50 protein-coding genes (2 of these 50 only partly in view) are annotated in these 56,526 nt (G+C 62.8%); 34 read left to right on the top strand and 16 right to left on the bottom strand.

What is annotated here, in order from left to right; genetic code table 11:
• The 3 genes from gtfA to recJ form a co-directional block, all read left to right on the top strand.
• On the top strand, positions 1-1,401 hold the 3' portion of the coding sequence (gene gtfA / locus RTH74_RS17700) for a sucrose phosphorylase (protein WP_316915507.1). It extends 39 nt beyond the left edge of the window; 1,401 of the gene's 1,440 nt are visible here — the last part of the coding sequence; its start codon lies beyond the left edge, outside the window; it ends in the stop codon at positions 1,399-1,401.
• Between the two features lie 64 nt (positions 1,402-1,465).
• Positions 1,466-2,005 carry a YaeQ family protein gene (locus RTH74_RS17695; RefSeq protein WP_072425875.1) on the top strand — a complete coding sequence of 180 codons (540 nt, stop codon included), beginning with the start codon at positions 1,466-1,468 and terminating at the stop codon, positions 2,003-2,005.
• A gap of 169 nt (positions 2,006-2,174) precedes the next feature.
• Entirely contained in the window at positions 2,175-3,884 is a 1,710-nt protein-coding gene (gene recJ, locus RTH74_RS17690) for a single-stranded-DNA-specific exonuclease RecJ (RefSeq protein WP_316915506.1), read from the top strand.
• Here the strand turns inward: recJ and dapA are convergent.
• Entirely contained in the window at positions 3,881-4,747 is an 867-nt protein-coding gene (dapA, locus tag RTH74_RS17685; protein ID WP_179544222.1) for a 4-hydroxy-tetrahydrodipicolinate synthase, read from the bottom strand. The genes recJ and dapA overlap by 4 nt on opposite strands.
• 382 nt (positions 4,748-5,129) lie before the next feature.
• Here dapA and RTH74_RS17680 point away from each other — a divergent pair, with 382 nt between their 5' ends.
• Complete coding sequence (locus RTH74_RS17680) at positions 5,130-5,861, top strand: tellurite resistance TerB family protein (protein WP_316915505.1); 732 nt, start codon at positions 5,130-5,132, stop codon at positions 5,859-5,861.
• Positions 5,862-5,952: 91 nt separating this feature from the next.
• A complete protein-coding gene (locus RTH74_RS17675; RefSeq protein WP_316915504.1) occupies positions 5,953-7,605 on the top strand; it encodes a GMC family oxidoreductase N-terminal domain-containing protein in 1,653 nt (550 codons plus the stop codon).
• On the opposite strand, the gene RTH74_RS17670 is transcribed toward RTH74_RS17675, so the two are convergent.
• Positions 7,598-9,244, bottom strand: coding sequence for a GGDEF domain-containing protein (locus RTH74_RS17670; protein ID WP_316915503.1), 1,647 nt, complete (start codon positions 9,242-9,244; stop codon positions 7,598-7,600). The two genes, RTH74_RS17675 and RTH74_RS17670, sit on opposite strands and share 8 nt — an antisense overlap.
• Positions 9,245-9,407: 163 nt before the next feature.
• Here RTH74_RS17670 and prfB point away from each other — a divergent pair.
• From prfB to RTH74_RS17630, 8 genes are all read left to right on the top strand, one after another.
• Positions 9,408-10,503, top strand: a protein-coding gene (prfB, locus tag RTH74_RS17665; protein ID WP_296229181.1) for a peptide chain release factor 2 whose coding sequence is annotated in 2 segments (ribosomal slippage) — positions 9,408-9,479 and positions 9,481-10,503 — 1,095 coding nt in all. Because the reading frame shifts where the segments join, the coding sequence is not laid out codon by codon here.
• Between the two features lie 101 nt (positions 10,504-10,604).
• Complete coding sequence (gene lysS, locus RTH74_RS17660; RefSeq protein ID WP_316915502.1) at positions 10,605-12,107, top strand: lysine--tRNA ligase; 1,503 nt, start codon at positions 10,605-10,607, stop codon at positions 12,105-12,107.
• 165 nt (positions 12,108-12,272) lie between these two features.
• Entirely contained in the window at positions 12,273-12,986 is a 714-nt protein-coding gene (locus tag RTH74_RS17655; protein WP_316915501.1) for a TetR family transcriptional regulator, read from the top strand.
• Between the two features lie 37 nt (positions 12,987-13,023).
• Positions 13,024-13,575 carry a hypothetical protein gene (locus RTH74_RS17650; protein ID WP_316915500.1) on the top strand — a complete coding sequence of 184 codons (552 nt, stop codon included), beginning with the start codon at positions 13,024-13,026 and terminating at the stop codon, positions 13,573-13,575.
• Positions 13,576-13,583: 8 nt separating this feature from the next.
• The gene (locus RTH74_RS17645; RefSeq protein WP_316915499.1) at positions 13,584-14,873 is read left to right on the top strand and encodes a flavohemoglobin expression-modulating QEGLA motif protein; all 1,290 of its coding nucleotides are present in this window, start codon (positions 13,584-13,586) and stop codon (positions 14,871-14,873) included.
• Positions 14,874-14,952: 79 nt separating this feature from the next.
• On the top strand, positions 14,953-15,699 hold the full coding sequence (locus tag RTH74_RS17640) for a TIGR00266 family protein (RefSeq protein WP_125880625.1): 747 nt from the start codon (positions 14,953-14,955) through the stop codon (positions 15,697-15,699).
• Entirely contained in the window at positions 15,689-16,582 is an 894-nt protein-coding gene (locus RTH74_RS17635; RefSeq protein ID WP_316915498.1) for an alpha/beta fold hydrolase, read from the top strand. Before RTH74_RS17640 ends, RTH74_RS17635 begins: the two co-directional genes overlap by 11 nt.
• Positions 16,579-16,902 (top strand): hypothetical protein, encoded by a 324-nt coding sequence (locus RTH74_RS17630; protein WP_143505881.1) that lies wholly within the window; start codon positions 16,579-16,581, stop codon positions 16,900-16,902. Before RTH74_RS17635 ends, RTH74_RS17630 begins: the two co-directional genes overlap by 4 nt.
• Before the next feature lie 127 nt (positions 16,903-17,029).
• On the opposite strand, the gene RTH74_RS17625 is transcribed toward RTH74_RS17630, so the two are convergent.
• The 3 genes from RTH74_RS17625 to RTH74_RS17615 form a co-directional block, all read right to left on the bottom strand.
• Entirely contained in the window at positions 17,030-17,815 is a 786-nt protein-coding gene (locus RTH74_RS17625) for an OmpA family protein (protein ID WP_106734403.1), read from the bottom strand.
• A gap of 47 nt (positions 17,816-17,862) precedes the next feature.
• Positions 17,863-18,276: a DUF4398 domain-containing protein gene (locus RTH74_RS17620; protein WP_177429678.1), complete on the bottom strand. Its 414-nt coding sequence runs from the start codon at positions 18,274-18,276 to the stop codon at positions 17,863-17,865.
• A 421-nt stretch (positions 18,277-18,697) separates the two neighbouring features.
• Positions 18,698-19,042, bottom strand: a complete 345-nt coding sequence (locus RTH74_RS17615; protein WP_106734405.1) for a pilin assembly protein — start codon at positions 19,040-19,042, stop codon at positions 18,698-18,700.
• A 167-nt stretch (positions 19,043-19,209) separates the two neighbouring features.
• Between RTH74_RS17615 and ppc the strand changes: the two genes are divergently transcribed.
• The 7 genes from ppc to RTH74_RS17580 all read left to right on the top strand — a co-directional run bounded on the left by ppc (position 19,210) and on the right by RTH74_RS17580 (position 26,543).
• Positions 19,210-21,846 (top strand): phosphoenolpyruvate carboxylase, encoded by a 2,637-nt coding sequence (gene ppc / locus RTH74_RS17610; RefSeq protein WP_316915497.1) that lies wholly within the window; start codon positions 19,210-19,212, stop codon positions 21,844-21,846.
• Between the two features lie 223 nt (positions 21,847-22,069).
• Positions 22,070-22,717, top strand: coding sequence for an adenylate kinase (gene adk / locus RTH74_RS17605; protein WP_099525760.1), 648 nt, complete (start codon positions 22,070-22,072; stop codon positions 22,715-22,717).
• A 180-nt stretch (positions 22,718-22,897) separates the two neighbouring features.
• Positions 22,898-23,659, top strand: a complete 762-nt coding sequence (locus RTH74_RS17600; protein WP_316915496.1) for an HAD family acid phosphatase — start codon at positions 22,898-22,900, stop codon at positions 23,657-23,659.
• Between the two features lie 116 nt (positions 23,660-23,775).
• Positions 23,776-24,459 carry a tRNA (adenosine(37)-N6)-threonylcarbamoyltransferase complex dimerization subunit type 1 TsaB gene (gene tsaB, locus RTH74_RS17595; RefSeq protein ID WP_316915495.1) on the top strand — a complete coding sequence of 228 codons (684 nt, stop codon included), beginning with the start codon at positions 23,776-23,778 and terminating at the stop codon, positions 24,457-24,459.
• 113 nt (positions 24,460-24,572) lie between these two features.
• Positions 24,573-24,917 carry a hypothetical protein gene (locus tag RTH74_RS17590; protein WP_316915494.1) on the top strand — a complete coding sequence of 115 codons (345 nt, stop codon included), beginning with the start codon at positions 24,573-24,575 and terminating at the stop codon, positions 24,915-24,917.
• A 42-nt stretch (positions 24,918-24,959) separates the two neighbouring features.
• On the top strand, positions 24,960-25,829 hold the full coding sequence (locus RTH74_RS17585; protein WP_316915493.1) for a DUF72 domain-containing protein: 870 nt from the start codon (positions 24,960-24,962) through the stop codon (positions 25,827-25,829).
• A 12-nt stretch (positions 25,830-25,841) separates the two neighbouring features.
• Entirely contained in the window at positions 25,842-26,543 is a 702-nt protein-coding gene (locus tag RTH74_RS17580; RefSeq protein ID WP_316915492.1) for an extensin family protein, read from the top strand.
• Here RTH74_RS17580 and RTH74_RS17575 read toward each other — a convergent pair.
• Positions 26,540-27,307 (bottom strand): hypothetical protein, encoded by a 768-nt coding sequence (locus RTH74_RS17575; protein WP_316915491.1) that lies wholly within the window; start codon positions 27,305-27,307, stop codon positions 26,540-26,542. The two genes, RTH74_RS17580 and RTH74_RS17575, sit on opposite strands and share 4 nt — an antisense overlap.
• Before the next feature lie 106 nt (positions 27,308-27,413).
• Here RTH74_RS17575 and RTH74_RS17570 point away from each other — a divergent pair, with 106 nt between their 5' ends.
• Positions 27,414-28,199 carry a class I SAM-dependent methyltransferase gene (locus RTH74_RS17570; RefSeq protein ID WP_316915490.1) on the top strand — a complete coding sequence of 262 codons (786 nt, stop codon included), beginning with the start codon at positions 27,414-27,416 and terminating at the stop codon, positions 28,197-28,199.
• Positions 28,200-28,211: 12 nt separating this feature from the next.
• Here the strand turns inward: RTH74_RS17570 and RTH74_RS17565 are convergent, their stop codons facing one another.
• Positions 28,212-28,847 (bottom strand): TetR/AcrR family transcriptional regulator, encoded by a 636-nt coding sequence (locus tag RTH74_RS17565; RefSeq protein WP_316915489.1) that lies wholly within the window; start codon positions 28,845-28,847, stop codon positions 28,212-28,214.
• A gap of 143 nt (positions 28,848-28,990) precedes the next feature.
• Here RTH74_RS17565 and RTH74_RS17560 point away from each other — a divergent pair, with 143 nt between their 5' ends.
• Both RTH74_RS17560 and RTH74_RS17555 read left to right on the top strand, forming a co-directional pair.
• Positions 28,991-30,094 carry an efflux RND transporter periplasmic adaptor subunit gene (locus RTH74_RS17560; protein WP_316915488.1) on the top strand — a complete coding sequence of 368 codons (1,104 nt, stop codon included), beginning with the start codon at positions 28,991-28,993 and terminating at the stop codon, positions 30,092-30,094.
• Positions 30,095-30,100: 6 nt separating this feature from the next.
• A complete protein-coding gene (locus tag RTH74_RS17555) occupies positions 30,101-33,175 on the top strand; it encodes an efflux RND transporter permease subunit (RefSeq protein WP_125880613.1) in 3,075 nt (1,024 codons plus the stop codon).
• A gap of 129 nt (positions 33,176-33,304) precedes the next feature.
• On the opposite strand, the gene bfr is transcribed toward RTH74_RS17555, so the two are convergent.
• The 3 genes from bfr to RTH74_RS17540 all read right to left on the bottom strand — a co-directional run bounded on the left by bfr (position 33,305) and on the right by RTH74_RS17540 (position 36,544).
• Positions 33,305-33,775, bottom strand: a complete 471-nt coding sequence (bfr, locus tag RTH74_RS17550; protein WP_003462607.1) for a bacterioferritin — start codon at positions 33,773-33,775, stop codon at positions 33,305-33,307.
• A gap of 269 nt (positions 33,776-34,044) precedes the next feature.
• The gene (gene glpD, locus RTH74_RS17545; RefSeq protein WP_125873863.1) at positions 34,045-35,574 is read right to left on the bottom strand and encodes a glycerol-3-phosphate dehydrogenase; all 1,530 of its coding nucleotides are present in this window, start codon (positions 35,572-35,574) and stop codon (positions 34,045-34,047) included.
• A 211-nt stretch (positions 35,575-35,785) separates the two neighbouring features.
• A complete protein-coding gene (locus RTH74_RS17540) occupies positions 35,786-36,544 on the bottom strand; it encodes a DeoR family transcriptional regulator (RefSeq protein ID WP_316915487.1) in 759 nt (252 codons plus the stop codon).
• A 98-nt stretch (positions 36,545-36,642) separates the two neighbouring features.
• Between RTH74_RS17540 and ybaK the strand changes: the two genes are divergently transcribed.
• The 4 genes from ybaK (at position 36,643) to RTH74_RS17520 (ending at position 40,357) form a co-directional block, all read left to right on the top strand.
• Complete coding sequence (gene ybaK, locus RTH74_RS17535; RefSeq protein WP_316915486.1) at positions 36,643-37,113, top strand: Cys-tRNA(Pro) deacylase; 471 nt, start codon at positions 36,643-36,645, stop codon at positions 37,111-37,113.
• Between the two features lie 82 nt (positions 37,114-37,195).
• Positions 37,196-38,683 (top strand): glycerol kinase GlpK, encoded by a 1,488-nt coding sequence (glpK, locus tag RTH74_RS17530; RefSeq protein WP_316915485.1) that lies wholly within the window; start codon positions 37,196-37,198, stop codon positions 38,681-38,683.
• Positions 38,680-39,453 carry a transporter substrate-binding domain-containing protein gene (locus tag RTH74_RS17525; protein WP_316915484.1) on the top strand — a complete coding sequence of 258 codons (774 nt, stop codon included), beginning with the start codon at positions 38,680-38,682 and terminating at the stop codon, positions 39,451-39,453. Before glpK ends, RTH74_RS17525 begins: the two co-directional genes overlap by 4 nt.
• 97 nt (positions 39,454-39,550) lie before the next feature.
• Positions 39,551-40,357 carry a PhzF family phenazine biosynthesis protein gene (locus tag RTH74_RS17520; protein ID WP_316915483.1) on the top strand — a complete coding sequence of 269 codons (807 nt, stop codon included), beginning with the start codon at positions 39,551-39,553 and terminating at the stop codon, positions 40,355-40,357.
• Here the strand turns inward: RTH74_RS17520 and RTH74_RS17515 are convergent, their stop codons facing one another.
• Both RTH74_RS17515 and argF read right to left on the bottom strand, forming a co-directional pair.
• The gene (locus tag RTH74_RS17515; protein WP_316915482.1) at positions 40,358-41,464 is read right to left on the bottom strand and encodes an ABC transporter ATP-binding protein; all 1,107 of its coding nucleotides are present in this window, start codon (positions 41,462-41,464) and stop codon (positions 40,358-40,360) included.
• Positions 41,461-42,381: an ornithine carbamoyltransferase gene (gene argF / locus RTH74_RS17510; protein ID WP_125880606.1), complete on the bottom strand. Its 921-nt coding sequence runs from the start codon at positions 42,379-42,381 to the stop codon at positions 41,461-41,463. The genes RTH74_RS17515 and argF overlap by 4 nt, the downstream gene beginning before the upstream one ends.
• A 382-nt stretch (positions 42,382-42,763) precedes the next feature.
• Between argF and RTH74_RS17505 the strand changes: the two genes are divergently transcribed.
• A complete protein-coding gene (locus tag RTH74_RS17505; protein ID WP_316915481.1) occupies positions 42,764-44,872 on the top strand; it encodes a molybdopterin oxidoreductase family protein in 2,109 nt (702 codons plus the stop codon).
• A 282-nt stretch (positions 44,873-45,154) separates the two neighbouring features.
• The gene (gene grxD, locus RTH74_RS17500; RefSeq protein ID WP_074682640.1) at positions 45,155-45,481 is read left to right on the top strand and encodes a Grx4 family monothiol glutaredoxin; all 327 of its coding nucleotides are present in this window, start codon (positions 45,155-45,157) and stop codon (positions 45,479-45,481) included.
• Between the two features lie 62 nt (positions 45,482-45,543).
• On the opposite strand, the gene RTH74_RS17495 is transcribed toward grxD, so the two are convergent.
• The 3 genes from RTH74_RS17495 to RTH74_RS17485 are packed head-to-tail and all read right to left on the bottom strand — an operon-like array spanning position 45,544 to position 48,675.
• Complete coding sequence (locus RTH74_RS17495) at positions 45,544-45,882, bottom strand: YdbL family protein (RefSeq protein ID WP_316915480.1); 339 nt, start codon at positions 45,880-45,882, stop codon at positions 45,544-45,546.
• 41 nt (positions 45,883-45,923) lie between these two features.
• The gene (locus RTH74_RS17490) at positions 45,924-46,115 is read right to left on the bottom strand and encodes a YnbE family lipoprotein (RefSeq protein ID WP_099525739.1); all 192 of its coding nucleotides are present in this window, start codon (positions 46,113-46,115) and stop codon (positions 45,924-45,926) included.
• Positions 46,116-46,119: 4 nt separating this feature from the next.
• Complete coding sequence (locus tag RTH74_RS17485; protein WP_316915479.1) at positions 46,120-48,675, bottom strand: intermembrane phospholipid transport protein YdbH family protein; 2,556 nt, start codon at positions 48,673-48,675, stop codon at positions 46,120-46,122.
• 132 nt (positions 48,676-48,807) lie between these two features.
• On the opposite strand from RTH74_RS17485, the gene RTH74_RS17480 reads away from it, so the two are divergent.
• The 4 genes from RTH74_RS17480 to rmuC all read left to right on the top strand — a co-directional run bounded on the left by RTH74_RS17480 (position 48,808) and on the right by rmuC (position 52,396).
• Positions 48,808-49,179 carry an antitoxin Xre/MbcA/ParS toxin-binding domain-containing protein gene (locus tag RTH74_RS17480; RefSeq protein WP_099525737.1) on the top strand — a complete coding sequence of 124 codons (372 nt, stop codon included), beginning with the start codon at positions 48,808-48,810 and terminating at the stop codon, positions 49,177-49,179.
• Positions 49,180-49,412: 233 nt separating this feature from the next.
• A complete protein-coding gene (locus RTH74_RS17475) occupies positions 49,413-50,165 on the top strand; it encodes an RES family NAD+ phosphorylase (RefSeq protein ID WP_316915478.1) in 753 nt (250 codons plus the stop codon).
• Positions 50,166-50,603: 438 nt separating this feature from the next.
• On the top strand, positions 50,604-50,855 hold the full coding sequence (locus RTH74_RS17470) for a sel1 repeat family protein (RefSeq protein WP_013716752.1): 252 nt from the start codon (positions 50,604-50,606) through the stop codon (positions 50,853-50,855).
• A 179-nt stretch (positions 50,856-51,034) separates the two neighbouring features.
• The gene (rmuC, locus tag RTH74_RS17465; protein WP_316915602.1) at positions 51,035-52,396 is read left to right on the top strand and encodes a DNA recombination protein RmuC; all 1,362 of its coding nucleotides are present in this window, start codon (positions 51,035-51,037) and stop codon (positions 52,394-52,396) included.
• Positions 52,397-52,470: 74 nt separating this feature from the next.
• Here the strand turns inward: rmuC and RTH74_RS17460 are convergent, their stop codons facing one another.
• Positions 52,471-55,959 carry a PAS domain-containing hybrid sensor histidine kinase/response regulator gene (locus tag RTH74_RS17460; RefSeq protein ID WP_316915477.1) on the bottom strand — a complete coding sequence of 1,163 codons (3,489 nt, stop codon included), beginning with the start codon at positions 55,957-55,959 and terminating at the stop codon, positions 52,471-52,473.
• A 205-nt stretch (positions 55,960-56,164) separates the two neighbouring features.
• Here RTH74_RS17460 and RTH74_RS17455 point away from each other — a divergent pair, with 205 nt between their 5' ends.
• On the top strand, positions 56,165-56,526 hold the 5' portion of the coding sequence (locus tag RTH74_RS17455) for a GNAT family N-acetyltransferase (protein WP_099525733.1). It continues 208 nt past the right edge of the window; 362 of the gene's 570 nt are visible here — the first part of the coding sequence; its start codon is at positions 56,165-56,167; its stop codon lies off the right edge, out of view.

Below are 56,526 nucleotides of genomic sequence, written 5' to 3'. Positions count from 1 at the left end.
GACCGCCTGGGGCGAAACCTGGGGGAACTCTACCAATTTCTGGATCGGCATCTGGGCGATGCGCTGGGCGGTGTGCATATCCTGCCGCTGTATCCGTCCAATGCCGATGGTGGATTCTCGCCGCTCACGCACATGGAGGTGGACCCGCGCTATGGCGACTGGGCGGATGTCGAGCGCATCTCCGCGCGCTTCGACCTGTGCGTCGACCTGGTGATCAGTCATATCGCCGACGAGTCGCCGGAGTTTCTCGATTTCGTTGCACACGGCCAGGACTCGCCCTACGCGGATCTCTTCGTTCAAGTCGATCAGTTCGGCGAAATCACCCATGACGACCTGGCCAAGATCCATATTCGTCGGGAGAAGGAGCCGTTCCGCGAGGTGCGGCTGGCCAACGGCGAGACCTGTCGGGTCTGGTGCACCTTCACCGAACGGCAGATCGACCTCAATTACGACTCGCCGAAAACCTACCAGTTGATGGAGCAGTACATGGCCTTCCTCGCTGCGCGCGGGGTCAAGCTGTTTCGCCTGGATGCCTTCGGCTACACCACCAAGCGTATCGGCACCAGCTGCTTTCTGGTGGAGCCGAACGTGTACCGCATCCTCGAGTGGTTCCGCGAAACTGGGGCCAAGTACGAGGCCGAGATGCTGCCGGAGGTGCATGACCACATCAGCTACCAGTACGCCATCTCCCGGCGGCAGATGCGCCCCTACGGCTTCGCTCTGCCACCGTTGGTCTTGCACGCGTTGCTCAGTGGCAGCAGCCGCTATCTGAAAAACTGGTTGCGCATGTGCCCGCGTAACCAGATCACCGTGCTCGATACCCACGACGGCATCTGCATCCCGGATGTCGAAGGCATGCTGCCCGAGGCGCAGATCCAGTACCTGATCGATGAGGTTTCGACGCGCAGTGCCGACCCGATCATGCGTCGCTCGGCAGTCAACGTGCACAGCGTCGGGGCCATCTACCAACTGACCTGCACCTTCTACGAAGCATTGATGCGTAACGACGAGGCCTATATCGCCGCGCGTGCCATCCAGTTCTTCGTGCCTGGTATCCCGCAGGTTTACTACGTTGGCCTGTTGGCAGGCTGCAACGACTTCGACCTGCTCGAACAGACCGGCGAGGCGCGCGACGTCAATCGTCACTACTACAGCCTCGAAGAGGCCGAGCAGGCCCTGCAGCAACCTCTGGTGCAGCGTCTGCTGGCGCTGATGCGCTTTCGTTGTCAGCATCCGGCTTTCGAAGGGCGTTTCGAGCAGAACTATTCGACTGACGACCAACTGCTGCTGGCCTGGCGCCATGGCGAGCATTACTGCCGTTTGCACCTCGACCTCAGCAGTCTGCAGGCGACTATCGAATACACCGACGCACAGCAGGGTATCTGCCGTATGACCTGTTGAAGGTCGGCGTGGGCCATGCATTCGCGTTAGACTTGCGCTCTTTCGACCAGCCAAGAAGCCCGCCATGGCCCTGCCATCGACCACCTACAAGATCGAACTGAACCTCACCGACATGGATCGCAGCGTTTATGAAAATCTGCGTTTCACCGTCGCTCGCCACCCGTCCGAGACCGAAGAGCGCCTGGCCGCGCGGCTGATCGCCTATGCGCTGTTCTACCACGAGCAACTGGCGTTCGGTCGCGGCCTGTCAGACGTCGACGAACCGGCGTTGTGGGAGAAGAGCCTGGACGACCGCGTGCTGCACTGGATCGAAGTCGGACAGCCCGACAGCGAGCGCATCACCTGGTGCTCGCGGCGTACCGAAAAATTCAGCCTGGTGGCCTACGGCAACCTGCGTGTGTGGCAGGGCAAATGCCTCGACCCGGTGCGCAGCCTGAAGAACATCAACGTGGTCGCTCTCGGTCAGGAGGCGCTGGCCGACCTGGCGCTGGACATGCCGCGTTCGCTGAACTGGAGCGTGATGATCAGCGATGGCGAGTTGTTCGTCACCGATGAGCGTGGCCAGCACGAGATTCCCATTGAATGGCTCGCCGGCGAGCGTTGAATCTGTGATCTGCGTAGGGTGGACGACGCTGTTTTCGTCCACCACAACGAGTGCGTAAGGTGGACGGATGAAGCGTCGTCCATCCTACGAAATCTGATGCTGTAGGGCGGGTACAACCCGTCATATCACCTGTGGCGGGTTGCACCCGCCCTACATGAAAAGACTCAAAATGCGTATCGAAGCCCGTCCCTTACCCGCTCAACTGCCTGACTTGGGCAATCTGCCGCCTTTGCTGACCCGTCTCTACGCCGCCCGTGGCGTGCAGTCTGCCGAAGAGCTGGACAAGGGGCTGGCGCGGCTGATCCCGTACCAACAGCTCAAGGGCATCGACGCCGCGGTCGAACTGCTGGTGCAGGCGCTTGAGCAGCGTCAGCGCATCCTTATCGTCGGCGACTTCGATGCCGATGGTGCCACTGCCAGCTCGGTCGGTGTACTCGGCCTGCGCCTGCTCGGCGCGGCGCATGTGGATTACCTGGTGCCGAATCGTTTCGAGTATGGCTACGGCCTGACCCCGGAGATCGTCGCCGTGGCGCTTGAGCGCCAGCCCGACTTGTTGCTCACCGTCGACAACGGCATCTCCAGCGTCGACGGTGTGGCGGCCGCCAAGTCCGCCGGGTTGACGGTGCTGGTCACCGACCACCACCTGCCTGGGCTGGAATTGCCGGCGGCCGATGCCATCGTCAACCCCAACCAGCCAGGCTGCGAGTTTCCGAGCAAGGCCATGGCTGGTGTCGGGGTGATGTTCTACGTGCTGTTGGCGCTGCGCGCGCGGCTGCGCGAAACCGGCTGGTTTGCCAGCCGGCAGGAGCCGAATCTAGGCGAGCTGCTCGACTTAGTGGCGCTGGGCAGCGTCGCCGACGTGGTACCGCTGGATGCCAACAACCGCATCCTGGTGCACCAGGGGCTGGCGCGCATTCGTGCCGGCCGGGCAAGGCCGGGCCTGCGTGCGATTCTCGAAGTCGCCGGGCGCGATCATCGACGTATCACCTCCACCGATCTCGGTTTCATCCTCGGCCCACGGTTGAATGCGGCAGGGCGGCTGGATGACATGAGCCTCGGCATCGAATGCCTGCTTTGCGACGACGAGGCCCTGGCCCGCGATATGGCGGTGCAGCTCGACCAGCTCAACCAGGATCGCAAGGCCATCGAGCAGGGCATGCAGCGCGAGGCGCTGGCCCAGCTCAAGGACCTGTCGCTGGACGACATGCCATTCGGCTTGTGCCTGTTCGAGCCGGACTGGCACCAGGGCGTGATTGGCATCCTCGCTTCGCGCCTGAAAGAGCGCTATCACCGTCCGGCCATCGCCTTCGCCGATGCTGGCGAGGGCATGCTCAAGGGCTCAGCGCGTTCGGTCCCGGGGCTGCATATCCGCGATGCGCTGGACGCCGTGGCGGCGCGTCATCCGGGGCTGATCAGCAAGTTCGGCGGGCATGCCATGGCTGCCGGGATGTCGCTGCCGCAGGAGAATTTCGGTGCGTTCGCCGTCGCCTTCGATGCCGAGGTGCGCCGCCAGTTGTGTGAGGATGACCTGACTGGCCGCCTGCTCTCCGACGGCCAGCTCGATGCCACTGAGTTCCACCTGGAACTGGCCCGCGCTCTGCGCAACGCCGGGCCCTGGGGGCAGCATTTTCCCGAGCCGCTGTTCCATGGCGTGTTTCAGATCGTCAATCAGCGCATCGTCGGTGAACGTCACCTGAAGCTGGTACTCAAGACCGAGTGCGGCAGCGTGCAGCTCGACGGCATCGCCTTCAACATCGATCGCGAGGTCTGGCCCAACCCGACGCTGCGCTGGGCCGAAGTGGCATACAAACTCGACCTCAACGAGTTTCGTGGCAATGAAACCGTGCAACTGATGGTGGCGCATATCGCCCCGCGTTAATCCGCCAGGCCGGCCAGCACCTCTCGCAGTCGCTCGCGTGTTGCCGCCGTGCAGGGCAGCAGCGGTGCCCTCGGTTCCTCGCCGATCAGGCCCTGAAGCGCCAGCGCCGCCTTGATCGCCGATGGGTTGGCTTCGGCAAAGGCGGCTTGCATCCAGGGCAGCAACTGATAGTGCAACTGACGGGCGCCCTGTAGATCACCGGTAGCTACGCACTGTTGCATGCGTACGTACAGATCGGCGCGGACATGTGCCGACGCTGATATGGCGCCAGCGCCACCCAGGCACAGTGTGTTGAATATCTGCGTGTCCTCGCCGGCCAGCACCTGCACTTGGCCTTCGGCGATCAGCGCCATGGTGGTTTCGGCGTCCCCCGCACAGTCCTTGATGGCCTGGATATTGGGATGGCTGACGATGCGGCGCAGCGTGTCGCGCTCGATACGTATTCCGGTTCGATAGGGAATGTCGTAGAGCACCAGCGGCACCTCGGCTGCATCTGCCAGCGTGGTGAAGAAGTGCTCCAGCCCGGCCTGGGACGGACGGATGTAGTAAGGCGCCGGCACCAGCAGGCCTGCCAGCGGGCGCCGCTGGATTTCCCGTTGCAAGTCGAGCAGGGCATTCAACTGGTTGCCAGCCAGGCCCATGATCACCCGGTCTGGGGGTACCCGCTGGAGCACGGCATCCAGCACGGCGAGCTGCTCGCTCTGACCGAGCGCAGCGGCCTCGCCGGTGGTGCCACAGACCACGAAGCCAGCGACGCCATCTTCCAGCAGCTTCCCCAGCAGGCGGTCGAGGCTGGTGAAATCGATCTCACCGTTACGCAGTGGGGTGACCAGCGCCACCCAGATACCCTGAAAATTGGACATGCAAAAAACTCCTTGCGACTGACCGTCTGGTCGCCGTCAGGGAGGGTGCGAGAATCGAGCGGGAGGGGAGATACAACCTGGCGCTTGTCCTGTCAGCCCATCTGACGGGACAGTGCCCCGGTCAAATGAGCGACTGTTTCTTGGATTTCTTGGCAACGACGACGCACGCGCACTGGCAGGCAGTGAAGCCTGGGAGCAGTGCTTGGTGGTCGAAGGTGGCGTACATGAAGAACAGCCCGTTGCGTGAATCGTCGGCCGATGGTGCTTGGCCACGCAGGCGACTGTCAAGCGGCCCTGACGGTAATATCTGGAAGCATTCAGCTAGCTGCCGGGCCAGCGGCCGAGGCCTACACTCGGCGAGATTTCCTCAGGAGAATGCGCGATGAATACCCGTGGCTTGCTCGATCAACTGCTTAAATCCGGACAGGAAATGCTGCAGCAGAAGGGTGGCGGCACCTCTTCGGGGCTTGGTGGCGCGCTAGGCGGCCTGCTCGGCGGCGGTTCAGGCAAGAGCGGTGGCAGCGATCTCGGCTCGATGCTCAAGGGCGCCGGCGGTGGCGCAGCGCTGGCCATGCTGCTGGGCAACAAGCGGGTGCGCAAGGTCGGCGGCAAGGTGGCGGTCTATGGTGGCCTGGCTGCGCTCGGCGTGATGGCGTACAAGGCCTATGGCAACTGGCAGGCGCAGCAAGCTCAGCAGGGTGGTGCGCAGCCGGTCGAGCCGCAAACCCTGGATCGTTTGCCGGCGCCGCAAGTCGAGCAGCACAGCCGCGCCATTCTCAAGGCGCTGGTGGCGGCGGCCAAGGCTGATGGTCATGTCGATGAGCGTGAGCGTCAGTTGATCGAAGAGGAGTTGGGCAAGCTCGCGCAGGACGGCGAACTGCAGACCTGGCTGCACGCCGAACTGAACAAGCCGCTGGACCCTGCCGACGTGGCGCGCGCCGCAGCGACCCCGGAAATGGCCGCCGAAATGTACCTGGCCAGCGTGCTGATGGTCGACGAAGAGCACTTCATGGAGCGCGCTTACCTCGAAGAGCTGGCGCGTCAGCTACAGCTGGCACCTGCACTGAAGAGCGAGCTGGAAGCTCAGGTGCGTATCGAGGCGCAGCGCGTCTGACGCGCCGCCTCAGACCAAAAGATCATTCATCCTCGCACCCGGCTTGTTTTAGGCTGTTGGCCAATGACAAGAACGACACGCGAGGATGCTTATGTCGCAAGCGCCACTGGATGCCTATGACTATCTGATCGTCGGCGCCGGCCCTGCCGGCTGCCTGCTGGCCAATCGCCTTTCCGCCGACCCTGGCGTCAGCGTGTTGCTGATCGAGGCAGGTGGGCGCGACAACTATCCCTGGATTCACATCCCGGTCGGCTACCTCTACTGCATCGGCAATCCACGCACTGACTGGTGCTACAGCACCGAGGCCGATCCCGGCCTGCATGGCCGCTCGCTGAAATACCCGCGTGGTCGTGTGCTCGGCGGCAGCTCCTCGATCAACGGCATGATCTACATGCGCGGCCAGGCTGCCGACTACGATGGCTGGGCCGCCGCGGGCAATCCCGGTTGGGCCTGGCGTGATGTGTTGCCGTTGTTCAAACGCTCGGAGAATCATTTTTCCGGCACCAGCGAACTGCACGGTGGCGATGGCGAGTGGCGGGTCGAGCGTCAGCGCCTGTCTTGGGAAATTCTCGAAGCCTTCCGTGGCGCCGCGGCGCAAAGTGGCATTGCCAGCGTCGAAGATTTCAACGGTGGGGACAACGAAGGCTGCAGCTACTTTCAGGTCAACCAGAAACGTGGCGTGCGCTGGAATGCCTCCAAGGCGTTTCTGCGAGATATCCGCCAGCGCCCTAATCTGCAGGTGCTGACTGGCGCCGAGGCCGAGCGCCTGGAACTGGAGGACGGGCGCGCCAGTGCGCTGCACCTGCGTTGTCAGGGCCGCGCGCTGCGCGTTGCGGCGCGTCGCGAGATCATCCTGTGTGCCGGCGCCATCGGCTCGCCGGCCTTGCTGCAGCGCTCCGGCATCGGCCCAAGGCCGCTGCTGGAAAAGCTGGGCATCGGCGTCAGGCACGAGCTGCCAGGTGTTGGCAGCAACCTGCAGGATCACCTGCAGTTGCGCTTGATCTATCGGGTGGAGGGCGTGAAGACGCTCAATCGCATCGCGGCCACGCCCTGGGGCAAGCTGGGCATGGGCCTGGAATACCTGCTCAAGCGCAGCGGGCCGCTGTCGATGGCGCCCAGCCAGCTTGGCGCCTTCGCCAAGTCGGACCCCGGGCAAGCGCGCGCCAACCTGCAGTATCACATTCAACCCTTGTCACTGGAGCGCTTTGGCGAGCCCTTGCACGACTTCCCGGCGTTCACCGCCTCGGTGTGCAACCTGCGCCCGCACAGCCGTGGTAGCGTCGAAATCGCCTCGGTCGATGCCAGCGTCGCCCCGCTGATTCGCCCCAACTACCTCAGTGACGAGCATGATCTGCGTGTGGCCGCCGACGCCATTCGCCTGACCCGGCGTATCGTCGCTGCACCGGCATTGGCCGGTTATCGACCGCAGGAGTACAAGCCCGGCCCGGACTATCGCAGCGAGGAGGATCTGCAGCGTGCGGCTGGCGAGATCGGCACCACCATCTTCCATCCGGTGGGTACCTGTGCGATGGGGCAGGGGCGTGAGGCCGTGGTCGATGCCCGCTTGCGCGTGCATGGCATCGCCGGTTTGCGTGTGGTCGATGCGTCGATCATGCCGAGCATCACCTCGGGCAACACCTGCTCGCCGGTATTGATGATCGCCGAGAAGGCAGCGCAGATGATCACCGAGGACGCGCAGCCGCAACGACAGGCGACCCGGGTAACCGAGTCCGCGCTCAGCTGAGGCTGGTTTCCTGGCTGCTGTGGAATATCGCGCGATTACGCCCACCGTTTTTGGCTTTGTACAGCGCCTCGTCAGCCAGTTGCAGGACGACGCTGAGCTCGATGTGGTCCTCAGGCCAGAGTGCTCCGCCGACGCTGCAGCCGATGCGCACCTCGCCGACTTCCAGCAGTACCGGCTGGCCGAGTGCGGTGATCACGCGCTCGGCCACCTGGTGGGCGTGATGCTGTGCATCCTGTCCCGGCACTTGCAGCACCATGAGAAACTCGTCGCCGCCCAGGCGCGAGACCATGTCGCCGTCACGCAGGCAGCCGCGCAGACGTTGGGCTACCTCCCGTAGCAGATGATCCCCTGCTGTATGGCCATGGGTGTCATTGACTGGTTTGAAACCATCGAGGTCGAGGTAGAGCAGGGCCAGGCAGCCATGCTGCAGGCGGCTGCGTTGTTGGGCCTGAGGCAGAAATTTCTCTAGCGCCATGCGGTTGGGCAGGCCGGTCAGCGCGTCGTGGTAAGCGAGGCTTTCCATCATGCCCAGCGCGGTCTGCTGCAGGGTGAGGCTTTCCACCAGATGACGGATGGACTGACTCAACTGATGAATTTCACGGCTACCACGCAGCTCGGGTATTTCGGTGATTTCACCCGCGCTGAGACGGTCTGCTGCGTTAGCGATGTCGCGCAGTGGCCGGGTGAAGTAGCTGCTGACCAGCCAGCCGATCACCGCGAATACCAGTGCCAGGCCGCTGCCCCAAAGCAAGATGCTTTGCAGCAGGTTCTGCGCTGGGGCATCGGCGACCTCGAGTGATTGCCGTGCCACAACCGTCCAACCCAGGCCGGGGTAATCTTTGTAGCCCTGACTCAGGGTCAGACCGGTGAGGTAGTCGTTACCTTCCGGCCACTGCTGCACTTGCCAGCGACTTTGTCCAGGTTTCAGCCCTTCCAATGCCGGCAGCTCCAGCTTCTGACCGATCATTTCTTTTGGGCCAAGCAGGATGCCGCGATCCTGACCAATGACGAAGAACTCGACCAGATGCCGATCCTGGCTCGGGCCTAGAATCGACTCGCGCACCTCGTCGGCCCACGCCCAGGACAGGTGGCTGGCCAAAACGCCGGCCAGGCTGCCGTCGCTGGCGAAGATCGGCAGGCTGATGTCGACGAATTTCATCGCCTCGCCGCTTGGGTTGGGCAGCAGCTTGGCCAGCAGTACCGCTTCATGCACGTCACCGATGAACAGTCCGTTGCGCCCCTCCAGATAGACCGGCCTCTGCGCAATGCTGACGCTCTCCAATATGCCGTTGCTGGAGGCCAGCACCAGGCCGTGCGGGTCGGTGAAGCCGATCCAGGCGATGCTGGGGATTTCCTTCTGCAGGCTGTCGAGCAGGCGCCGCACCTCGGCGATGTCATCGGGCTGACGCAACGCCTGCAGATTGCCGAGCACCTTGAGCACTGCGGCGCGCGAGGCCATGTCGCGATCCAGGCGGTCAACCATTGCGTAGGACACTTCGGCCATGTTGCGGCCCACGTCCTCGCGAATCTGCTGGCTGGTGTATTGGCCGATCAGTGTGCCCAGAAGCCAGCTGAGGGCGCAGACGAGAAGGGCAACGAAGAGGGCGATATGGCTACGCATGCTTTGCGCTGGGGGCATGTTTTAATTCTCGGGTAGGCCACTGCAATCGGCTGTGTGACCAGTATAGTGCGCCGTTGATCCATTGAGCTGTGATCACCTGCCGATAGTGGGCTGCCAGCCTGGGCTGGCTCGGGTATAATCGCCGGCTTTTCCGTCCGATTTGCCGCGAGCGCCGACTACCATGGAAATCAATCCGATCCTCAACGCCATCAAGGACCTGTCCGAGCGAACCCAGTCAATTCGGGGGTATCTTTGACTACGATCACAAGCATGATCGTCTGGTCGAAGTAAACCGCGAACTGGAAGACGCCAGCGTCTGGAACAAGCCCGAGTACGCGCAAGCGCTGGGCCGTGAGCGCGCCATGCTGGCGCAGATCGTCGAAACCATCGACGACCTCACCGGTAGCTTGGTCGATTCCAAGGACCTGCTGGAAATGGCCGCCGAAGAAAACGACGAAGCGGCGGTGAGCGATATCGTCGCCGAAGTCGACCGCCTGCGCGAAATCCTCGAGAAGCTGGAATTCCGCCGCATGTTCAGTGGCGAGATGGACCCGAACAACTGCTACCTGGACATCCAGGCCGGTTCCGGCGGCACCGAGGCGCAGGACTGGGCCAACATCCTGCTGCGCATGTACCTGCGCTGGGCCGACAAGCGTGGCTTCGACGCCACCATCATCGAGCTGTCCGAGGGCGAGGTCGCCGGCATCAAGGGCGCCACCGTGCACATCAAGGGCGAGTACGCCTTCGGTTGGCTGCGCACCGAGATCGGCGTGCACCGCCTGGTACGCAAGAGCCCGTTCGACTCCGGCGCCCGTCGTCACACCTCGTTCTCGGCGGTGTTCGTGTCCCCTGAGATCGATGACAAGGTCGAGATCGATATCAACCCGTCCGACCTGCGTATCGACACCTACCGCTCCTCCGGCGCCGGTGGTCAGCACGTCAACACCACCGATTCGGCGGTGCGTATTACCCACGTGCCGACCAATACCGTGGTGGCCTGCCAGAACGAACGTTCCCAGCACGCCAACAAGGACACCGCCATGAAGATGCTGCGGGCCAAGTTGTACGAGCTGGAGATGCAGAAGCGCAACGCCGCCTCGCAGGCGCTGGAAGACAGCAAGTCCGATATCGGTTGGGGTCATCAGATCCGCTCCTACGTGCTCGATGACTCGCGCATCAAGGATCTGCGTACCGGCATCGAGCGTAGCGACTGCCAGAAGGTTCTGGATGGCGATCTCGACCAGTACCTAGAGGCCAGCCTCAAGCAGGGCCTTTAACCGCAACCCTGTAGGGGTCAGCGTGCTGGCGATGCTCTTCGCGACCAGCTGGCTCCTGCCAAACCCCATTTGCATATACACGCCAGGCAGATAAAACGACCATGAGCGACCAACAACTCGACCAGAACGAACTGCAGCAGGAAGAAAACAAGCTGATTGCGCTGCGCAAGGAAAAGCTTGCTGCCATCCGTGAGCAGGGCAACGCCTTCCCCAACGACTTCCGCCGCGACAACTACTGCGCCGACCTGCAGAAACAGTACGTCGACAAGACCAAGGAAGAGCTGGAAGCCGCTGCCATTCCGGTCAAGGTTGCCGGGCGCATCATGCTCAACCGTGGTGCTTTCATGGTCATTCAGGACATGACTGGCCGCATCCAGGTCTACGTCAACCGCAAGACCTTGCCGGAAGAAACCCTGGCAGCGGTCAAGACCTGGGACATGGGCGACATCATCGCCGCCGAAGGTACCCTGGCCCGTTCCGGCAAGGGCGACCTGTACGTCGAGATGACCAGCGTACGTTTGCTGACCAAGTCGCTGCGTCCGCTGCCGGACAAGCACCATGGCCTGACCGATACCGAACAGCGCTATCGCCAGCGGTACGTCGACCTGATCGTCAACGAAGAAGTGCGTGACACCTTCCGGGTGCGTTCGCAGGTCATCGCTCATATCCGCAAGTTCCTTGCCGAGCGTGACTTCCTCGAGGTGGAAACGCCGATGCTGCAGACCATCCCTGGCGGTGCCGCGGCCAAACCGTTCGAGACCCACCACAACGCGTTGGACATGGCCATGTTCCTGCGCATCGCGCCGGAGCTGTACCTCAAGCGCCTGGTGGTCGGTGGTTTTGAAAAGGTCTTCGAGATCAACCGCAACTTCCGTAACGAAGGCGTCTCGACCCGGCACAACCCCGAGTTCACCATGCTCGAGTTCTACCAGGCCTACGCCGACTACGAAGACAACATGGACCTGACCGAGGAGCTGTTTCGCGAGCTGGCTCAGGCTGTTCTCGGTAGCACCGACGTGCCGTACGGCGACAAGGTGTTCCACTTCGGCGAGCCGTTCGCGCGCCTGTCGGTGTTCGATTCGATCCTCAAGTACAACCCCGAACTGACCGCTGCCGACCTGCAGGATGTCGACAAGGCCCGCGCCATCGCCAAGAAGGCCGGCGCCAAAGTGCTCGGCCATGAAGGCCTGGGCAAGCTGCAGGTGATGATTTTCGAAGAGCTGGTCGAGAGCAAGCTGGAGCAGCCGCACTTCATTACCGAGTATCCGTTCGAGGTATCGCCGCTGGCCCGCCGCAACGACCAGAACCCCAACGTCACCGACCGCTTCGAGCTGTTCATCGGCGGCCGCGAGATCGCCAACGCCTACTCCGAGCTCAATGACGCCGAAGACCAGGCCGAACGCTTCCTCGCCCAGGTGGCCGAGAAAGACGCCGGTGACGACGAAGCTATGCACTTCGACGCCGACTTCGTTCGCGCTCTGGAGTACGGCATGCCGCCCACCGCCGGTGAGGGCATCGGCATCGACCGCCTGGTGATGCTGCTGACCAACTCGCCGTCGATCCGCGACGTCATCCTATTCCCGCACATGCGCCCGCAGGCTTGATACCAGACAGAAAGCCGCCTTCGGGCGGCTTTTTGCTACTTGTCGTTATACATTTCGCGGCAATTTCGCTGGGCGCCTGGTGAGTAAGCGAAACGGAGCCTTTTGCTTGCATGTCCAAGCCATTACTCTCCCTGTCATAACTAGAACGTAGAGGGTCGACCCACCGTGAGCTCCGTGTCTGCGCCCCCCAATGCCACACAGGCAGCCAACGCTGTCGCCGAAAGTGTCCAGTACCAGGGCCGCAAGGCCAGTCGCCAGGGCAGTGAGCAGCGCCGCCAGGCGATTCTCGATGCCGCCATGCGCATCATCGTGCGCGATGGCGTGCGCGCCGTGCGTCACCGCGCGGTGGCGGCCGAAGCGCAGGTACCGCTGTCGGCCACGACCTACTATTTCAAGGATATCGATGATCTGATCACCGATACCTTCGCCCAGTTCGTCGAGCGCAGCGCCGCGCAGATGGCGGCATTCTGGAGCGGTACTCAGGGTGCGCTGGAGGCTATGGTCGGGCGCCTGGATGGCAGCGAGCAGGCACGCAGGCAACTGGCCGACGAGATCGCCGGGCTGGCGGTGCAGTACGTGCAGCGCCAGTTGTGTGAGCGTCGTGACCACCTGATCGCCGAGCAGGCGTTTCAGCAGGAAGCTCTGCTCAATCCACGGCTGCGCGAGCTGGTGCGAGCTCACCGGCAGATCCTGCAGCAGGGTGTCACCCACTTCTTCGAAGTGCTGGGTTCGCGCCAGCCCGAACAGGATGCCGTGCTGTTGACGGCCGCCATCGTGCGGATGGAGTATCAGGGCCTGCTAGACGGAGTCGAGAATCTGGACAGCCAGGGAATGCTGGCCATCCTTAAACGTTACATGAATCTGGTTCTGGGGCTTTGATGCCCAACCGGCTGGTGGTTTTCACAAGGAGAGCGTAATGAAAACCTGGCGCGTACTGGTCGCCTTGTCCTTCCTGTTGTTGAGTGGTTGCCTGGTTACCTTCAAGGATCCAATCCCGGCCAACGAGGCGGCACCCATCCCGTTGCTGGGTGAGTGGACCCGGCAGGACGAGTGGGGCGATCAACTCTATCTGGAGATCACCCGTGCCGGCTCCAACCTCTACGAGGCGCGCATCTACGAAGGCAGCCCGGACAACGCCGGCGGCCTTGAGGAGTTCGGTTTCACCGTCGCTCATCATGGTCGCCGCTGGTACCTCTCCGCGGGCTTGCCGAAAAGCCTGGGCGCCAACTTCGCCATCGCCGGCTTCGAATTGACCAAGGACAACGAGCTGGTGCTGTACAACCTCGACACCGACCGCATTCTCCAGGATATGGAAAAGGGCCTGCTGGAAGGGCAGACCGTCTCCATGCCCGAGGCTGACGGTGCATTGATCACCAGCCCGCTGGACAAGGTGTTCGCCTACCTCGACGACCCGGCCAACGCCGACCTGTTCGTCGAGGTGGCGCGTTATCAGCGAGCCGCCGAGTAGGAACTGCAATGAATAGCCAGCAAAAACTGGACGACTATCAGCTCTGTATCCGTGCCCTCAGTGACCGCATCGTCGATGCGCAAACGCCCATCCGCGTACTCGATGCGGTGAAGTGGGACGATGGCATCCGTGATGGCTTTCTCAAGGCCAAGGGCAAGCAGCCGCCGGCCGTGGATCGCGACTACTACCTGAGTCGACCGCTGGCTTTCGATGCCGCTGCGAAGAAGTTGGAATTCCAGAACATCGAGCGTGACATCACCCGTCAACTCGGCCAGTTCAATCCGGTCGGGCAGATCATGCGGCGTATGTGCAAGGAATACCGCATGGTCATCCGTATGCTCGAGGCGCGTGGCACCGAGGACTTCGGCCTGATCAGCCAGGAGCTGTATGGCGCTGCCTCCGACGCCTTCCACGCCGGTGATCCGACCTTGGCCGATCTCGGCCTGATGCTCTCGGACTACCTCAATAACATCGCCGCGCGTGGCGACCTGGAAGACGAGGCCAAGACCCTCGGTGCCAGTGATGCGGTGAACATTCTGCAGCAGCGCCTGGCTGGTGTATTTGGCGACGAAACCATTCGTGTGTTCGAGTCCGACGGTATTCTCGCCGATGCCGCCGCTGGCGCCGACTACATCAAGATCCGCAGCGATGCGCGTTTCAACGAGCGCGACGTCAAGGCGCTGGAGGTGCACGAAGGTCTGGTGCATGTCGGCACCACGCTCAACGGGCTCAACCAGCCGATCTGCACGTTCCTGGCCAAGGGCCCGCCCTCATCGACGGTGACCCAGGAAGGTTTGGCCATTCTCATGGAGGTGATCGCCTTCGCCTCCTACCCCACGCGGCTGCGCAAGCTGACCAACCGCACCCGCGCCATCCACATGGCCGAAGAGGGCGCAGATTTTCTCGAGGTATTCGAGTTCTTCCGCGAGCAGGGCTATGGCCTCGAAGGCGGCTACAGCAACGCCAGCCGGGTGTTCCGTGGGTCCTTGCCGACGGGCCTGCCGTTCACCAAGGATCTTTCCTATCTCAAGGGTTTCATCCTCATCTACAACTACATCCAGCTGGCGGTGCGCAAAGGCAAGCTGGAGCAGATTCCGCTGCTGTTCTGCGGCAAGACCACCCTGGAAGACATGCGCACGCTGCGCAAGCTGGTGGACGAAGGGCTGGTGCAGCCACCCAAGTATCTGCCGCCGCAGTTTCAGGACATGAACGCGCTTTCGGCCTGGATGTGCTTCTCCAACTTCCTCAACCACCTGAGCCTGGATCGCATCGAAGCGGACTACGCCAATATTCTCTGAATCACCCTGCATCTAGGGTGCGCCGCGCGCACCGCTGCCGTAGCCCGGATGAAATCCGGGAAGCCTTGGAGACCGCCCCGTGCCCAGCCATCAACTCGAATACGAAATCCTCGGCGCTTCGGCGCAATCGGTGGAGATCATTCTCGACCCCGGCGAGACGGTGATCGCCGAAGCCGGGGCGATGAACTACATGACCGACGGCGTGCGCTTCGAGACGCGCATGGGCGATGGCTCGTCCAATGGCCTGCTGGGCAAGCTATGGAGCGTCGGCAAGCGCATGCTCACCGGTGAGTCACTGTTCATGACTCACTTCAGCAATGCCGGCAAAAGTCAGGCACGAGTGGCCTTCGCCGCGCCTTATCCGGGCACCGTAGTGCCCATCGACCTGGCAAAGATCGGTGGTCGATTGATCTGCCAGAAAGACGCTTTCCTCTGCGCCGCCCATGGCACCAGCATCGGCATCAGCTTCGCCAAGCGCCTGGGCGCCGGCTTCTTCGGTGGCGAGGGCTTCATCCTGCAGAAGCTCGAGGGTGACGGCCTGGCGTTCGTGCATGCTGGCGGTACCGTGATCCGCAAGGAACTGAACAACGAAACCCTGCGCCTGGACACTGGTTGCCTGGTGGCCTTCAGCAGCGGTATCGATTATGACATCGCCCTGGCTGGCGGCCTGAAAAGCATGCTCTTCGGTGGCGAAGGCATCTTGCTGACCACGCTCAAAGGCACCGGCACGGTGTGGATTCAGAGCCTGCCGTTCTCGCGCCTGGCCGAGCGTGTCTATGCCGCGACCGTTCAAGCACGCGAAGAGGTGCGCGCCGGTGGCAAGTAGCCTGCGGTCGCTGTTGTTGCTGCTGGCCAGCCTGTGGCTGGGTGGTTGCAGCGGCCTGCTGTTCTACCCGGAGCCAGGGCTGCCGATTACCCCGGAGCGTGCCGGCTTGGAATACCGCGACATCGAGCTGCGCGCCACCGATGGCACGCGTTTGCATGCCTGGTGGCTGCCGGCCAAGCCCGGGGTGAAGATCAAGGGTACGGTACTGCATCTGCATGGCAATGGCGGCAACCTGGCCTGGCACCTGGGCGGCGTTCACTGGCTGCCGGAGCAGGGCTATCAGGTGCTGATGCTGGATTACCGGGGATATGGTCTGTCCGCCGGTAAGCCGCGACTGCCGGAGGTCTATCAAGATATCGATGCAGCTTTCGTCTGGCTCGATCAGGCGTCGCAAGTGCAGGGCACGCCGCTTTTCGTGCTCGGGCAGAGCCTCGGCGGCGCCCTGGCCGTGCATTACCTGGCGCAGCATCCTGAGCGCCAATCGGCCTTGCAGGCCATGGCGCTCGATGGTGTGCCGGCCAGTTATCGCGATGTGGCCCAGCATGCGCTGAGCACGTCCTGGCTGACCTGGCCGCTACAGGTGCCGCTGTCCTGGCTGGTGCCGGACGGCGACAGCGCGATTCACAGCATCGAGCAACTTGAAGGTGTGCCCTTGCTGATCTATCACAGCATTGACGATACGATCGTGCCGCTTTCCAATGGCCAGCGTTTGTATCAAGCTGCGCGCCCGCCACGCGCCTTTCAGGCGACCCGTGGCCCGCACGTGCAAACCTTTGCCGAGCCCGCCTGGCGCCAGTCACTGCTGGCGTTCTTCAGTGCGCCGCAGGCCTTTGTCGAGCGCCAGGCGCCGACCATCGAATCCGCAACAGAGAGTCCGCAATGACCGAACGCAATCCTATCCCTCTGATCCTCACGGGTGTCGCCAGCATCGTCGGTACCATCGGCGTGCTTTGGTACTACGGTTACGTCCATTTCGCCAAGCCGGAAGACGCGTTGCTGCTCTCCGACTTCACCATGCTCAAGACCATTCCTGGCGAGGACTACAAGGTCTCGCTGAAACCGGCCGATCAGGTGGCGCAGTGCATCGATGGCGTGCTGGTGTTGTTCGATCTGCAGCAGAAAGGGCTGACTGGCGTGCTGGTGGACAACAAGAAGCAGGCCGTGCGTTGCATCGGTCAGGAAACTCCGGCGCTGGAGCAGTAAGGCAAAACGTTTACGTAGGGTGTCGCGGGGCCGCCTATGCCGTGCGTAGCGAAACGTAGGCGCGAGTCTCGATTGCGCCAAAAAAGAAACCCGCCATCAGGCGGGTTTCTTCATTACAGCGGTGCTATCAGGCGCCGGCAGACGAGCGCGGAGCGACCGGCTGGTTATCGTTGGAGATGGTCACCTCCACGCGACGGTTCTGCGCACGACCGGAGTCGCTGGAGTTGTCCGCAACCGGATACTCCTTGCCATAACCCTGGGCTACGATGCGCGTCGGCTCGACGCCGGCACGAATCAGTGCACGACGGACGGACTCGGCGCGACGCTCGGACAGACCCTGGTTGTAGCTGGCCGAGCCGACGCTGTCGGTGTAACCCTCGACGATCACCTGACGCTCCGGGTTTTCCTGGAGAAAACGCGCCAGTTGGGTGACGTTGGGCAGCGCGCTGCTCTTCAGTTCGGCCTTGTTGAAGTCGAACAGAACGTCACCGAAGGTAACCAACGTGCCGCGCTCGGTCTGCTTGGCGTTGAGGCTGTCCTGCAGCTTGCGGATCTGTGCGTCGCGAGCATCGAGCAGAGCCTGGGCGCGCTGCGCCGAGGAATTTTTCAGCTCGGCTTCGGCATTACGCAGGACGATGGTCTGCTTGGCCACGTCGACGCGCTTGTTGGTCAGGTAGGCCAGCTGGTCGACCTTCTTCTCATCTTCCTTTTCCATGTAGGCCTTGTCGGCCTTGTTCAGCCATTCCTGGGCTTCCTTGGTTTCCAGCGCCGCGACCTTGCTCGCCTGCGGATCGCTCTGCAGTGAGGAGAAGTTGCTACGCGCCGACTCCAGGTTGGCGTTGGGCTGGTGCGAGCAGGCGGCCAGGCCGACGCTCAGGGCCAGAAGGGCGGGGATCATTACGTGTTTACGCATGGCGTTCATCCTTTGATCTGTCAGCGAATGGGTGGGGTGCATGGCGCTCACTGAGCGTTACGCATGCCTTCCTCACGCAGTTCCTGAACACCCTGGCGGGCGTCCTGCAATGCTTGTTCGGCTTTGGCGGCCTGAGCCTTGCGCTCGGCGAGACGAGCATCCCATTCAGCCTGTTCGGCCAGGCGGCGGGCTTTCTCGTACTCTTTCTCATGCATGGCCAATTCGGCCTCTTTGAGCTTGTCCTGCGCAGACTTCATTTCTACGGCAGCAAACTCGGTACCACCGGCGCTGATCGCCGAGTTCACGGCTGATTGCGTCACGGCATATTGCTCGCTGGGCGGGTTACCCGCGCAACCAGCCAGCACCAGGCTGCTACCCAGCACCAAGGCGGCCAGTTTGATCCCGTGCAGGCGGCTGCGCGGGGCTTTTTCGGTATGGGTCTTCATGGCGGCTAACTCCATTTGAAACACTCCTATGAACGACGATATCCGTAGCGATTGGCCTCTCGTGTCGTCCGTCTACCAAAGGTGTTGGTGATGTCGGCTCGTCACGATGGCCTATAAGTGGGACCGGCAGGCTTTTCGAATAGTTCAGAAAAAAACACAGTCTGCTTATGGCTTTCTGGATGACTGGTTAGTCAACTATTTGCGTATGGAAAGGCCTCGGCGTGGTTTTTTATGCGCATCTAGATCGCTCTTAAAACCCTTCTATCTAGATGGTTTCGTGGGTTTTTATGGGTGAAGGAGGGCCGGCGCGCCTGCGCATCGGCGAAGGCGGAGGGAGGTGCTGCATAGATGCAGAGATGTCTGCTCGGCAGGCGTGTTATCAGCCTGAGCGTCCGAAATTGAACAATATGTCGAACACGACGGCCCGTTCAGGGCGTCAATGGCTCGTCTCTTTGCTCGTATCACTCAGTTCACGCAGGTATTTGCGCGACAGCGCCAGGAACCGTGGAGTCGGACCGACGTCCTCGTACAACGGGTCGCCTTGCTCGTCCAGCGCCACCACTTTGTTGCCGCGCACGTAAGGCAGGCTGGCCTCGAGTTCCTCGAGCGCCGCGCCGATCAGCTCTCCAAGCAGTTCCTCGCTGTGATGCTTGGGGTACATCTCGGTGAGCGCCGCCAGGCGAGCGGCCGACTCGATATCCAGGTGGATGTGATAACGAGTCGGGGTCAGGTGACCCTTGGCATTTTGTTCCCAGTGTTTTGCCAGTTCGCGAATTCTCATGTCGTAGCTCCTCACGGGTGGCGCCGGCGGTGCCCATTGGCGAAACCGCAGCGCCCTTCGACAAGCCTAGACCCAGCACGCAGGCTCGCCCTGGTGCACGTCGCACCCTTGTAAGAAGTTGGCGCGCTGGGCACTCTGTTGACACTGGATAGGAGAAGGAGTGCGACATGGCGGAAATCGATGCGCGCCTGCGTGAAGAGGTGCATCTGCTCGGCGAGTTGCTCGGGCATACCATCAGCACCCAGTTGGGCGACGAGTTTCTCGACAAGATCGAACGCATACGCAAGTCGGCCAAGGCCGGTCGTCGTGGCTCTGCCGCGGGTGCCGAGCAGCTGACCAGCACCTTGGGGGATCTGGGTGACGACGAACTGCTACCGGTGGCGCGGGCCTTCAATCAGTTCCTCAATCTGGCCAATATCGCCGAGCAGCAGCATCGTGTGCGCCGTCGCCGTGCCGGTGAGCCCGAGCCGTTCGAGTTGCGTGTGCTCGACGAATTGCTTGAACGTCTGCTCGCCGCCGGGCAGGGCAGTGATGAGCTGGCGCGTCAGTTGGGGCGCCTGGACATCGAACTGGTGCTGACCGCACACCCGACCGAAGTGGCGCGGCGTACCCTGATCCAGAAATACGATGCCATCGCCGCGCAACTGACGGCACTGGATCACAGCGATCTATTGCCAACAGAGCGTGAACGCATCGCTCAGCGTCTGCAGCGGCTGATCGCCGAGGCCTGGCACACCGAGGAAATTCGCCGCAGTCGGCCTAGCCCGGTAGATGAGGCCAAGTGGGGCTTTGCCGTCATCGAGCATTCGCTGTGGCAGGCCGTGCCGCAGTTCCTGCGGCGCGCCGATCAGAGCCTGCAGGCCGCTACCGGTCTGCGTCTGCCGCTGGAGGCTGCGCCGATTCGCTTCGCCTCGTGGATGGGCGGCGACCGTGACGGCAACCCCAATGTCACTGCGCGTGTGACGCGTGAGGTGTTGCTGCTGGCGCGCTGGATGGCCGCCGATCTTTACCTGCGCGACGTAGACAACCTGGCCGCGGAGCTGTCCATGCAGCAGGCCAGTGACGAACTGCGCGCGCAGGTAGGCGACAGCGCCGAACCGTACCGTGCACTGCTCAAGCAGTTGCGCGAGCGCCTGCGCGAAACGCGCAGCTGGGCGCAGCAGGCGCTCACTGCCGATGTGGCGCCCAGCGCTGCAGTACTGCGCGACAACCATGATCTGCTTGCGCCACTGCAGCTCTGCTACCAGTCGCTGCATGCCTGCGGCATGGGCGTGATCGCCGATGGTCCGTTGCTCGATTGCCTGCGCCGGGCAGCCACCTTCGGTCTGTTCCTGGTGCGTCTCGACGTGCGTCAGGATTCCTCCCGGCACGCAGCCGCGATGTCGGAAATCACCGATTATCTTGGCCTCGGTCGCTATGCCGAATGGGATGAGGAGACGCGTCTGAGTTTCCTCCAGCGCGAGCTGGAAAATCGCCGCCCCCTGTTGCCAAGCGACTATCGACCCTCGGCCGATACCGCCGAAGTGCTCGCTACCTGTCGTGAGGTGGCAGCTGCTCCTGCCGCATCGCTGGGCTCCTACGTGATCTCCATGGCGGGTGCCGCCTCCGATGTGCTGGCCGTGCAACTGCTGCTGAAAGAGGCCGGGTTGCGCCGGCCGATGCGGGTGGTGCCACTTTTTGAAACCCTGGCCGATCTTGACCACGCCGGGCCAGTGATCGATCGCCTGCTGGGGTTGCCCGGCTATCGCGCGCGCCTGCATGGCCCGCAGGAAGTGATGATTGGCTATTCCGATTCGGCCAAGGACGCCGGTACAACCGCCGCAGCCTGGGCGCAGTACCGCGCTCAGGAGGAGCTGGTGCGTCTGTGTCGTGAGCATCAGGTCGAACTGCTGCTGTTCCACGGTCGCGGTGGCACCGTCGGCCGTGGCGGTGGCCCCGCTCACGCGGCCATCCTGTCGCAACCCCCTGGCTCGGTGGCGGGGCGGTTCCGCACCACCGAGCAGGGTGAAATGATCCGCTTCAAGTTCGGCCTACCGGATATCGCCGAGCAGAATCTCAACCTCTATCTGGCTGCAGTGCTGGAAGCCACGCTACTGCCACCGCCAGCACCGGAGCCGAGCTGGCGGGCGATGATGGACCGCCTCGCCGATGCTGGCGTGAAGGCTTATCGCGACGTGGTACGCGAGCATCCGCAATTCGTCGAATATTTCCGCCAGGCCACGCCGGAGCAGGAGCTCGGCCGCTTGCCGCTGGGCAGTCGCCCGGCCAAGCGGCGTGAAGGGGGCGTGGAAAGCCTGCGGGCCATTCCGTGGATCTTCGCCTGGACGCAGACACGCCTGATGCTGCCAGCCTGGCTCGGCTGGGAGCAGGCGCTGGGGCAGGCGCTGCAAGGCGGTGATGCTGAACTGCTGAAAAGCATGCGCGAGCAATGGCCATTCTTCCGCACCCGCATCGACATGCTGGAAATGGTCCTGACCAAGGCGGATGCCAATATCGCCGCCCTGTATGACGAACGTCTGGTCGAACCGGCCCTGCAGCCGCTGGGGGCGCAGTTACGCGACCTATTGTCGCAGGCGTGCGCCGCCGTGCTGGAATTGACCGGGCAGTCTCGGCTGCTTGCGCACAATCCGGAAACCCTGGAATCGATCAGCGTGCGTAACACCTATCTCGACCCACTGCACCTGCTGCAGGCCGAGCTGCTGGCGCGCTGCCGACAACGTGAACAGGCGCCGGAGAGCCCTCTGGAGCAGGCGTTGCTGGTCAGCGTGGCAGGTATCGCGGCAGGTTTGCGTAACACCGGTTGAAGGGCGGCAGGTGCTGGCCGGCATATGCCTGGCCAGCGTCATATGCCGGATTCAGGCCGTCAGGAGGAGGGGTTTTATCCGACTTTTGGCGGCTTGTGCGCCTGGGGTGCGCTGTGTATCTTGAGCAGCCTTTTGGCCGCTACGGCAGCCGCACTACATTCAAGAGATTGGCCCCACGAGGCGAGTCCGACCGATTACTACATAACTCTTGAGGAGCACATCGATGCGCGTGATTCTGCTGGGGGCGCCCGGTGCCGGCAAAGGTACCCAGGCTCGCTACATCACCGAGAAATTCGGCATTCCGCAAATCTCCACTGGCGACATGCTGCGTGCTGCGGTCAAGGCTGGCACCGAGCTCGGCCTGAAGGCCAAGAGCGTGATGGATGCCGGTGGTCTGGTCTCCGACGACCTGATCATCAATCTGGTCAAGGAGCGCATCGCTCAGGCCGATTGCGCCAACGGCTTCCTGTTCGATGGCTTCCCACGCACCATTCCGCAAGCCGAAGCGCTGCGTGATGCTGGCGTCGCCCTGGACCATGTGGTCGAGATTGCCGTTGAAGACGAAGAGATCGTCAAGCGTCTGTCTGGCCGTCGCGTTCACCCGGCTTCCGGCCGTGTCTACCACACCGAGTACAACCCGCCGAAGGTTGCCGGCAAGGACGACATCAGTGGTGAGGAGCTGGTCCAGCGCGAAGACGACAAGGAAGAAACCGTGCGTCATCGCCTGTCCGTCTATCATTCGCAGACCAAGCCGCTGGTGGACTTCTATCAGAAGCTCTCCGCTGCATCCGGTACCCCGAAATACAGTCATATCCCGGGTGTCGGCAGCGTCGAAGAAATCACCGCGAAGACCCTGGCGGCCCTGGGCTGAGTCCAGCTCGCCCAGCGTCATCGCAACAAGGCCCCGAAAGGGGCCTTGCTCGTTTATGGAACCTGATACGTTCTGGTCGCTCTCAAGCATGGCCGCGCAATGCGGGCCGACTAATATCGACGATGCAGCCTCCGGCCGGCGCCGGGGCGTGTCGATAACCTATAAGGAAGAGGGCATTCAATGACCGAGAAACGCATCTGGCTGGGCCTTGCGGTATCGCTGCTGGCCACTCCGCTGGCATTTGCTGACAGCAAAGAAGATTGTTCCGTCGCCGAATTCACCATGGGTTTGCGCTTTCAACAGCAGTCCGCAGAGGTCCAGGCGCTGCAACTGCAGGCCTACAACATCGCCACAGAGAAGCTCGACAAGGCTGTGGCGGCGGCGAACGATCCATCGAAGCTGGCCATCGTCACCGACCTCGACGAAACCGTGATCGACAACAGCGCGCTGCTGGCGCGCGATCTGGCCAACTGTCATCAGTACGATGCCTGGGACACCTGGCTGCCATGGGAACGTGACGGTACGCCGGAGCTGATCCCTGGCGCGAAGAAGTTTCTCGAGCATGCCGACAAGCTCGGCGTGACCATCCGCTACGTCTCCGATCGTGCCGACGAGCAGAAGAAATACACCCTGGCCACCCTGAGCAAACTGGGCCTGCCGCAGGTATCGGAAGAGAGCGTGCTGCTGCTCGGGCCGCCCAAGGTCGAGCGTCGCGCCATCGTCAATGCCGATCACCAGATCATCATGCTGCTGGGCGATACGCTGCATGACTTCGATGCGCGTTTCCGCAAAACGCCGCTCGATGCGCAGCGCAAGGCCGTTGCCGAAGAGTCGGACAAGTGGGGTGTGGAGTGGATCGTGTTCCCCAATGCCGGATATGGCACCTGGTCCAAGGCGCCGCTCAAAGGCTGGGAGGCCGAGCCGGTGGTCGAGCCCTGGTAAGACAGCGCTGATCCCCGTCGGTCGCTCGGCGCAAGTCGGGTGCCGACATGGTGCTGGAAAAAATGTCTTCGAGCCGGTCTAATGCCGGCTCTTTTTTCTTCAGCTGTCCGAATGCAATGACCACTCTCCTGGCCCTCGATACCGCCACCGAAGCCTGCTCCGTCGCGCTGCTGCATGATGGTCGCGTGCTCAGCCACTACGAAGTCGCCCCGCGTATGCACGCGCAGCGTCTGTTGCCGATGATTCAGCAACTGCTGGGTGAGGCGGGTATCGCCGCTTCGGCACTCGATGCCATTGCCTTCGGCCGCGGTCCGGGTGCGTTCACCGGGGTGCGTATCGCTATCGGCGTGGTACAGGGCCTGGCCTTTGCACTGGATCGACCGGTGCTGCCGGTTTCCAATCTGGCCGTGCTGGCCCAGCGCGCGCTGCGTGAGCAGGGCGCGACTCAGGTTGCCGCCGCCATCGACGCGCGCATGGACGAGGTTTACTGGGGTTGCTACCGCGCAGAAGCTGGCGAGATGCGCCTGCTTGGCCAGGAAGCGGTGTTGCCGCCGGAGCAAGCTGAAGCGCCGCGTGGCAGCGATGGTGAGTGGTTCGGCGCCGGCACGGGCTGGGGCACCTTCGCCGCGCGTCTCGCCCTCAGGCCTGTGGGCATGGATGGCAGCCTGCTGCCGCATGCCGAAGACTTGCTGAGCCTGGCTCGTTTTGCCTGGGCCCGTGGCGAGGCGTTGCCGGCTGATCAGGCGCAACCGGTGTACCTGCGTGATCAGGTCGCCACGCCGAAAGCACCACCGGCATGACAGCTGGTCGGATGCTTGGCGCCAGTATTCCCTTGGCATTTGCCAACGACGCAGGCCGCCGCTACATTGCCAGCACTGTCCCTTGTTCAGCCGAGCCCACCGAGCAGTCCTAGATGCGGATCGACGGTTACTTACCCTCCTACTCGCCAGACCGTGGCCCCCGTTCGGGCACCGCGGTCACGCCCTATCGTGAGGCGCAGCGGGAGGTAGAGGCTCAGCGTGAACAACCGGCTGCACCCGCCAGTAGCCAGGGGCTGGAGCAGGCGCCGCAAATTCGCCGCGTACAGGCCAGCAGCAGTAACACCGACAGCCTGCCGACCCGTTCGCAGGATCTCGGTTATCAACAGCCTGCGCTGAGCAATCGTGCTGCTCAGGCGTTGGTCAGCTACAGCACCACCGCCGCTTACGCCGGCGATTACGATGTGCAGGAAGTCCTCGGGCTCGATCTCTACGCGTAACCCCGTTTCACACCCTCTCAGCCAGGCCCGCTAAACCGATCGATGAGCGCTGCGCTTCCCTATTACCTCGGTTGTCCATCCTGGAGCGAAGCGGCCTGGCGCGCCACGCTGTATCCGCAGGATACCCGGCCAACCGAGTTTCTCAGCCGCTACACCGAGGTATTCAACGCGGTGGAGGGCAACACCACGTTCTATGCCAGGCCCAGCGAGCAAACGGTGGTGCGCTGGGCGCAGGCCATGCCGGCGCACTTTCGGTTCTGCGCCAAGTTGCCGCGAGACATCAGTCACAGCGAGGATCTCTGTCAGCAACTGGATGAGGTCACGCAGTTTCGCCAGTTGCTGGCACCGCTCGGCGAACGGGTGGCGCCATACTGGCTGCAACTGCCGGCCAGCTTCGGCCCGTCGCGGTTGGCGGAGCTGGCGGCGTTCATCGAGCAGTGGGGGGACTGGCCGCTGGCGGTAGAGGTACGCCATCCGGAGTTCTTCGCCAAGGGCGATGCCGAGCGCGTGCTCAATCGCCTGCTGCACGAGCGCTGTATAGAGCGCATCTGTCTGGATTCGCGTGCGCTGTTCAGCTGCGATTCGCAGGAGCCCGCCGTGCTGCATGCGCAAGCCAAGAAGCCGCGCTTGCCGACTCGGCCTACCGCGTTCAGTCAGAGCCCGCAGTTGCGCTTCATCGGCCATCCCGAGTTGTTGGTCAACGACCCCTTCATGCTGCCCTGGCTGGACAAGGTTGCCGGCTGGATCGAACAGGGGCTGCGCCCTCATGTCTTCGCCCATACCTCGGACAACCGCCTGGCACCGGAGCTGGCGCGGCGTTTTCATGAGCAGCTGATGCAGCGCCTGCCTGGCTTGCCCGAACTGCCGGTTTTGCAGACGGAGCCGGAACTGGAGCAGCTTGGCTTACTCTGATGGAGCATGGATATGCTGATACGGATAATCGGCCGTTTGCTGTTTCTCTCCGTGCTACTGGGCGCGGCGTTGCTGGTAGCGCTGTGGCGTGGTTGGCTGGATGTGGCGCCGCGTTTCAACCCCTGGGCGCCGCTGGACGTGCGAGAAACGCCGAACCTGCTGACCCCCTTAAAACTCTGGCGCCTGAGCGAGGATCGTGAGCTATGCGACCTGGCCCTGGCGACTTCTGAGCTGCGTTTTACCCGTCTGCCCGACAGCACGCCGCATCCTGGCTGCCCGATTGAAAATGCCGTGCGTATTCAAGGGGCCAGCGTTGGTCTGAGCAGCAGTTTCATGGCTACCTGCCCGCTGGCGGTGAGCTTCGCTTTGTTCGAGCGACATGGCTTGCAGCCGGCTGCGCAGGCGGTGTTCGGCCAGCCGGTGACCCGTGTCGAACACGTCGGCAGTTTCGCCTGTCGCAGCATTGCCGGCAGTCAGCGGCCCAGCCAGCATTCCTATGCCAACGCGCTGGACATGGTCGGTTTCCGTCTGCGCGACGGCCAGCACATCAGCGTGCTGCGCGACTGGCCGGGGCGGGGCGACAAGGCGCGCTTTCTGCGCCTGGTGCAGGAAGCAGCCTGTGACAGCTTCAATGTCACCCTGGGGCCTGAATACAACGCTGCGCACCGCGACCATTTTCACGTGGACATGGGTATGTGGCGGATGTGCCGCTAACGTTTGGCCAACAGCAGGTCGGCCGCCTGCCCGCTGCGCCCATCGGCGAATTCGAAGCGACCCAGCTGTGCGATCTGGTCGTAAGCGCCGAGGGCGATGCTGACGTCGCGGGCGCGCAGGTCGATGGCGCTGACACCGGCTTCGCCAAGCGTTTGCAACTGCTGGCGGCCCTGGGCGTCGAAACGCAGCAGGCGCAGTTTGTCGAACACGGCATCGGCTGCATCGATACGGCCGTCGCCGTTATCGTCGAAGCGCGCCAGTTCGGCGAAGCCATTGGCAGCCCCATGCTGATCACCGAACAGTTCGCGGCCATCGTCGATGCGCCCATTGCCGTTGCGATCCAGCGCCAGTAGCGCATCGTCACCGGTGGGCGCGCTGATCGAATCCACACGGCCGTCGGCATCCAGATCGAAACGCACCGGGCGGCCAAGACCACTGGTGGAGAAACCGTTGCCAGCCATATCCAGTACCAGCGGGTCGACCTGCTGGGGCGCCTGGCCCGCGCTGACATTCAGTTCCAGGCCGCGCTGCTCGATTACCGCCTGGCTGACCACTGCGGCGCTGCTGGATACGGCAGGTGGCTCGGCGGTTTCCCGCAGCTCACGAGCGATCTCGCCGGGCTTCTGCTCGTCTTCGATACCCAGCGTGCGGCGCAGAATCTGATAGTTGACAGATTCGTGCGTCGCGCGGTCGAGTTCGTCATCGAGAGGACGAGCGCTGGTGGGGCTGCTGTTTGGGCGTGGAGCGGAGAGGGCGTCGAACATGTTCACTCTCGATGCGGCTGTCGGCGGCCGGGTCTGGCAGAATGCCGCTTCTTCGATATCGGCCGTGTGGCCGGTGCTTTGAGTGATTTTTGAGCAGAACGAGCCAATGACTGACGAGCGGCACAACGCCAGCATCCGCATCCAAGCCTTGCATCCTCAGTACGCCGAAGCGGCCGCCCGGTGGGCGTCACGTCTGGGCCTGGCGCAGGAGGGCGAGACTGAGTTCGCTCTGCAACTGGGTGACGACGGGCTGCAATTGGTCGAGCTGGGCGACAAGGCGCCTGGTCCGGTGCGGGTGGATTTCGTCGAGGGGGCTGCGGCGCATCGCCGTCAGTTCGGCGGCGGCAGTGGGCAGATGATTGCCAAGGCCGTAGGCGTGCAATCGGGCATTCGGCCACGGATTCTCGATGCGACGGCGGGGCTGGGGCGTGACTCGTTCGTGCTGGCCAGCCTGGGCTGCGAAATGACCCTGATCGAGCGTCAGCCGCTGGTCGCTGCGCTGTTGGAAGACGGCCTGCAGCGTGCGGCGCTGGATTTCGATGTGGCGCCCATCGTCGCGCGCATGCGCCTGCTTACCGGAAATGCCATCGAGCTGATGCGCAACTGGCAGGACGAGACACCGCAGGTGATCTACCTCGATCCGATGTTCCCGCATCGTGACAAGAGTGCGCTGGTGAAGAAGGAAATGCGCCTGTTTCGTCCGTTCGTCGGTGATGATCTGGATGCGCCGGCGTTGCTCGAAGCGGCGCTGACGCTGGCCACCCATCGCGTGGTGGTCAAGCGCCCACGCAAGGCGCCGGCCATTGAAGGGAGCAAGCCGGGCTATGTGCTGGAAGGCAAGTCGAGCCGTTACGACATCTACCCGAAGAAGAAGCTGGAAGCCAACGCGTAGCGCCTCCCCGGTTCAGCGTCGGTAAGCGCGCAGAAACAGCTGTACCGCGTCCTGCACATGATGTTCCGCGGCTTCACCCTCAAGCGGCTCGCCACAGCCGATCAGCAGGCGGAAATGCGCGCCGCCCTTGAGCAGGCTGAAGAAGTGGTCGGCGGCCAGATGCGGATTGTCCAGGCTCAGCAGTCCGCGCTGGGCCGCTTTGTGCAGCAGCACTTCCATCTCGTCCTGCACCCGCTTTGGGCCAGCTTCGTAGAACATCTGCGACAGCTTCGAGCCCTGGCTGGCCAGGTTCACCATCATCCGGTGCATCTCCACCGATTCGCGGCTGTTGACCAGTGCCAGGAAGCCGCGCGCAATGCCCATCAATTGGCTTTCCAGCGGTACGTTGTCCGGTAGCTCGAACAACAGTTCGGGGAGTTGCTCTTCGCATTTGGCCTTGATCGCCGCGGAGAACAGGGTCTCCTTGTCGGTGAAGTGGCTGTACACCGTGAGCTTGGAAACGCCGGCCTCTGCGGCGATGGCATCCATGCTGCTACCGTCATAACCATTACGCAGGAACAGGCTCTTGGCCGCCTCGAGGATGGCGCGACGTTTGGCGGGGTCTTTCGGACGACCGGGGCCGGAAGGTTGTAACAACTTGTCAGGCATTGGCAGATTTTAATACTGGACTGGCGAGTTTGCTATTTTTACTATACCCGCCAGTACAAATATTCCAAGGGATATCTCCAAAGGCGTCGACTAGGCAGTCAGCTTTGGGGGCAGCCCGAAACCTTCTCCGAAAGGTCTTGCACATGTCTCGCCACGTTCTCCCGCTCGTTGCGTCTTTGGGTCTCGTATTTCTGTTGTCTGCCTGCGGTAATACCGAGCAGGCGGAGCAGCCGATCCGTCCTGCCATGGTGGTGCAGCCGCAGCCCGCTACGGCGCTGGTCGACAGCTACCCGGGTGAGGTGCGCGCACGCTACGAGCCGGAGCTGGCCTTCCGGATCGCCGGCAAGGTGAGCAAGCGCACTGTGGATGTCGGTGACCGGGTGAAGAAGGATCAGGCTCTGGCCGAACTGGATCCGCAGGACGTGCGCCTGCAACTGGAGGCCACTCGCGCGCAGATGGCGGCAGCCGAGGCCAACCTGCAGACCGTGCGCGCCGAGCGTGAGCGCTACAAGAAGCTGCTCGAGCGCAATCTGGTCAGCCGTTCGCAGTTCGACAACGTCGAAAACCAATACCGTTCCGGCGAAGCACGCTTGAAGCAGGTCAAGGCCGAGTACGACGTGGCCCGCAATCAGACCGACTATGCCGTGCTGCGCGCCTCGCAGGACGGCGTGATCGCCCGTCGTGCGGTCGAGGTGGGGCAGGTGGTGGCGGCTGGTCAGACGGTGTTCACCCTGGCAGCCGACGGCGAACGTGAGGTGTTGATCAGCCTGCCGGAACAGAGCTTTGGTCGCTTCGAAATTGGTCAGGTGGTCGAGGTCGAACTGTGGTCGCAGCCTGATCAGCGCTTCCCCGGCCGCATCCGCGAGATGGCCCCGGCGGCCGATCCGCAGTCGCGCACTTTCGCCGCACGTGTCGCGTTCACCGAAGGCAAGGTGCCGGCTGAGTTGGGGCAGAGCGCGCGAGTATTCATCGCCAGCAATGGCGAGGTACCGCTGGCGGTACCGCTGTCGGCACTCAGCGCCGAGCAGGATCAGGCGTTCGTCTGGGTCGTCGATCCTAAGGAGCACCGTGTGCAGCGCCGTCCGGTGCGTATCGGTGCCTATGGTGATGACCGGGTGCCGGTGCTGGAAGGGTTGACCGCTTCCGACTGGGTGGTCGCCGCCGGGGTACAGATTCTTCGCGAAGGCCAGCAGGTTCGCCCGGTCGATCGGGACAATCGCAACGTCGAACTGGCTGCCAAGGAGTAAGCCCGCATGAGCTTCAACCTGTCTGCCTGGGCGCTGCGTCATCGTCAGATCGTCCTCTACATCATGCTGTTGTTCGCCGTGGTGGGGGCGCTTTCCTACACCAAGCTGGGCCAGAGTGAAGACCCGCCGTTCACTTTCAAGGCCATGGTGATCCGCACCAACTGGCCGGGCGCCAGCGCCGAAGAGGTGTCGCGCCAGGTCACCGAGCGCATCGAGAAGAAGTTGATGGAGACCGGCGAGTACGACCGCATCACCAGCTTCTCTCGGCCGGGCGAGTCGCAGGTCACCTTCATGGCGCGCGACTCCATGCGCAGCTCCGAGATTCCCGAGCTGTGGTACCAGGTGCGCAAGAAGATCAGCGACATTCGCCACACGCTGCCGCCCGGTATTCAGGGGCCGTTCTTCAACGATGAATTCGGCACCACCTTCGGGAATATCTATGCGCTGACTGGTAGCGGTTTCGACTACGCGGTGCTCAAGGACTACGCCGACCGTCTGCAGCTGCAACTGCAGCGGGTCAAGGATGTGGGCAAGGTCGAACTGGTGGGGCTGCAGGACGAGAAGATCTGGATCGAACTGTCCAACACCAAGCTGGCTACCCTCGGTTTGCCACTGTCTGCCGTGCAGCAGGCGCTGGAGGCGCAGAACGCGGTAGCCGCTGCCGGCTTTTTCGAAACCCCCAGCGAACGTATTCAGTTGCGCGTGACCGGGCGTTTCGAGTCGGTGGAGGAAATCCGCGATTTTCCCATTCGCGTTGCTGATCGCACCTTCCGCATTGCTGACGTTGCCGAGGTCAAGCGCGGTTTCAACGACCCACCCGCGCCGCGCATGCGTTTCATGGGCGAGGACGCCCTGGGCATTGCCGTATCGATGAAGGACGGCGGCGATATCCTGGTGCTGGGCAAGGCATTGGAAGACGAGTTCGCCCGTCTGCAACAGACGTTGCCGTTGGGTATGGAGCTGCGCAAGGTGTCGGATCAGCCGGCGGCGGTGAAGACCGGCGTGGGCGAGTTCGTCAAGGTGCTGGTGGAGGCGTTGGTGATCGTGCTCGCGGTCAGCTTCTTCTCCCTCGGTCTGCGCACCGGCCTGGTGGTGGCGCTGGTGATCCCGTTGGTATTGGCGATGACCTTCGCTGCTATGTACTACCTCGGCATCGGCCTGCACAAGATTTCTCTCGGCGCGCTGGTGCTCGGCCTCGGCCTACTGGTGGACGACGCGATCATCGCGGTGGAGATGATGGCGATCAAGATGGAGCAGGGCTACGACCGCTTCAAGGCAGCCAGTTTCGCCTGGACCAGTACGGCTTTCCCCATGCTCACCGGCACCCTGATCACCGCTGCCGGTTTCCTGCCCATCGCCACTGCGCAGTCCGGTACCGGTGAGTACACCCGCTCGATCTTCCAGGTGGTGGCCATTTCGCTGATCGCCTCATGGATCGCGGCAGTGATGTTCGTGCCCTATCTGGGCGACAAGCTGCTGCCGGATCTGGCCAAACTGCACGCTGCCAAGCACGGCGGCAGCGATTCAGGTCATGACCCCTATTCGACGCCGTTCTACCGCCGCGTTCGCGCCACGGTGGAATGGTGCGTGCGCCGCCGTGGCATCGTGATCCTGCTGACCATTGCACTATTCGTTGCGTCGGTGCTGCTGTTTCGTTTCGTGCCGCAACAGTTCTTCCCGGCCTCTGGACGCTTGGAGCTGATGGTCGACATCAAACTGGAGGAGGGTGCTTCGCTGAGCGCCACCGAAGCCGAGGTACATCGCCTGGAAAAATTGCTCAAAGAGCAGCCCGGCATCGACAACTACGTGGCCTACGTCGGCACGGGGTCGCCGCGTTTCTACCTGCCGTTGGATCAACAGTTGCCGGCGGCCAGCTTTGCCCAGTTCGTGGTGCTGGCCAAAAGCATCGAAGAGCGCGAGCGCCTGCGTGGTTGGCTGATCAAGGTGATGAACGACGAGTTCCCGACCCTGCGCAGTCGCGTCAGCCGCCTGGAGAACGGGCCGCCCGTGGGCTACCCGATCCAGTTCCGTGTCAGCGGTGAGCACATCGCCGAGGTGCGCGCGCTGGCCCGTCAGGTGGCGGACAAGGTGCGCGAGAACCCGCATGTGGTGAATGTGCACCTGGACTGGGAGGAGCCGAGCAAGGTGGTGATCCTCAATATCGATCAGGATCGCGCCCGCGCGCTGGGCGTCAACACCGCCGAGTTGTCGCGCTTCTTGCAGGGTTCGCTGTCCGGTACCAGTGTCAGCCAGTATCGCGAAGGTAATGAGCTGATCGAGATTCTCCAGCGCGGCACGCCGCAGGAGCGCAAGGCGCTGAGCCTGCTGCCGAGCCTGGCGGTGCCGACCGACAGCGGTCGCAGTGTGGCGCTGTCGCAGGTGGCGACCCTGGAGTACGGCTTCGAGGAAGGCATCATCTGGCACCGCAACCGTCTGCCCAACGTCACCGTGCGTGCCGACGTCTATGGCAAGCAGCAGCCGGCCAACCTGACTCAGCAGATCCTGCCGACGCTCGACCCGATCCGCGCCGAGCTGCCTGCGGGTTATCTGCTGGAGGTCGGAGGCACGGTAGAGGACTCCCAGCGCGGACAAAAGTCGGTCAACGCGGGTATCCCGCTGTTCATCGTGGTGGTGCTGACGCTGCTGATGCTGCAGCTGAAAAGTTTCTCGCGTTCGGCGATGGTATTTCTTACCGCGCCGTTGGGCCTGATCGGGGTGACCCTGTTCCTGCTTATCTTCCGCCAGCCGTTCGGCTTCGTCGCCATGCTCGGCACCATCGCCCTGGCTGGGATGATCATGCGCAACTCGGTGATCCTGGTCGATCAGATCGAGCAGGACATCAGCCACGGCCTGGACCGCTGGCACGCCATCATCGAGGCGACGGTGCGCCGCTTCCGGCCGATCGTGCTGACCGCCCTGGCGGCGGTGCTGGCGATGATTCCGCTGTCGCGCAGCGTATTCTTCGGGCCGATGGCGGTGGCCATCATGGGCGGACTGGTGGTGGCCACGGCATTGACACTGCTGTTCCTGCCGGCGCTGTATGCGGCGTGGTTCCGGGTCAAGGAGAGCGAGGCGCAGTGAGTTGTGGGAGGCGCTTTAGCGGCGAGCTTTTAATGCTGTCGCGGCTTTCAAGCTCTTCCCCGCAAAGTTGCTGACAGCAATAAAAAACGGGAGCCATTGGCTCCCGTTCTTTTATGTAGCGGATAAGGCTTATTCGTCCATCTGCGACTGCAGGTAGTTCTGCAGGCCGACGGCTTCGATCAGGCTCAGCTGGGTTTCCAGCCAGTCGATGTGATCTTCCTCGGAGCAGAGGATTTCTTCCAACAACTCACGGCTGGCGTAGTCACCAATGCTCTCGCAATAGGCGATGGCAGCCTTCAGGTCGCCATGGGCCTTGTGCTCGATCTTCAGGTCGCATTCGAGCATTTCCTTGGTGTTTTCACCGATCAGGATCTTGCCCAGGTCCTGCAGGTTCGGAATGCCCTCAAGGAACAGGATGCGCTTGATCAGCTTGTCGGCGTGCTTCATCTCGTCGATGGACTCGTGGTACTCATGCTCGCCGAGTTTTTTCAGGCCCCAGTCTTCATACATGCGCGCATGCAGGAAGTACTGGTTGATGGCGACCAGTTCGTTACCAAGAATCTTGTTCAGGTGTTGAATGACCTTCTTGTCGCCTTTCATGACCGCTCCTGCAGTTTCAATGACAGTGATAGCCTTGAATTTTCGGCCTCGTTCTTCTTTCTGTCAAACCTAAGTGTTTGAAACATAAGTAAAAATAAAACCGAATAAGAATGTTTTTATTCCGCATCATGGCGCCAAGTTATTGAATTGACGCAATAAATAAGTTGCTGAAAGTTCAGGCATGACGCCATCCGGCAACTAGCGCCGGTATTTTATTTTTTCGCGCCCATAAAAAAGCCCCGCAAAGCGGGGCATGGGGCACGCAGAATTCAGGCGGCGTGAGCCGAATGCGGGTCGCGGCTATTCAGGTAGTCCTGCAGACGTGTCTGCTGCGCCGGAGTCATGAACAGGCCCAGCTTGCTGCGCCGCCAAAGGATGTCGGCGCTGCTGCGCGCCCACTCTTCGCGGCGAAGGTAGTCCACTTCGCGGGTGTAAAGCCCAGCCCCCAGGTGTTCGCCGAGGTCGGTAAGGTTGTGCACGCCATCGAGCAGACGCCAGGTGCGGCTGCCATAGCTGGTGGCCCAGCGTCTGGCCAGGCTGCTGGGCAACCAGCCGTGGCGTTCGCAGAGTGCTTCGACCAGGGCGCTCTGGCTTTGCAGATCTTCGCCGCCTGGCAACGGGGCACTGGCTGTCCAGCTCGGGCCCAGTTTCGTAAAGTGCGGCGCCAGTTGTTGCATGGCGGACTCGGCCAGCTTGCGGTAGGTGGTCAGCTTGCCGCCGAATACCGACAGCAGCGGCGCTTCGCCCGGCGCACCGGAGAGCGACAGGGTGTAGTCACGGGTAATGGCCGATGGCTCATCGGATTCGTCATCGCACAGCGGCCGTACGCCTGCGAAGCTGTGCAGCACATCGTCGCGGCTGAGCTGCTGTTTGAAATGGTCATTGACCACCTTGAGCAGGTAATCGGTTTCCTCGGCGGTGATCGTGACCTGAGCAGGGTCGCCCTGGTATTCACGGTCGGTGGTGCCGATCAGGGTGAAACGCTCCAGATAAGGGATGGCGAAGACGATGCGGCGGTCTTCGTTTTGCAGGATGTAGGCCTGTTCGCCGTCGTACAGGCGTGGCACGACGATATGGCTGCCCTGGATAAGACGAATGCCATACGGCGATTGCTGCTTGAGGTCGTCACGGATGAAGCGCGCGACCCAGGGGCCGGCGGCATTGACCAGCGCCCGCGCACGGATGGACAGCAGGCTGCCGTCGCTGCGCTCCAGGTGGATATGCCACAGGCCCTTGCTGCGTCGGGCGCTGACGCAACGGGTGCGCGGATGAATGTGCGCGCCTTTTTCCCGTGCGGCCATGGCGTTGAGCACCACCAAGCGGGCATCGTCTACCCAGCAATCGGAATATTCGAAGCCGCGGCTGATCTCCGCCTTCAGCGGGCTGCCGGCGCCGAAACGCAGGCCGCGTGAGGCCGGCAGGCGCTCACGTTTGCCCAGGTGATCGTAGAGGAACAGGCCGGCGCGAATCATCCAGGCCGGACGCAGATGCGGGCGGTGCGGCAGAACGAAGCGCATCGGCTTGACGATATGCGGCGCCTTGGCCAGCAGCACTTCGCGCTCGGCCAGGGCCTCACGCACCAAGCGAAACTCATGGTGTTCCAGATAGCGCAGGCCGCCGTGGATCAACTTGCTGCTGGCCGAGGAGGTGTGGCTGGCCAGGTCATCCTTTTCGCAAAGGAACACGGACAGGCCACGACCGGCTGCATCGGCTGCGATGCCCGCTCCATTGATACCACCGCCAACGACCGCGAGGTCATAGACTTCCGCAACGGGGCTGGCGAACTGGTCGTGGGGCATGTGGCACGCTCGGCTATGGGATTCGAATGTGTTTATGTTCACTTTCGAAAATATGCTAGACGAAGATGCGCAGCTTCGCTACCACGGCACGCGATTGCGCGCCGAGCGGTATTGAGGGATCGGGTTTGCTGTAGTTGTAGAGCGGGTGCAATCCGCCGATACGTTGCCGGCGGGTTGCACCCGCCCTACGCGATAGCCGTTGAGAGACTAGTCAAACCAGGTCGAGCTGAACCTTGTGGCTGTGCAGCAGGCGGGTGATGGCAGCCGACGGCGCGCAGTCGGTGAAGACGCGGTCGACCAGGGCGATGGAGCCCAGGCGCACTACAGCGTTGCGGCCGAACTTGCTGGAGTCGGCGGCGAGGAGGACCTGTCTGGCGTTGTCGATGATCGCCTGGGAAACCCGTACTTCCTGGTAGTCGAAGTCGAGCAGACTGCCGTCGTCGTCGATACCGCTGATGCCGACGATGGCGTAATCGACCTTGAATTGCTGGATGAAATCCACTGCGGCCTGGCCGACGATACCGCCGTCGCCGCGCACCGTGCCGCCGGCCACCAGCACCTCGAAGTCGGCCTTGGCGCTGAGCTGGGCGGCGACGTGCAGGTTGTTGGTGATGATCTTCAGACCCTTGTGGTTCTGCAGCTCGCGGGCGATGGCTTCGGTGGTGGTGCCGATGTTGATGAACAGCGAGGCGTGATCGGGGATTTGCGCGGCCACCGCCTCGGCGATGCGCTGTTTCTCCTCGCGCATCTGCCCTGCGCGCATGCCGTAGGCGGTGTTCTGAATGCTTGACGATTCGCAGGCCGCGCCGCCATGGGTACGGCGCAGCAGGCCGTGCTCGGCCAGCTGATTGATGTCGCGGCGAATGGTCTGCGGGGTCACGGCGAACGCCTGGGCCAGTTCGTCGATGCTGACGTAGCCGCGTTCACGGGCGAGGTTGAGAATGTCGTGCTGGCGCGGAGCGAGGTTCATGAGCGCTTCCTGTGATGGTCACTCATTATAGGGTGTGGCGGTGGTGGATTTGGGCCTGTTACTGTAAGGCATCTTTTATCGCGTTTTCACATTCGAACATGACTCCCGCAATCGATCTGTTGAAAAAGGCCAAGGTCGAACACCGCGTGCACAGCTACCAGCACGATCCCAAGGCGCCGTCCTACGGGCTGGAGGCGGCCGAGAAGCTGGGGCTGGCACCCGAGTGCGTGTACAAGACTCTGCTCGCCACGACCGAGAAGGGCGAGCTGCTGGTGGCGGTCGTGCCGGTGGCGGGCAGCCTCGATCTCAAGGCGCTGGCAGCAGCTGCGGGGGCGAAGAAAGCGGACATGGCCGACCCGGCGGCCGCACAGCGCGCCACCGGTTATCTGGTTGGCGGCATCAGCCCGCTGGGGCAGAAGAAGCGCCTGCGTACGTTTATCGACGAAAGTGCACGCCAGCATCCCACCATTCACGTCAGTGGTGGCCGGCGAGGGCTGGAGCTGGAGCTTTCGGCCGAGACCCTGGCGCAGCACACCCAGGGGCAGTTCGCCGCTATCGGCAAAGCCTGAAGCGAGCAGTATGCTGCCAGCAAAATAAGCCAGTCTGCAGTCAACTGCAGTGAATGCTTCCGATAACAACAAGGAATCTCGCATGACCCAATACCTGCTAGCCATCGACCAGGGCACCACCAGCTCCCGCGCCATCATCTTCAATGATCAGGGGCTGCCGGTTGCGCGTGCTCAGCAGGAGTTCAAGCAGTACTTCCCTCAGGATGGCTGGGTCGAGCACGACGGTGAGGAGATATGGTCCTCCACGCTCAAGGTTTGCCACGATGCCATTGCCAGCAGCGGTCTGCAGCCCGAGGCGATTGCCGCCATCGGCATCACCAACCAGCGCGAAACCACCCTGGTGTGGGATGCCGTCACTGGTACGCCCATCCATCCGGCCATCGTCTGGCAGGATCGTCGCACCGCCGACTATTGCGCCGGACTCAAGGAGCAAGGCCATGAGGCGGCGGTCTCGGCCAAGACCGGCCTGCTGATCGATCCGTATTTCTCCGCCACCAAGCTGCGCTGGATTCTGCATAACGTGCCGGGCGCTCGTGAGCGGGCCGAGCGCGGTGAGCTGCGCTTCGGCACCGTCGACAGCTTCTTGTTGTGGCGTCTGACCGATGGCAAGGTGCACCGCACCGACGCCAGCAATGCTTCGCGCACGCTGATGTTCAACATCCACACCCAGCAGTGGGACGAAGAGCTGCTCAAGCTGTTTGAGATCCCGGCCAGCCTGCTGCCCGAGGTGCTCGACTGCGCTGCCGAGTTCGGTCACACCGACAGCGCGCTGCTCGGCGCCAGTATTCCGGTGCTGGGCATGGCCGGTGACCAGCAGGCGGCCCTGATCGGCCAGGCCTGCTTCGAGCCGGGCATGGTCAAGAGCACCTACGGTACTGGCTGTTTCATGATCCAGAACACTGGCGATCAGCCGGTGAGTTCGAAGAACCGTCTGCTGACCACGGTCGGCTATCGCCTCGATGGCAAGGTCACCTACGCGGTGGAGGGCAGCATCTTCGTCGCGGGCGCGGCGGTGCAGTGGCTGCGTGACGGTATCAAGCTGATCAGCCATGCGCGCGAGAGCGAGGCGCTGGCCGAGGCCACCGGTGAAGCCTGCGGCGTCTACCTGGTGCCGGCATTCACCGGCTTGGGCGCGCCGTATTGGGACCCCAAGGCGCGCGGTGCCATCTTCGGCCTGACCCGCGATACCGGTATCAAGGAGATCGTCACCGCCGGCCTGCAGTCGGTGTGCTACCAGACCCGTGACCTGCTCGAAGCTATGCGCCAGGATGGGGCGGCGGCGCCTAGCGCCCTGCGTGTCGACGGCGGCATGGTAGAGAACAACTGGGTCATGCAGTTTCTCGCCGACATTCTCGGCGTCAGTGTCGAACGTCCGGAGGTCACCGAGACCACTGCGCTCGGTGTCGCCTATCTGGCAGGTCTGAAGTTAGGCCTGTACCAGGACCTGAACGCCATCGCCAGTCATTGGCATCGTCAGCAGCGTTTCGAGCCGCGGATGAACGATGCACATCGCGAACGCCTTTACGCTGGTTGGCTGGATGCGGTGAAGCGGGTGCGCAGCGAAGCGTGAGAACCCCCGTTCTGTTGGGCCGCATCGGCACTGGCGTGTTGTTGTCGCTGATACTGTGCAGCGGCCTGGCGCGGGCTGAGAAGCTGGTGATCGCTGGCGATCTCTGGTGCCCAATCAACTGTGCGGTAGATGCTGAGAAGCGCGGCATCTTCGTCGAGCTAGCCGAACAGATCTTTGCCGAGTCCGGCATTGAGGTGGAGTACCGCGTGATCAATTGGGCGCGCGCGGTGCACGATACCCGGCGCGGCAAGCTGGACGCGTTGATCGGCGCCGGGGTGCAGGATGCGCCGGACTTCATCTTCACGCCCACGGCGCCCGGTGTGTCGCGCATGTGCTTCTACGCCTCCCGCGGTGGTGCTTGGCGTTACCAGGGGCTGGATTCTCTGCAAAGCGTGCGCCTCGGCGCGATCAATGGTTACAGCTATGGCGCCGAACTCGACCTGTATCTGCGCAATCACCATGACCCGTCCCAGGTGCAGTTGATGACCGGTGATCATGCGCTGATCAGCAACCTGCGCAAGCTGCGCCACAGGCGCATCGATGCGCTGGTGGAGAATGCCTGGGTGATGCAGGCGCTGCTCAGTGAGCGCTATCTACATGGCGAGATCGTCGAAGTCGGCTGCCGGCAGCCGGATATTCCCATCTATCTAGCGTTCGCGCCGGGCCTGGCTGGTAGCCCGCGCTATGCCGAACTGTTCGAGCAGGGCCTGCAGCGCTTTCGCGAGGACGGGCGCCTGGATGAACTGTTACGGCGCTACGGCATCCGCTGAGGCGTACTGTTCGGGGAAAATACAGGCCCTCTGTACGTGGTTCGCCTGCGCTGAGCGCGGCATGCTCTGGTTCCCCTATCCTGATCAGGAATGCTTCATGCCTCTCGAATTTCACCAGATCGACGCGTTCACCGATCAGCCCTTCGCCGGTAATCCAGCCATCGTCTATCGCCTTGAGCGTTGGCTCGACGATTCACTGATGCAGCGCATCGCCGCTGAGCACAACCTGGCCGAGACCGCATTCGTGGTGAAAGAGGGCAGCGCCTGGCATATCCGCTGGTTCACTCCGGTCAGCGAGGTGCCGCTGTGCGGGCATGCCACCCTGGCGGCGGCCAAGGTGCTGTTCGACATCTATCAAGAATCTACCGAGGTATTGGATTTCACCTGCTTGTCTGGAGCACTGCAGGTCACCCGGCAGGGCGAACGTCTGCAATTGGATTTCCCGGTGCGGCGCGCGGAGTTGGTGACGCGGGAATTACACGACCAGACCGAGCGTGCGCTGGAGCGTCAGGTGGAGCAGGTACTGGCGTTGGGCAATGCTGATGGCAGCGTGCAGGAACTGATGGTGGTGCTGGAGTCCGAGGCCGAGCTCCGCGAGCTGAAGCCGAACCTGCCCGCGCTGGCCACCTTGCCGGGGCTTGGCGTGCTGGTCACGGCTGCCGGCGCCCAACATGACTTCGTTTCGCGCTACTTCGCGCCCAGTATCGGTATCGATGAAGACCCGGTCACCGGTTCGACCCACTGCATACTTATGCCCTATTGGGTCGAGCGTCTGGGCCGCAATACGCTCAGCGCTTTCCAGTGCTCGGCGCGTGGCGGCGAGCTGCTTTGTCGTCTGGAGGGTGAGCGGGTGAAGATCGCTGGCCACGCGCGGCATATCGCCAGTGGCCAGCTGATGCTCTGATCAGTTGCTGCTGACCCGGCGCACGCCAGCTGATTCGCTCAGCTGCAATTGCGCGGCGACGCTGCCAAGGGCCGGGAAGGCCACCAGGTGGTCGGCGGCGATGCGGATGCCCACCTCGTCGCCCGGCTGGTGATCGGCATGACTGGGAAAGATCGATTCCAGCTGGCTGCCGGTCGGTAGTTGCAGGCGGTAGAGCGTCGCTGCGCCGAGGAAGGTCTTGCCGACGATACGCGCCTTCAGTTCGCTGCTTTCGTCCGGGACGATGTCATCCGGGCGCAGTAATACGTCCACCGCGCTGCCCTGCGCCCAGGTATAGGCACGGTTGCCGCGGATCACCCCGAGTTCGGTCTGCACCGTTTCCGGGCTGAGCAGCTGGCCGCGGATGAAATAACCCTGGCCAATGAAGCTGGCGACGAAGGGCGTCAGCGGCTCGTGGTAGAGGTTGAACGGTGTGTCCCATTGCTCCAGGCGACCATTCTTGAACACGCCGACGTGGTCGCTGACGGCGAAGGCTTCTTCCTGATCGTGGGTCACCAGGATGGCGCTGGTGCCGCGCGTCTTGAGTATCTCGCGCACTTCATGGCTCAGGCGCCGACGAAGTTCGCCATCGAGGTTGGAGAAGGGCTCGTCGAGCAGCAGCAGCTTCGGCTCCGGTGCCAGGGCGCGGGCCAGGGCCACGCGTTGTTGCTGGCCGCCAGACAGTTCGTGGGGGTAACGTTTGGCCAGGTGCCCAAGCTTGACCAGCTCTAGTAATTCCTGGGTCACGCGCTCGGCATTGGCGTGCTTGCGAATGCCGAAGGCGACGTTCTCCGCCACGCTCAGGTGGGGGAAAAGGGCATAGTCCTGAAATACCATGCCGATCTGGCGCTTCTCCGGTGCCAGGGTGAAACCGGCGCGGGATATCACCTCGCCGTCGAGCTCGATCTCACCTTCGAGCACTGGCTCGAAACCGGCGATGGCGCGCAATGTGGTGGTCTTGCCGCAACCCGAGGGGCCGAGCAGGCAACCGATATCGCCCGGGTTGAGGTGCAGGTCGAGATCCTGCACCACCTTGTGGGCGTGGTAGCCGCAGTTCAGCCCGCGTAGCTGCAGCAGGGGCTGGCTCATGCGTGGTGGTACGCCGGTTCGACCAGCATCTCCAGCAGCGCCTTCTGTGCGTGCAGGCGGTTCTCGGCTTGATCCCATGCAACCGAGCGCGGGTCGTCGAGCAGGTCGAAGCTGATTTCTTCGCCGCGGTGCGCCGGCAGGCAATGCATGAACAGCACGTCTTCGGCGGCGGCGTCGAGCAGCTCGCGGGTGACCTGATAGGGGCGGAACAACGCCATGCGCTGCTCGGCCTCATCTTCCTGGCCCATTGAGGCCCATACGTCGGTGCTGACCAGATGCGCGCCGGCCACCGCTTCGCGCGGGTCACGCAGCACCTGCACACGCTCGCCGGCCTGGGCCAGGAAACGTGCGTCCGGCTCATAGCCAGCAGGGCAGGCGACCTTCAGCTGGAAGTCGAACTGCATCGCCGCTTCGATGTAGGAGTTGCACATATTGTTGCCATCACCGATCCAGGCCACCGTCTTGCCGGCGATGCTGCCGCGGTGTTCGAGGAAGGTCTGCATGTCGGCGAGCAACTGGCAGGGGTGCAGGTCGTCGGACAGGCCGTTGATTACCGGCACCTTGGACTTGGCGGCGAACTCGGTGAGGTTGCTGTGGGCGAAGGTGCGGATCATCACCGCATCGAGCATGCTCGACATGACGATGGCGGCGTCGCCAATCGGTTCGCCACGGCCCAGCTGGGTATCGCGCGGCGAGAGGAAGATGGCCTGGCCGCCGAGCTGGATCATGCCGGCTTCGAAGGACAGGCGGGTGCGGGTCGAGGCCTTCTCGAAGATCATGCCCAGCACGCGGTTCTTCAGCGGCTCGAAGAGTACGCCACTGTTGCGCAGATTCTTCAGCTCGATGCCTCGGCGGATCAGTCCCACCAGTTCGTCCGGTGTGTAATCCATCATCGAGAGAAAGTGTCTGACGCTCATCGTTAACTACCTTTATCACTACATTTCGCAAGCTTGCGTTCGGGGCTAAAACCGACAAAAACAGCAGAGCTTGCGGCAGGAGGCCGCAGGGTGCGACGAAACAGGGGAAGGCGCGATCCTATAAGGAAATGACGAGACGGCGCAAGTTAACGCCTACGGGCGCGCAGAATGATGTTTTACAAGCCTTTTTAGCCAAAGCGCTGGCGCCAGTGATATTGAACGCAGTCGTGCCAGGGGCCACGTACGTGGTGCTGCTGAATCGGCAGGCTTGATGCCTGTCGATTCATGAGGCGAACGCTGCTGGCGTCGCCTCCTCGCTCGGCCCATAGTTCATGACCTGCGACCTGACCGGTCGTCTCGGATCAGAACAAGAGGCCAGGCCATGACCAAGTCCCTCCATTACCGTGCATGCCATCTGTGCGAAGCCATCTGCGGCCTTGCCATCGAAACCGAAGCTCAAGCCGACGGCAGCACGCAGATTCGCTCGATCAAGGGCGATGCCCAGGACAGCTTCAGCCGCGGTCATATCTGCCCCAAGGCCGTTGCGCTGCAGGACATCCAGAACGACCCCGACCGTATCCGCCAGCCCATGCGCCGCATTGGCGAGCAGTGGCAGGCCATCGGCTGGGATGAGGCTTTTGAACTGGTAGCCGAGCGCCTGAGCGCGATCCAGTCCAAGCATGGACAGAACGCCGTGGCCGTGTATCAGGGCAATCCCAGCGTGCATAACTACGGGCTGATGACCCACAGCAACTACTTTCTGGGTCAGCTGAAAACCCGCAATCGCTTCTCCGCCACGTCGGTGGATCAGTTGCCGCACCACCTGACCAGCCATCTGATGTACGGCCACGGTCTGCTGATTCCGATTCCCGATATCGATCACACCGACTTCATGCTGATTCTGGGCGGCAACCCCTTGGCCTCCAACGGCAGCATCATGACTGTGCCGGATGTGGAGAAGCGCCTGAAGGCCATCCAGGCCCGCGGTGGCAAGCTGGTGGTGGTCGACCCGCGGCGCAGCGAGACCGCCGCCATCGCCGACCAGCACCTGTTCGTGCGCCCCGGTAGCGATGCCGCGCTGCTGCTGGCGCTGCTCAATACCCTGTTCGAGGAGGGCCTGACGCGCGACAGCCATCTGCCGGTAGAAGGGCTGGAGCAGGTGCGCGAAGCAATTGCCGGATTTGGTGCCGAGGCCATGAGCGCGCGCTGTGGCGTGCCGGCAGAAACCATCCGCCAACTGGCGCGGGATTTCGCCGCTGCGGACAAGGCCGTGTGTTACGGACGCATGGGCGTTTCCACCCAGGCGTTCGGCACCCTGTGCCAATGGCTGGTACAGATCATCAATCTGGTGACCGGCAACCTCGATCGTGCGGGCGGCGTGCTCTGCACCACGCCGGCGGTGGATCTGGTGGCAAGCACCTCGGGCGGGCATTTCAATCGCTGGCAGAGCCGGGTATCCGGCCTGCCGGAATACGGTGGCGAGCTGCCGGTTTCGGCGCTGGCCGAAGAGATGTTGACGCCGGGTGAGGGGCAGATCCGTGCCCTGGTCACGGTGGCCGGCAATCCGGTGCTGTCGACACCCAATGGGCGCCAGCTGGAGCAGGCGTTGGACGGCCTGGACTTCATGCTCTCGGTGGATTTCTACATCAACGAGACCACCCGTTACGCCGACCTGATTCTGCCGCCGACCGCGCCGCTGGAGCACGATCATTACGACACCACCTTCAATGTGTTCGCGGTGCGCAACGTCACCCGCTTCAACGAGGCAATCCTGGCCAAGCCGGAGGGTGCATTGCACGACTGGGAAATCTTCGTCGGTCTGGCCAGGGCGTTCGCGGCGCGCAATGGCCTTGAGCTGAAACCGACCATGGCGCCTGAGCAGATGATCGACATGGGCCTGCGTTTCGGCCCCTATGGTGATCGCAGTGAGCGCAAGCTCAGTCTGGCTGCATTGCGTGAGCATCCGCATGGCGTCGACCTGGGGCCGTTGCAACCGAACCTGGGCGCGCGCCTGAAAACGCCGAGCAAGGCCGTGCAGGTTGCCCCTGAGCTGCTGCTCGCCGATCTGGCACGCTTCGCCGAACAGCAGCAACCGGCCGCCCATGAACTATTGTTGATCGGCCGTCGTCACGTGCGCAGCAACAACTCCTGGATGCACAACTATCACCGTCTGGTGAAGGGCAAGCCGCGTCATCAGTTATTGATGAACCCCGCGGACCTGGCCAGTCGTGGTTTGGCCGATGGTCAGCGCGTCAGTGTGCGCTCGCGGGTTGGCAGCATCGAGGTGGAGGTGGCCGCCAGCGATGAGGTGATGGCTGGCGTGGTCAGCCTGCCCCATGGCTGGGGGCATGCCCGCCCTGGCGTGCAGATGGACATTGCGTGTGCCCAGCCGGGTGCCAGCGCCAACGACCTGACCGACGAGCGCCAGCTCGATGCGCTGTCCGGTAATGCCGTGCTCAATGGTGTGCCAGTGGAGGTGGTGGCTGCGTAACGACCTGCTGCGCGTCGGCCCTGCTGCGTTAAAAACAGGCTCGGAAAGCCGCTTGCGGCTAACGCGCTTTAGCGCGGCCCGAAGGGCGAACGAAGTGAGTACTGCTCATTTACAACTCGTAAACTCCGCGCCCTCGCCTGTTTTTGCCTTGCATGTCTCTAGCTCGCGAGGTCGTAAGCAGGTCTAGGGAGGACGGCAAGGCCGAGCATTACGCTCGGTTTTTCGCTACAATCGCGCCACCGTGGCGACCGTCGGGTCGCGAAGTCTATGCTGAGGTGCCCCATGGATATCATCGAAACCATCAAAGAGCAGATCGCCAACAACACCGTTCTGCTGTACATGAAAGGCTCGCCCAACGCGCCGCAGTGTGGCTTCTCGGCCCGTGCTGCTCAGGTCGTGATGGGCTGCGGCGAGAAGTTCGCCTACGTCGACATCCTGCAGAACCCGGAAATCCGCGCCAACCTGCCGAAGTACGCCAACTGGCCGACCTTCCCGCAGCTGTGGGTCGGCGGTGAGCTGGTCGGCGGTAGCGACATCCTCACCGAGATGTACGAGAAGGGCGAGCTGCAGACCCTGATCAAGGATGCTGTGGGTAAGGCCGACGCCTGATCACTGCATTTGCAAAAAAAGAACCCGCCTAGGCGGGTTCTTTCGTTTCTGCCATCTGCTGCCTACTTCTGCAGCCACTGGCCGTTCAGCTGGATGAACTGGCCCTTGGGCGTGCGCTCGATGGCCTTCTTGCCGGCGATGGCTTCCACGTCGTTCAGGCTGATGCCGTTGTCCTGCGCGACCTTCTGGTATTCGGCGCGCCGCGCCTGGTTGATCAGCCGGGCGATTTCATCGGCCTGGCCGCCGGCCTTGACCACGCCCAGATAGCCGTTGGGTTGCTCGCCGAGCTGGCCGGTGGCCTTGGCGTCGCCCAGCGCGCTCATGGCCTGGTTGAGGTTCAGTGCGTAGGCCGGCAGGCTGAGGGTGAGTGCCAGCAGCAGGGTCGAAATGTATCGAATCATCGTCTCTCTCCGTAGGACCTGTTCATGCCGAAACAGTGGGCTCAAAACAGACCGCTGCCTTCGCTAAATACACTGTCCAGCGCCTTGTCCACCTTGATGTAGATTTCGTGCTCGACCTTGACGTTCAGATTGATGTTGATCGGTTCGTTCGGCATCGCCAGTTGTACCGTTGGGGTACAGGCCTGGCACAGCAGCCCCAGGCTCAGGACTGCGAGGAGGCGGTACGTGCGCATGGCGCTACTCCTTTGATTCTTGGGGGACACGCTGGCGCATCCATTGCTGAATCCGTTGCTGGATGATGCCACTCACCTTGTCGGTCAATTGCAGGCTGGCCAGCAAGGCCGGAATGTCTTCTTCCAGATTGATATTGAAGTGGATGGGGCGGCCTTTCTCGATGGCCGGGTTCTGTCCATGCAGGCGCATGCCTAGCTGCAGTGTGCCGGACTGATCATAGTCGACGCTACTGCTGAGCAGATCGTAGTGGAAGTCCTCCAGTGCGTCGGTGACCAGCTTCATACCCGGGTTGGCCTGGCCCATGGCGCGAATGCGCGGCGAGTGAAAGCTCAGTTGCCCTCCTGGCGGCCTGGCTTCGATCAGGCCCTGTTCGATGCTGATGGCGCCGCCCAGGCGCAGCGGCAAGGTGCCGTCGATCAGCCCATTGCCGGCGAGCCCTTCGGCTGGATAGACGCGAAACAGCTCCTGCAGATCCAGGCCGCTGAGCTTCAGTGGCAGCAACTGGCTGGGGCGATCCAGTGCCCAGGTCGCTGGTTCCAGGCTCAGGCTGCCGCCAAGGATGCCCAGTTCCGCGCGTTGATGGCTGAAGCTGCCGGCCAGAGGGCGTTGCAGGCTGGCCTGATAACTGGCCTGCAGTTGCAAAGGGCCTAGGGCGATACCGGGGTCGAGCTGTTTCGCGCTCAGGCTCGGCAGCTCCAGTGTCAGGCGCTCGCCCGCGAGGCGCAGGTGCAATTCGGCGTCCACACCGCTCAGCGTGCTGCGGTCATAGATGCCGGCCAGGCCTTTGCCGCTGAGCTTCGCCCTCAGTTGCACGGGCTTGCCAGTGGGCAGGCTGAGGCTGGCGTCGGCCTGGATACGGCCGTTGTCCAGCGTCAACAGCGGCGGCCAGCTCGCTAGCGTATGGGCCAGCGGGTTGCCTGCGCGCAGGAAGAGTTCATCGACTGTGGCGTTCAGCCCCAGTGCATCGGCGGTGTTGTTCAGGCGCAGTGCCATGCTCAGCCCCGAGTCCGCCAGCAATGCACCATCGAGTTTCTGGCTGGCGCTGTCGGCCTCAAGTCGGCCTTGCCATTGCCAGCCCTGCGCCTGCAGTTGCGGGTGTTGCAGGCTCTGTATGCGCAGCGTCAGCGGCCCGGACAGCATGGGTGAGCGTGGCGCGCCAGCAAGGTCGAGACCGGCGAGTGTCAGTTGAGCCTGCAGCAGCTCCAGATCGCTGCTGCGCAGACTCTTGATGGCCAGGCGAGAGGTGTCGGTGGTCTTGAATTGCACCTGCTGCGTGGTTGCACTGCCAGTCAGGCCCAGGTTCAGGTGCAGGCCATCGGCACGGCTGTCTGCCAGATCCGTGCGCTTGCTGCGGGCGTCGAGTTGCAGTTGGCGGACGTTCAGCGACCAGTCAGGCGATTGGTGCAGAGCGAGCTCGGCATTTGCTTGCAGCTCGAGTGCTCCCTGGCCGGATAGCTTCAGTTGCACGGTCAGTTCGTTGTCGAGGCTGCCCTGCAGTGGCGTGAGCTGCATCTGTAACTTGTGGGGGCGCAGGCCGCTTGGCAGGGCGGACAGCCAGGATGCGTCCTGCGTGTCGAGCTGCAGATTGCCGTGCAGCTTGCGTGCTTGCCAGGTGTCGCTGGTGTTGAGCAGGTCGAGCTCCAGTTCGCCGCTGATCATGCCGACGCCAGGCAGCGGCCAGGGCTGCGGCAGCTGGGCATCGACACGCAACCATCCCGGCGCGGCCAGCAGCTCGCCGAGCTGGCGGGTGGTCTGCGGCAACTGCAGTTGCCACTGAGCGATGATGCCGGCTTGCTGCGGCGTTGCGGGCAGGTTGGCTGCGTCGAGTGGGGTCCATTCGCTCAGCCAGGCGCCGACCCAGGCGATCTCCTGCAGAGGGGCGAGCAGCAGGTTGCCAGACCACTGCAACGCATCGCCCTGGGCGAGCACATCGCTGTGCAGCTCCATCTGCTGCTGGTCGTCGAGGTGCAGGCTCATCTCCAGCTGGCGTGTGCTGTCCGGCGTACTGTCCAGACCCTGCAGGCGCGCATGTAGCCGTGCACTGTGCGTCTCACGCTCAAGTTGCAGGTGCAATTGCAGTGCATCGTCCAGGTGCTGCAGGCTGAGGTTGCCGTCGAGCGTGCATTGACCGCCATGGCAAGGCAGCTGCGCGTGGGCGTCGCGTACGTCGATCTGTCGTGGCAGCCATGGCAGGGTGTTGAGCGTGCGCTCGACGAGGGCGCCGAGGTCACTGTCGGTCTGGTTTTGCGCCGCTGCTGGTGCGGGTTGCCAGACAACTTGCAGGCCTCGGGCAAGCAGGCGATAGCGCGGCGCCTCGCTGGCCAGCCACTCGAGTTGCAGTTGGCTGGCCTGTGCACGCAACTCACCGCTCTGACCCTGGGTCATACGCACATCGTGCAGCTGCACGCCGCGCCAGGACAGGCTCAGGCGTTGCCAGTCCAGCGCGATGTGCTGCTCCTCGAGCAGTTGTTGCACGCGGTAGCCGGCATAGCAGGCGAGTAGCGACAACACTGCCAGAGTCGCTACGCAGATGCTCAGCCAGAAACGCCGGCGGCTCATGAGTTCTCCTTGCCAGATGCCGTGCAGGGGACGGTACCCCATGCTCGGGTGGGTGCCAAGCAGCTTTCCGTGCTATTGTGTGTTTACAGCTTTTGTTGATTTATTTGTTCTAAACACGCGTAGGAGGACATGATGAGTGCAGTGACTCGCAGCCAGCCTGACGCCGATGCGGTACTGGCCAAGGCCTTGCTCAATACCCGTGAGCACCTGGGGCTGACCCAGCAGGAGTTGGCCGATATCGTCGGCGTCCATCGCAGTGCCATCAGCCGCTGGAACGAGCAGGGCGGTTTGCGCCCGCAAAGCAAGACCGGCGAACTGGCCCTGCTGCTGATTCGCGCCTACCGCGCGTTGTTCGCCCTGTTTGGCGGCAATCAGCAGGACATGCGCCATTTCCTGCGCACCGAGAATCGCCATCTGGCTGGCGTACCGCTGCAGCAGATGAGTCAGGTGCAGGGGTTGGTGCGTGTCGTCGAGTATCTGGACGCCATTCGCGGCAAGGTCTGAGAGCTTGCTCAAAGCCTGCTGCGCGTCGGCCCTGCTGCGTTAAAAACAGGCTCGGTAGGCTGTTTACGGCCAACGCACGTTAGTGCGGTCCCGAAGGGGCGAGCGCAGCGAGTCATGCGAATGTACAAAAGTACAGTCGCCCGCGACTCCGACCGTTCCTTGCCTATTTTTGCCTTGCACGGCTCTAGCTCGCGATGCTTTGAGCAGGCTCTGCGCTTTAAGGAGGTATCGCCATGGACATCTGGCAACTATGCGACGGCGAGCGGCAGGTGCGACCGCTGCGCGGCAAGCTGTTGCGCATGGTGGAGAGTCAGGCGCAGGTCGCGACTCTGCAACTGGTGGATACCCTCGCCGAGCAGGCCTTGCTCGAGGAGTTGCTCGAGAACAGCAAACCGCCGCTGCCGGAGGCTACCGAGCCACTGCACTATCTGTTGAAGACGCCGTTTCGTTATCCACCGCTGCGCTGGGGTTCGCGCTTCGGCACCGTACACGAACCCAGCCTGTTCTACGCCGCCCAGCGCCTGGAAACGGCGATGGCTGAGGCTGCCTACTACCGTTTCGTCCTGTGGAACGGCATGGCCACTGCGCCGCCCAGTGGCCGCATCCTCTCCGAGCATTCCACCTTCGAGGCGCGTTATCGCGTCGAACGCGGTATCCAGTTGCACAAGCCACCCTTCGAGGGGCATGGCGTCCTGTTGGCTCACCCTAGCGACTACAGCGTGCCCCAGCGCCTCGGTGCGGCGATGCGTGCAGCGGGCATCCAGGCCTTCGAGTACCGCTCGGCTCGCTGCCCGGATGGTGGCAGCAATGTCGCGCTCTACGTGCCGGCTGCGTTTGCGGAAAAGCGCCCGCGCAATCTGACCGCCTGGTTGTGTGAAACCACGGGTGAGTACGTAGCGTTCAAGCATGCGCAAACGCCGGATCAACCGCGGCTGTTTCACTGGGAGCAGTTTCTGGTGCAAGGGCAATTGCCTCACCCCGCGTAAAGCCTGCGCTGGTGCGGTAGATGCCCCGAAACAGAGCGCTGCGCGGATCTGTCGCAGGGAGTTGTGCACAATGCTGAAGCAGGCTGTCACATCACTGTCAGAAACGCCGCTAACCGCTTGATTTTCCGTGGTTGATTTTTAAGTCAATGAAAAATATGCACTTTTTTCGTTGGTGAAAAAATCGACAGTTTGACTGCGAGCCCCATGGCATCAGGCCTGTGAGTTCTTTCGCCCAAGTTGTGCACGGAGTTATCCACAGCTTCTGTGGATTGTGAGGGAACTCTTTCTAGCAGCTGCAATCGATCTGGCAGGCAAGGCTTTACCTTCGAGAAAAAAGGAGTAGAGTGGCGCGCCCCGGCAGTCACCCCCTCTGTATTTATGCCTCGCGCTTTACCTGCTTCATCCTCTGCGACCCGTCCCGGTTCTTCTCGTCTGCCCATGCGCGTTGCGCTGTGGCTGCTCGACAGCCCGCGTCTGGGGCAAACCCCTAGTGTCAAACGCATCGCCGGCAACCTGCTCAAGCAGCCTGCGCGCAAGGGCTGTGTCCAGGCACAAAGCCGGTTGGGCCAACTGCTCTGCCGCGACTGCGGTAATACCCGTGATCGCCGCATCGGTTATGAGCTGCTACGCCAGGCAGCGCGCGCGGGCGACCGTGGCGCTCAGCTGGAGCTGGAGCGTCTTTCACGCTGAGTGCGTGCTGGCCCCGTGTAAATCGCCGGCGGGTATACTGCACGGCGGTCAAACATGGAGCGTCTATGCCAATCGATCCCCTCTCTCTCGCTATCGGCATCGCCGTTGCGCTGGTTCCGCTATTGGCCGGCCTTTGGTCCTTGCAGCGCAGGCTGGCTCGCGAGCAAGGCGAACAGGCGTTGCTGCAGGAGCGCCTGGAGCATGCACAGCTCAGCCAGACCGGTTTGCTGGCGCAACTCGATGATTGTCGAGCCGAGTTGGCCGAGGTCAGCGAGATCAAGGTGGAGCAGCAAACCGAGTTGGCCGGTTTGCGGCGTGAGAATGAGCTGCTGCAGCAGGAGCGGCAGATTGCCCGCGAGGCCGCGCAGTCGTGGAATCAGCAGCGCGAGCGCAACGAAGCTGAATTGCGTCGGCTCACCGCCGAGTGTGCGGCACTGGCTGCCGAGCTGCAGGAAAACCGCGACAACCAGCAGCAGCGTCTTGATGATCTGCAGGGCGCGCGCAACGAGCTGCGCGCCCAGTTCTCCGAACTGGCAACGAAGATCTTCGATGAGCGCGAGCAGCGTTTCGCGGAGACCAGCCAGCAGCGCCTCGGCCAGTTGCTCGACCCACTCAAGGAGCGCATCCAGGCGTTCGAGAAGCGCGTCGACGAGAGTTATCAACAAGAAGCGCGTGAGCGTTTTTCCCTGAACAAGGAGTTGCAGCGCCTGCAGCAGCTCAATCAGCGCCTGGGCGACGAGGCGACCAATCTGACCCGTGCACTCAAGGGCCAGAAGACTCAGGGCAACTGGGGCGAGTTGGTGCTGGAGCGGGTGCTGGAGCATGCCGGCCTGGAGAAGGGGCGTGAGTACCACACCCAGGTCAGCCTCAAGGGCGCTGGTGGGGAGCGTTTTCAGCCTGACGTGCTCATCCGCCTGCCGGGCGACAGGCAGGTGATCGTCGATGCCAAGGTCAGCCTCAGCGCTTACCAGCAGTATGTCGCGGCAGTGGACGAACCGATTCGCCAGCAGGCGCTCAAGCAGCACCTGGTCTCGCTACGCAGCCACCTCAAGGGCCTGTCCGGCAAGGACTATCAGCGTCTCGAAGGTTTGCACAGTCTGGATTTCGTGCTGCTCTTCGTGCCCATCGAGGCGGCCTTCGCCGCGGCGCTGCAGGCCGAGCCGGACCTGTTCCAGGAGGCTTTCGAGCAGCAGGTGGTGATCGTCAGCCCGACCACCTTGCTGGCTACCCTGCGGGTGATCGACAGCCTATGGCGCCAGGAGCGTCAGGGCCAGAACGCCCGCGAGATTGCCGAGCGCGCCGGCCAGCTGTACGACAAGTTCGTTGCCTTTGTCGCCGATCTGGATGAGATGGGCAGCCGTCTGCAGCAATTGGACAAGGCTTACGCCAGTGCCCGCAACAAGCTGGTGGACGGTCGTGGCAACCTCATTGGCCGTGTGGAAAATCTCAAGCTGCTGGGCGCCCGCGCCAGCAAGAGCCTGCCAGGCGAGCTGCTCGAGCGCTCCGCTGATCTGCCTGCACTGGATGAGCTGGGCGAGTAAGCGGACACCGCATGACGCGCCGGTGAAACGCTCAGCAGTGGTTACAAGGGCGCAAGCCACCGGCCAAGATACGGCTAGCCACGCAGTGTCAGGTGGCGACTGAGCAATGCCCGCAGGGCCGCAGGCTTGACCGGTTTGGGCAGGTAGTCGAGGCCGGCGGCATGGACCTCGGCGACCAGTTCCGGGCGGCCGTCAGCGCTGATCACCACGCCCGGTACTGGCTCGCCCAGGCGCGTGCGGAGCCAGGCCATCAGTTCGGTGCCGGTTTCGCCCTCGTCGAGGTGGTAGTCGATCAGCGCCAGTTGCGGGCGTACGTCCTCGCTGAGCAGGTGCTCGCACTCCAGGCGATTGCGCGCCGTCCACACTTGGCAGCCCCAGCGCGAGAGCAGGCTGTACATGCCGGTGAGAATGCTGTCCTCGTTATCGATGCAGATCACCTGGGTGCCCTGCAAGGGCTGGCCATCGACTGCCGGTAAGGCTGGGCCTTGCTGCTTCGGCGCCGGTTTTCTCGCCAGCGGTACGCTGACGCTGAACACGCTGCCTTTACCTGGCCAGGAGCGCACTTCCAGGCGGTGGGAGAGTACGCGGCACAGGCCGTCGGCAATCGCCAGGCCCAAACCCAGGCCTTTCTCGGCGCGGGTCTGGTGGCTGTCGAGGCGCTTGAACTCCTCGAAGATCACCTTGCGCTTGTCCTCGGGGATACCCATGCCGCGGTCCCAGACTTCCAGGCGCAATTGATTGCCTTCACGGCGTACTCCCAACACCACGCGGCCCTTGGCGTAGCGGAAGGCGTTGGTCAGGAAATTCTGCAATACCCGGCGCAGCAGTTTGATATCACTGTCGATCCATTGCCGACTGCCGCGTACGCGCAGGTCGATACCCTGTTCGGCAGCCAGCACGCCGAACTCGGCGGCGAGGGTGTCGAACAGGCTGGAGAGGGCGAAGGCGTGACGGTCTGGCGTGATCCTACCGTTTTCCAGGCGCGAGATATCCAGCAGGTCGGTAATCAGGTCCTCGGCCGAACGCAACGAGCTGTCCAGGTGCCGGACCAGTTCCTGGGCCTCGTTTGGCAGGGCGTCATCCTGGTGGGCCAGCGCCGCGGAGAACAGCCGGGCTGCATTGAGCGGTTGCATCAGGTCATGGCTGACCGCGGCGAGGAAGCGCGTTTTCGACTGGTTGGCGGCTTCGGCGTGCGCCTTGGCTTCGGTCAGTGCCTGGTTCAGCTTCGACAGCTCATGGGTACGTTCGGCAACCCGTCGTTCGAGGCTTTCGTTGGCGTCCTTGAGTGCGCGCTCGGCTTCGCGGAATTCGGTGATGTCGGTGAAGCTCATGACGAAACCACCGCCCGGCATGGGATTGCCGATCAGCTCGATCACCCGGCCGTTGGGGAATACCCGCTCATAGCTGTGAGCGGTACCCTGGCGCATCCAGTACAGGCGCTTGGCGACGTTCTCCTCCAGATCGCCGCTGCCCAGCATGCCACGCTCGGCATTGAAGCGAATGATCTCGGCAATGGGGCGCCCTACGTAGATCAGGCCCTCGGGGTACTCGAACAATTCCAGGTAACGGTGGTTCCAGGCCACCAGACGCAGGTTCTGGTCGACCACGCTGATGCCCTGGGTGATGTTCTCGATCGCACCCTGCAGCAAGGCGCGGTTGAACTGCAGTACCTCGCTGGCCTCGTCGACGATGCGTACCACATCCTCGACCTGCATCTCGCGGCCTTCGATGGCGGCCTTGACCACTGCGCGGGTCGAGGATGCGCCCAGCACGCCAGCGAGCAGACGTTCGGTGTGGGCGATCCACTCACTATTGGCCGGCTGGTTGGGATCGAAGTCCTTGCCTTTGCCCTGTCGCAGGGCGAAGCGATTGAAGCTCTGGCGTGCGCGTTCTTCGCCGACGAAACGGCTGGACAGCATCAGCAAATCGGCCACCTGCACTGCCAGCAGGCTGCGGTTGCTGGGTTTGGTGCCCAGGTCATGGCCGATGAAGCGCCCGGCCTGCCAATGCTCGGAAACTCGGGTTCGAGAGAACCAGGAAACCCAGGCGAACAGCAGCATGTTGCCAGCCAGTGACAGCACCACGCCGCGCGTCAGCGGGTCGACCTGCAGGCCGATGGGGGCGTAGAGCAGGGCGGTGAGCCCGGGGAAGCTGTCCAGCGACCAACCCATGCCACGTGCCGCCAGCGGCAGCACCAGGGTGTAGAACCAGAGCATGGCGCCGAAGATCAGGCCAGCGAATACGCCGCGGCGGTTGGCTTGCTTCCACACCAAGGCGCCGAACATGGCGGGGGCCAGTTGGCCAATGGCGGCAAACGACACCTGGCCAATGGTGGCCAGGCTGGCGCCTTCGCCGAGCAGGCGATAGCAGACGTAGGCCAGTAAGAGGATCAGCACGATGCTGACCCGGCGCGCGGTGAGCATCCAGTGACGGAAAGCCTCGAACGGCCGCTCGGTACTCTGCCGACGCAACAGCCAGGGAAGCAGCATATCGTTGGATATCATGGTCGACAGCGCCACCGAAGCGACGATCACCATGCCGGTGGCGGCCGAGGCGCCGCCGATGAAGGCTAGTACCGCCAGGCCCGGATGGGCTTCGGCCAGGGGCAGGCTGATCACGAAGGAGTCCGGTGTCACGCCTGCTGGCAGCAGCATCTGTCCGGCGAGGGCGATGGGCACGACGAACAGCACGGCCAGCACCAGATAGGCCGGGAATACCCAGCGCGCCAGGCGCAGGTCCTTGGGTTCGATGTTCTCCACCACGGTGACGTGGAACTGCCGCGGCAGGCAGACGATGGCAATCATCGCCATGCCGGTCTGCACCAGCATGGCCGGCCAGTTCACCGCTTCGTTCCAGAAGTCATCCAGCTCGGCGGTGTTGTGCGCCTGCTCCAGCAGGTCGTTGAAACCGTTGTACAGGCCGAAGGTGACGAAGGCGCCCACGGCGAGGAAGGCCAGCAGCTTGACCAGCGACTCGAAGGCAATCGCCAGCACCATGCCGCGATGGTGCTCGGTGACGTCGAGGTTGCGGGTGCCGAATAGAATGGTGAACAACGCCAGGGCCAGTGACACGATCAGCGCGGTGTCCTGGGCGCTGGTACCGGTGTCCTGGGCATGAACGCCGATCAGCAGGTTGACCCCGAGCACGATGCCCTTGAGTTGCAGGGCGATATAGGGCAACACACCGACCAGGCAGATCAGCGCCACGACGATGGCCAGCGACTGCGACTTGCCGTAGCGCGCGGCGATGAAGTCGGCGATGGAGGTGATGTTCTCCTGCTTGCTGATCATCACCATCTTCTGCAGTACCCAGGGCATGGTCAGCAGCAGAATGATCGGGCCCAGGTAGATCGGCAGGAACGACCACAACTGTTCGGCGGCTTGGCCGACGGCGCCGAAGAAGGTCCAGCTGGTGCAGTAGACGGCCAGCGACAGCGAGTACACCCAGGCACGAATCTTCGGCGGCATGGGCGCGCTGCGACGGTCGCCATAGAAAGCGATGGCGAAAAGAATGGTCATGTAGATCAGGGCGACCGCGGCGATCAACCCGGGGGACAACGACATGCAGACTCCGAAACGCGCGCTGGAACGAAATGAGCCTGGCCGCCGAGGCGAGGCCGATGTTGATCAGTGTTGCACAAAGCCACGCGCTGTCGGCTGCGACCAAGGTAGCAGCCAAGCAGGCGTGCTTTGCGACGGGACTCGATTGTGCCGCAGCGCAGGGGCTGATAGCTTGGCTGGTTTGCGACTCTGTCCGAGGAAGGACCCTATGTTCAAGCCGCAGCTGGTGACTTTGCAACGTGGCGCTCTGCGCCTGGAACCGCTCTCCGACGCCGATATCCCTGGCCTGGTGGCGCTGGCCGAGGCCAACCGCGAGGAGCTGTTGTACATGAGCGGTACCCAGCGGCTGGACTGGTACCGCAGCGCCCTGGCCGATCTGCGTGAGCAGCGGGCACTGCCGTTCGTCATTCGCCTGGGTGACGAAATGGTGGGTACCACGCGCTTCGCCGACTTCATGAACACCCTGCCGGCCTGTGAAATTGGCTGGACCTGGCTTGATCACCGCCAGCATGGCAGCGGGTTGAACGCCAGCATCAAGTATTTGATGCTCAAGCACGCTTTCGAAAATTG

The organism is Pseudomonas sp. zfem001, assembly GCF_032621725.1.
In the GTDB taxonomy this organism is placed as follows: Bacteria; Pseudomonadota; Gammaproteobacteria; order Pseudomonadales; family Pseudomonadaceae; genus Aquipseudomonas; species Aquipseudomonas sediminis.
Note: the sequence above shows the minus strand (reverse complement) of the source record. Positions and strands in the feature narration are given on the sequence as shown.

Excerpts from the sequence above, each read along its gene's own strand:
- RTH74_RS17695 (WP_072425875.1), top strand. The coding sequence starts at position 1,466 with ATGGCCCTGCCATCGACCACCTACAAGATCGAACTGAACCTCACCGAC.
- recJ (WP_316915506.1), top strand. The coding sequence starts at position 2,175 with ATGCGTATCGAAGCCCGTCCCTTACCCGCTCAACTGCCTGACTTGGGC.
- dapA (WP_179544222.1), bottom strand. The coding sequence starts at position 4,747 with ATGTCCAATTTTCAGGGTATCTGGGTGGCGCTGGTCACCCCACTGCGT.
- RTH74_RS17680 (WP_316915505.1), top strand. The coding sequence starts at position 5,130 with ATGAATACCCGTGGCTTGCTCGATCAACTGCTTAAATCCGGACAGGAA.
- RTH74_RS17675 (WP_316915504.1), top strand. The coding sequence starts at position 5,953 with ATGTCGCAAGCGCCACTGGATGCCTATGACTATCTGATCGTCGGCGCC.
- RTH74_RS17670 (WP_316915503.1), bottom strand. The coding sequence starts at position 9,244 with ATGCCCCCAGCGCAAAGCATGCGTAGCCATATCGCCCTCTTCGTTGCC.
- lysS (WP_316915502.1), top strand. The coding sequence starts at position 10,605 with ATGAGCGACCAACAACTCGACCAGAACGAACTGCAGCAGGAAGAAAAC.
- RTH74_RS17650 (WP_316915500.1), top strand. The coding sequence starts at position 13,024 with ATGAAAACCTGGCGCGTACTGGTCGCCTTGTCCTTCCTGTTGTTGAGT.
- RTH74_RS17645 (WP_316915499.1), top strand. The coding sequence starts at position 13,584 with ATGAATAGCCAGCAAAAACTGGACGACTATCAGCTCTGTATCCGTGCC.
- RTH74_RS17630 (WP_143505881.1), top strand. The coding sequence starts at position 16,579 with ATGACCGAACGCAATCCTATCCCTCTGATCCTCACGGGTGTCGCCAGC.
- RTH74_RS17625 (WP_106734403.1), bottom strand. The coding sequence starts at position 17,815 with ATGCGTAAACACGTAATGATCCCCGCCCTTCTGGCCCTGAGCGTCGGC.
- RTH74_RS17620 (WP_177429678.1), bottom strand. The coding sequence starts at position 18,276 with ATGGAGTTAGCCGCCATGAAGACCCATACCGAAAAAGCCCCGCGCAGC.
- RTH74_RS17615 (WP_106734405.1), bottom strand. The coding sequence starts at position 19,042 with ATGAGAATTCGCGAACTGGCAAAACACTGGGAACAAAATGCCAAGGGT.
- ppc (WP_316915497.1), top strand. The coding sequence starts at position 19,210 with ATGGCGGAAATCGATGCGCGCCTGCGTGAAGAGGTGCATCTGCTCGGC.
- adk (WP_099525760.1), top strand. The coding sequence starts at position 22,070 with ATGCGCGTGATTCTGCTGGGGGCGCCCGGTGCCGGCAAAGGTACCCAG.
- RTH74_RS17600 (WP_316915496.1), top strand. The coding sequence starts at position 22,898 with ATGACCGAGAAACGCATCTGGCTGGGCCTTGCGGTATCGCTGCTGGCC.
- tsaB (WP_316915495.1), top strand. The coding sequence starts at position 23,776 with ATGACCACTCTCCTGGCCCTCGATACCGCCACCGAAGCCTGCTCCGTC.
- RTH74_RS17590 (WP_316915494.1), top strand. The coding sequence starts at position 24,573 with ATGCGGATCGACGGTTACTTACCCTCCTACTCGCCAGACCGTGGCCCC.
- RTH74_RS17585 (WP_316915493.1), top strand. The coding sequence starts at position 24,960 with ATGAGCGCTGCGCTTCCCTATTACCTCGGTTGTCCATCCTGGAGCGAA.
- RTH74_RS17580 (WP_316915492.1), top strand. The coding sequence starts at position 25,842 with ATGCTGATACGGATAATCGGCCGTTTGCTGTTTCTCTCCGTGCTACTG.
- RTH74_RS17575 (WP_316915491.1), bottom strand. The coding sequence starts at position 27,307 with ATGTTCGACGCCCTCTCCGCTCCACGCCCAAACAGCAGCCCCACCAGC.
- RTH74_RS17570 (WP_316915490.1), top strand. The coding sequence starts at position 27,414 with ATGACTGACGAGCGGCACAACGCCAGCATCCGCATCCAAGCCTTGCAT.
- RTH74_RS17565 (WP_316915489.1), bottom strand. The coding sequence starts at position 28,847 with ATGCCTGACAAGTTGTTACAACCTTCCGGCCCCGGTCGTCCGAAAGAC.
- RTH74_RS17560 (WP_316915488.1), top strand. The coding sequence starts at position 28,991 with ATGTCTCGCCACGTTCTCCCGCTCGTTGCGTCTTTGGGTCTCGTATTT.
- RTH74_RS17555 (WP_125880613.1), top strand. The coding sequence starts at position 30,101 with ATGAGCTTCAACCTGTCTGCCTGGGCGCTGCGTCATCGTCAGATCGTC.
- bfr (WP_003462607.1), bottom strand. The coding sequence starts at position 33,775 with ATGAAAGGCGACAAGAAGGTCATTCAACACCTGAACAAGATTCTTGGT.
- glpD (WP_125873863.1), bottom strand. The coding sequence starts at position 35,574 with ATGCCCCACGACCAGTTCGCCAGCCCCGTTGCGGAAGTCTATGACCTC.
- RTH74_RS17540 (WP_316915487.1), bottom strand. The coding sequence starts at position 36,544 with ATGAACCTCGCTCCGCGCCAGCACGACATTCTCAACCTCGCCCGTGAA.
- ybaK (WP_316915486.1), top strand. The coding sequence starts at position 36,643 with ATGACTCCCGCAATCGATCTGTTGAAAAAGGCCAAGGTCGAACACCGC.
- glpK (WP_316915485.1), top strand. The coding sequence starts at position 37,196 with ATGACCCAATACCTGCTAGCCATCGACCAGGGCACCACCAGCTCCCGC.
- RTH74_RS17520 (WP_316915483.1), top strand. The coding sequence starts at position 39,551 with ATGCCTCTCGAATTTCACCAGATCGACGCGTTCACCGATCAGCCCTTC.
- RTH74_RS17515 (WP_316915482.1), bottom strand. The coding sequence starts at position 41,464 with ATGAGCCAGCCCCTGCTGCAGCTACGCGGGCTGAACTGCGGCTACCAC.
- argF (WP_125880606.1), bottom strand. The coding sequence starts at position 42,381 with ATGAGCGTCAGACACTTTCTCTCGATGATGGATTACACACCGGACGAA.
- RTH74_RS17505 (WP_316915481.1), top strand. The coding sequence starts at position 42,764 with ATGACCAAGTCCCTCCATTACCGTGCATGCCATCTGTGCGAAGCCATC.
- grxD (WP_074682640.1), top strand. The coding sequence starts at position 45,155 with ATGGATATCATCGAAACCATCAAAGAGCAGATCGCCAACAACACCGTT.
- RTH74_RS17495 (WP_316915480.1), bottom strand. The coding sequence starts at position 45,882 with ATGATTCGATACATTTCGACCCTGCTGCTGGCACTCACCCTCAGCCTG.
- RTH74_RS17490 (WP_099525739.1), bottom strand. The coding sequence starts at position 46,115 with ATGCGCACGTACCGCCTCCTCGCAGTCCTGAGCCTGGGGCTGCTGTGC.
- RTH74_RS17485 (WP_316915479.1), bottom strand. The coding sequence starts at position 48,675 with ATGAGCCGCCGGCGTTTCTGGCTGAGCATCTGCGTAGCGACTCTGGCA.
- RTH74_RS17480 (WP_099525737.1), top strand. The coding sequence starts at position 48,808 with ATGAGTGCAGTGACTCGCAGCCAGCCTGACGCCGATGCGGTACTGGCC.
- RTH74_RS17475 (WP_316915478.1), top strand. The coding sequence starts at position 49,413 with ATGGACATCTGGCAACTATGCGACGGCGAGCGGCAGGTGCGACCGCTG.
- RTH74_RS17470 (WP_013716752.1), top strand. The coding sequence starts at position 50,604 with ATGCGCGTTGCGCTGTGGCTGCTCGACAGCCCGCGTCTGGGGCAAACC.
- RTH74_RS17460 (WP_316915477.1), bottom strand. The coding sequence starts at position 55,959 with ATGTCGTTGTCCCCCGGGTTGATCGCCGCGGTCGCCCTGATCTACATG.